54 protein-coding genes and 1 riboswitch (1 of these 55 running past the window's edge) are annotated in these 57,389 nt (G+C 59.1%); of the genes, 24 read left to right on the top strand and 30 right to left on the bottom strand.

The genetic code is table 11. The features are described 5' to 3' along the window. On the top strand, positions 1-777 hold the 3' portion of the coding sequence (gene alr / locus VFQ24_00270) for an alanine racemase (GenBank protein ID HET9176774.1). 444 nt of this gene lie to the left of the window's left edge; the window shows 777 of its 1,221 coding nt (coding positions 445-1,221); its start codon lies beyond the left edge, outside the window; its stop codon occupies positions 775-777. Here alr and VFQ24_00265 read toward each other — a convergent pair. The 12 genes from VFQ24_00265 to VFQ24_00210 all read right to left on the bottom strand — a co-directional run bounded on the left by VFQ24_00265 (position 774) and on the right by VFQ24_00210 (position 12,640). Further along, on the bottom strand, positions 774-1,928 hold the full coding sequence (locus VFQ24_00265; GenBank protein HET9176773.1) for a hypothetical protein: 1,155 nt from the start codon (positions 1,926-1,928) through the stop codon (positions 774-776). The genes alr and VFQ24_00265 overlap by 4 nt on opposite strands. Positions 1,929-2,086: 158 nt before the next feature. Then, positions 2,087-2,785 (bottom strand): HisA/HisF-related TIM barrel protein, encoded by a 699-nt coding sequence (locus VFQ24_00260; GenBank protein HET9176772.1) that lies wholly within the window; start codon positions 2,783-2,785, stop codon positions 2,087-2,089. Continuing rightward, positions 2,782-3,555: an imidazole glycerol phosphate synthase subunit HisF gene (gene hisF, locus VFQ24_00255; GenBank protein HET9176771.1), complete on the bottom strand. Its 774-nt coding sequence runs from the start codon at positions 3,553-3,555 to the stop codon at positions 2,782-2,784. Before hisF ends, VFQ24_00260 begins: the two co-directional genes overlap by 4 nt. A gap of 64 nt (positions 3,556-3,619) precedes the next feature. Next, positions 3,620-4,213 (bottom strand): imidazole glycerol phosphate synthase subunit HisH, encoded by a 594-nt coding sequence (hisH, locus tag VFQ24_00250; protein ID HET9176770.1) that lies wholly within the window; start codon positions 4,211-4,213, stop codon positions 3,620-3,622. Further along, positions 4,210-4,803, bottom strand: coding sequence for an imidazoleglycerol-phosphate dehydratase HisB (gene hisB, locus VFQ24_00245; protein HET9176769.1), 594 nt, complete (start codon positions 4,801-4,803; stop codon positions 4,210-4,212). The genes hisH and hisB overlap by 4 nt, the downstream gene beginning before the upstream one ends. Further along, positions 4,800-5,918 (bottom strand): histidinol-phosphate transaminase, encoded by a 1,119-nt coding sequence (gene hisC, locus VFQ24_00240; GenBank protein HET9176768.1) that lies wholly within the window; start codon positions 5,916-5,918, stop codon positions 4,800-4,802. Before hisC ends, hisB begins: the two co-directional genes overlap by 4 nt. After that, positions 5,893-7,188: a histidinol dehydrogenase gene (hisD, locus tag VFQ24_00235; GenBank protein HET9176767.1), complete on the bottom strand. Its 1,296-nt coding sequence runs from the start codon at positions 7,186-7,188 to the stop codon at positions 5,893-5,895. Before hisD ends, hisC begins: the two co-directional genes overlap by 26 nt. A gap of 61 nt (positions 7,189-7,249) precedes the next feature. Beyond that, positions 7,250-7,837, bottom strand: a complete 588-nt coding sequence (locus VFQ24_00230; GenBank protein HET9176766.1) for a TIGR00730 family Rossman fold protein — start codon at positions 7,835-7,837, stop codon at positions 7,250-7,252. Between the two features lie 42 nt (positions 7,838-7,879). Further along, on the bottom strand, positions 7,880-8,758 hold the full coding sequence (gene hisG, locus VFQ24_00225) for an ATP phosphoribosyltransferase (protein HET9176765.1): 879 nt from the start codon (positions 8,756-8,758) through the stop codon (positions 7,880-7,882). After that, positions 8,755-9,144, bottom strand: coding sequence for a phosphoribosyl-AMP cyclohydrolase (hisI, locus tag VFQ24_00220; GenBank protein ID HET9176764.1), 390 nt, complete (start codon positions 9,142-9,144; stop codon positions 8,755-8,757). Before hisI ends, hisG begins: the two co-directional genes overlap by 4 nt. A gap of 451 nt (positions 9,145-9,595) precedes the next feature. Beyond that, entirely contained in the window at positions 9,596-12,241 is a 2,646-nt protein-coding gene (locus tag VFQ24_00215) for an ABC transporter permease (GenBank protein ID HET9176763.1), read from the bottom strand. Between the two features lie 63 nt (positions 12,242-12,304). After that, positions 12,305-12,640, bottom strand: coding sequence for a PadR family transcriptional regulator (locus VFQ24_00210; protein ID HET9176762.1), 336 nt, complete (start codon positions 12,638-12,640; stop codon positions 12,305-12,307). A 361-nt stretch (positions 12,641-13,001) separates the two neighbouring features. On the opposite strand from VFQ24_00210, the gene VFQ24_00205 reads away from it, so the two are divergent. Continuing rightward, entirely contained in the window at positions 13,002-13,241 is a 240-nt protein-coding gene (locus VFQ24_00205) for a hypothetical protein (protein ID HET9176761.1), read from the top strand. 185 nt (positions 13,242-13,426) lie between these two features. On the opposite strand, the gene VFQ24_00200 is transcribed toward VFQ24_00205, so the two are convergent. The 4 genes from VFQ24_00200 to menC all read right to left on the bottom strand — a co-directional run bounded on the left by VFQ24_00200 (position 13,427) and on the right by menC (position 18,190). Beyond that, complete coding sequence (locus tag VFQ24_00200; GenBank protein HET9176760.1) at positions 13,427-14,671, bottom strand: MFS transporter; 1,245 nt, start codon at positions 14,669-14,671, stop codon at positions 13,427-13,429. A gap of 75 nt (positions 14,672-14,746) precedes the next feature. Beyond that, positions 14,747-16,108, bottom strand: coding sequence for a hypothetical protein (locus tag VFQ24_00195; protein HET9176759.1), 1,362 nt, complete (start codon positions 16,106-16,108; stop codon positions 14,747-14,749). Further along, entirely contained in the window at positions 16,062-17,069 is a 1,008-nt protein-coding gene (locus VFQ24_00190; protein HET9176758.1) for a dihydrodipicolinate synthase family protein, read from the bottom strand. The genes VFQ24_00195 and VFQ24_00190 overlap by 47 nt, the downstream gene beginning before the upstream one ends. Further along, positions 17,066-18,190: an o-succinylbenzoate synthase gene (gene menC, locus VFQ24_00185; protein HET9176757.1), complete on the bottom strand. Its 1,125-nt coding sequence runs from the start codon at positions 18,188-18,190 to the stop codon at positions 17,066-17,068. The genes VFQ24_00190 and menC overlap by 4 nt, the downstream gene beginning before the upstream one ends. Positions 18,191-18,384: 194 nt before the next feature. Here menC and VFQ24_00180 point away from each other — a divergent pair, with 194 nt between their 5' ends. From VFQ24_00180 to VFQ24_00115, 14 genes are all read left to right on the top strand, one after another. Next, positions 18,385-19,563: a Re/Si-specific NAD(P)(+) transhydrogenase subunit alpha gene (locus VFQ24_00180; GenBank protein HET9176756.1), complete on the top strand. Its 1,179-nt coding sequence runs from the start codon at positions 18,385-18,387 to the stop codon at positions 19,561-19,563. Positions 19,564-19,636: 73 nt separating this feature from the next. Continuing rightward, positions 19,637-19,933 (top strand): NAD(P) transhydrogenase subunit alpha, encoded by a 297-nt coding sequence (locus tag VFQ24_00175; GenBank protein HET9176755.1) that lies wholly within the window; start codon positions 19,637-19,639, stop codon positions 19,931-19,933. After that, the gene (locus VFQ24_00170; protein ID HET9176754.1) at positions 19,930-21,336 is read left to right on the top strand and encodes an NAD(P)(+) transhydrogenase (Re/Si-specific) subunit beta; all 1,407 of its coding nucleotides are present in this window, start codon (positions 19,930-19,932) and stop codon (positions 21,334-21,336) included. Before VFQ24_00175 ends, VFQ24_00170 begins: the two co-directional genes overlap by 4 nt. Positions 21,337-21,506: 170 nt before the next feature. Further along, complete coding sequence (locus tag VFQ24_00165; protein HET9176753.1) at positions 21,507-22,367, top strand: OmpA family protein; 861 nt, start codon at positions 21,507-21,509, stop codon at positions 22,365-22,367. Between the two features lie 327 nt (positions 22,368-22,694). Next, entirely contained in the window at positions 22,695-23,249 is a 555-nt protein-coding gene (locus VFQ24_00160) for an arginine decarboxylase, pyruvoyl-dependent (protein HET9176752.1), read from the top strand. A gap of 99 nt (positions 23,250-23,348) precedes the next feature. After that, positions 23,349-24,386, top strand: a complete 1,038-nt coding sequence (locus VFQ24_00155) for a deoxyhypusine synthase family protein (protein HET9176751.1) — start codon at positions 23,349-23,351, stop codon at positions 24,384-24,386. A 447-nt stretch (positions 24,387-24,833) separates the two neighbouring features. Next, entirely contained in the window at positions 24,834-25,349 is a 516-nt protein-coding gene (locus VFQ24_00150) for a tetratricopeptide repeat protein (GenBank protein ID HET9176750.1), read from the top strand. A gap of 59 nt (positions 25,350-25,408) precedes the next feature. Then, positions 25,409-26,428: a gluconeogenesis factor YvcK family protein gene (locus tag VFQ24_00145; GenBank protein ID HET9176749.1), complete on the top strand. Its 1,020-nt coding sequence runs from the start codon at positions 25,409-25,411 to the stop codon at positions 26,426-26,428. Positions 26,429-26,578: 150 nt separating this feature from the next. After that, the gene (gene gltB / locus VFQ24_00140; protein HET9176748.1) at positions 26,579-31,126 is read left to right on the top strand and encodes a glutamate synthase large subunit; all 4,548 of its coding nucleotides are present in this window, start codon (positions 26,579-26,581) and stop codon (positions 31,124-31,126) included. Positions 31,127-31,741: 615 nt separating this feature from the next. Next, positions 31,742-32,143, top strand: a complete 402-nt coding sequence (locus VFQ24_00135; GenBank protein ID HET9176747.1) for a BlaI/MecI/CopY family transcriptional regulator — start codon at positions 31,742-31,744, stop codon at positions 32,141-32,143. Beyond that, entirely contained in the window at positions 32,143-33,633 is a 1,491-nt protein-coding gene (locus tag VFQ24_00130; GenBank protein ID HET9176746.1) for a M56 family metallopeptidase, read from the top strand. Before VFQ24_00135 ends, VFQ24_00130 begins: the two co-directional genes overlap by 1 nt. A 218-nt stretch (positions 33,634-33,851) precedes the next feature. Beyond that, positions 33,852-34,715: a tetratricopeptide repeat protein gene (locus tag VFQ24_00125; protein ID HET9176745.1), complete on the top strand. Its 864-nt coding sequence runs from the start codon at positions 33,852-33,854 to the stop codon at positions 34,713-34,715. Positions 34,716-34,995: 280 nt separating this feature from the next. Continuing rightward, positions 34,996-35,637 carry a hypothetical protein gene (locus VFQ24_00120; GenBank protein HET9176744.1) on the top strand — a complete coding sequence of 214 codons (642 nt, stop codon included), beginning with the start codon at positions 34,996-34,998 and terminating at the stop codon, positions 35,635-35,637. Between the two features lie 118 nt (positions 35,638-35,755). Then, positions 35,756-36,055: a hypothetical protein gene (locus VFQ24_00115; protein HET9176743.1), complete on the top strand. Its 300-nt coding sequence runs from the start codon at positions 35,756-35,758 to the stop codon at positions 36,053-36,055. A 169-nt stretch (positions 36,056-36,224) separates the two neighbouring features. Here VFQ24_00115 and VFQ24_00110 read toward each other — a convergent pair whose 3' ends face one another. The 4 genes from VFQ24_00110 to VFQ24_00095 all read right to left on the bottom strand — a co-directional run bounded on the left by VFQ24_00110 (position 36,225) and on the right by VFQ24_00095 (position 39,479). Further along, on the bottom strand, positions 36,225-36,980 hold the full coding sequence (locus tag VFQ24_00110; protein HET9176742.1) for an alpha/beta fold hydrolase: 756 nt from the start codon (positions 36,978-36,980) through the stop codon (positions 36,225-36,227). 74 nt (positions 36,981-37,054) lie between these two features. Continuing rightward, positions 37,055-38,689 carry a carboxypeptidase-like regulatory domain-containing protein gene (locus VFQ24_00105; protein ID HET9176741.1) on the bottom strand — a complete coding sequence of 545 codons (1,635 nt, stop codon included), beginning with the start codon at positions 38,687-38,689 and terminating at the stop codon, positions 37,055-37,057. A gap of 223 nt (positions 38,690-38,912) precedes the next feature. Then, a complete protein-coding gene (locus VFQ24_00100; protein ID HET9176740.1) occupies positions 38,913-39,233 on the bottom strand; it encodes a peroxidase-related enzyme in 321 nt (106 codons plus the stop codon). Then, the gene (locus VFQ24_00095; GenBank protein HET9176739.1) at positions 39,234-39,479 is read right to left on the bottom strand and encodes a carboxymuconolactone decarboxylase family protein; all 246 of its coding nucleotides are present in this window, start codon (positions 39,477-39,479) and stop codon (positions 39,234-39,236) included. Positions 39,480-39,571: 92 nt separating this feature from the next. Here VFQ24_00095 and VFQ24_00090 point away from each other — a divergent pair, with 92 nt between their 5' ends. Continuing rightward, positions 39,572-40,813 (top strand): hypothetical protein, encoded by a 1,242-nt coding sequence (locus VFQ24_00090; protein HET9176738.1) that lies wholly within the window; start codon positions 39,572-39,574, stop codon positions 40,811-40,813. 140 nt (positions 40,814-40,953) lie between these two features. Beyond that, positions 40,954-41,862 (top strand): lipoyl synthase, encoded by a 909-nt coding sequence (gene lipA / locus VFQ24_00085; GenBank protein ID HET9176737.1) that lies wholly within the window; start codon positions 40,954-40,956, stop codon positions 41,860-41,862. A gap of 101 nt (positions 41,863-41,963) precedes the next feature. Here the strand turns inward: lipA and VFQ24_00080 are convergent, their stop codons facing one another. The 3 genes from VFQ24_00080 to VFQ24_00070 all read right to left on the bottom strand — a co-directional run bounded on the left by VFQ24_00080 (position 41,964) and on the right by VFQ24_00070 (position 44,336). Next, positions 41,964-42,938, bottom strand: coding sequence for a hypothetical protein (locus VFQ24_00080; protein ID HET9176736.1), 975 nt, complete (start codon positions 42,936-42,938; stop codon positions 41,964-41,966). Positions 42,939-43,027: 89 nt separating this feature from the next. Beyond that, entirely contained in the window at positions 43,028-43,360 is a 333-nt protein-coding gene (locus tag VFQ24_00075; GenBank protein HET9176735.1) for a Rieske 2Fe-2S domain-containing protein, read from the bottom strand. Between the two features lie 4 nt (positions 43,361-43,364). Next, positions 43,365-44,336, bottom strand: coding sequence for a hypothetical protein (locus tag VFQ24_00070; protein HET9176734.1), 972 nt, complete (start codon positions 44,334-44,336; stop codon positions 43,365-43,367). A 223-nt stretch (positions 44,337-44,559) separates the two neighbouring features. Between VFQ24_00070 and VFQ24_00065 the strand changes: the two genes are divergently transcribed. From VFQ24_00065 to VFQ24_00055, 3 genes are all read left to right on the top strand, one after another. Beyond that, positions 44,560-45,009, top strand: a complete 450-nt coding sequence (locus tag VFQ24_00065) for a GatB/YqeY domain-containing protein (protein HET9176733.1) — start codon at positions 44,560-44,562, stop codon at positions 45,007-45,009. A 61-nt stretch (positions 45,010-45,070) separates the two neighbouring features. Beyond that, positions 45,071-47,224 carry an oligopeptide transporter, OPT family gene (locus VFQ24_00060; GenBank protein HET9176732.1) on the top strand — a complete coding sequence of 718 codons (2,154 nt, stop codon included), beginning with the start codon at positions 45,071-45,073 and terminating at the stop codon, positions 47,222-47,224. Between the two features lie 72 nt (positions 47,225-47,296). Beyond that, positions 47,297-48,034: a rhomboid family intramembrane serine protease gene (locus tag VFQ24_00055; protein ID HET9176731.1), complete on the top strand. Its 738-nt coding sequence runs from the start codon at positions 47,297-47,299 to the stop codon at positions 48,032-48,034. A 17-nt stretch (positions 48,035-48,051) separates the two neighbouring features. Here VFQ24_00055 and VFQ24_00050 read toward each other — a convergent pair whose 3' ends face one another. Next, positions 48,052-48,249: a hypothetical protein gene (locus VFQ24_00050; GenBank protein ID HET9176730.1), complete on the bottom strand. Its 198-nt coding sequence runs from the start codon at positions 48,247-48,249 to the stop codon at positions 48,052-48,054. Between the two features lie 84 nt (positions 48,250-48,333). Then, a riboswitch (cobalamin riboswitch) is annotated at positions 48,334-48,534 on the top strand. Positions 48,535-48,687: 153 nt separating this feature from the next. Here VFQ24_00050 and VFQ24_00045 point away from each other — a divergent pair. Further along, positions 48,688-50,919: a TonB-dependent receptor plug domain-containing protein gene (locus VFQ24_00045; GenBank protein ID HET9176729.1), complete on the top strand. Its 2,232-nt coding sequence runs from the start codon at positions 48,688-48,690 to the stop codon at positions 50,917-50,919. 15 nt (positions 50,920-50,934) lie between these two features. Continuing rightward, positions 50,935-51,450: a DUF6580 family putative transport protein gene (locus VFQ24_00040; protein ID HET9176728.1), complete on the top strand. Its 516-nt coding sequence runs from the start codon at positions 50,935-50,937 to the stop codon at positions 51,448-51,450. Between the two features lie 48 nt (positions 51,451-51,498). Here the strand turns inward: VFQ24_00040 and VFQ24_00035 are convergent, their stop codons facing one another. The 6 genes from VFQ24_00035 to VFQ24_00010 all read right to left on the bottom strand — a co-directional run bounded on the left by VFQ24_00035 (position 51,499) and on the right by VFQ24_00010 (position 56,903). Further along, positions 51,499-52,419 (bottom strand): cobalamin-binding protein, encoded by a 921-nt coding sequence (locus VFQ24_00035; GenBank protein ID HET9176727.1) that lies wholly within the window; start codon positions 52,417-52,419, stop codon positions 51,499-51,501. Positions 52,420-52,500: 81 nt separating this feature from the next. Continuing rightward, positions 52,501-53,961: a pyruvate kinase gene (gene pyk / locus VFQ24_00030; GenBank protein ID HET9176726.1), complete on the bottom strand. Its 1,461-nt coding sequence runs from the start codon at positions 53,959-53,961 to the stop codon at positions 52,501-52,503. A gap of 239 nt (positions 53,962-54,200) precedes the next feature. After that, the gene (locus VFQ24_00025) at positions 54,201-54,677 is read right to left on the bottom strand and encodes a hypothetical protein (GenBank protein ID HET9176725.1); all 477 of its coding nucleotides are present in this window, start codon (positions 54,675-54,677) and stop codon (positions 54,201-54,203) included. A 12-nt stretch (positions 54,678-54,689) separates the two neighbouring features. Beyond that, the gene (locus VFQ24_00020; protein HET9176724.1) at positions 54,690-55,430 is read right to left on the bottom strand and encodes a hypothetical protein; all 741 of its coding nucleotides are present in this window, start codon (positions 55,428-55,430) and stop codon (positions 54,690-54,692) included. Between the two features lie 68 nt (positions 55,431-55,498). Next, the gene (locus tag VFQ24_00015; protein HET9176723.1) at positions 55,499-55,747 is read right to left on the bottom strand and encodes a hypothetical protein; all 249 of its coding nucleotides are present in this window, start codon (positions 55,745-55,747) and stop codon (positions 55,499-55,501) included. 502 nt (positions 55,748-56,249) lie between these two features. After that, entirely contained in the window at positions 56,250-56,903 is a 654-nt protein-coding gene (locus VFQ24_00010) for a gluconate 2-dehydrogenase subunit 3 family protein (protein HET9176722.1), read from the bottom strand. Positions 56,904-57,191: 288 nt separating this feature from the next. Between VFQ24_00010 and VFQ24_00005 the strand changes: the two genes are divergently transcribed. After that, the coding region (locus VFQ24_00005) for an FAD-binding protein (protein HET9176721.1) at positions 57,192-57,389 on the top strand (198 nt) is incomplete at its 3' end.

Raw genomic sequence — 57,389 nt, 5'->3', positions numbered from 1 at the left:
CCCATCGAGTTCCACCTGAAAGTCGATACGGGAATGGGCCGCCTGGGAGTGCCTCCCGACCGCCTGACGGCTTTTGTGGAGCATTACCGCGAGCTTCCCGGCCTTGAGATGAAAGGCCTGTTTACGCACCTCGCTTCCGCCGAAGATCTGGTGGCGTCGCAGACGGAAGACCAGGCTGCGCGATTCGAAAAAGCGCTGCGCCAGGTGCGCGAGCTGGGCGTCAATCCTGAATGGTTGCACGTGGCTAACAGCGCGGCCCTGGTGGCGGGTTGGCGCTTTACGGAAAACCTGGTGCGGGTTGGCGCGCTGCTCTACGGCTATTGCCTGCCTCTCATGCTGCCGCCCGGCATGCAGGAACCGCAAGCGCCGCAGGTTGAACCGATCCTCACGTTAAAGTCGCGCGTCGTTTATCTGAAAGACGTCCCCAGCGGTACGCCGCTCGGTTATGGGGCGGCGTTTCACACTCGTCGCCGCTCGCGCATCGCCACGGTGCCTGTGGGCTATGCCGACGGGTTGACGCGCGCGCTATCTAATCGTGGACGGGCCATCGTGCGCGGCCGCGTCGCACGCATCGTGGGTAACATCAGCATGGACCTTACGCTGTTGGACGTCACCGACGTTCCGGGCGTGGACATCGGGGATGAGATTATCCTGCTTGGCCAGTCGGACCACTGCTCGATTACGGCGCTTGAAATCGCCGATCTGGTGGGCACGGTCCCCTACGAGATTCTCTGTTCGATTGGCAGGCGCGTCCCGCGCATCTATCTGGATTCTTAGCGTCGGCCTTGTTCGGGTTGCTTGATCGGCCTTCCTGGGTTTGCGTTCTCCCGGTCGCCGTTTCGATACCACTTCCCGACCACGTCCATTGCTGGCTTGCCCCAGGGCGTGAGGGATGCATCGGCCGGGCCGCCAAATCCGTTCGTCCCGACCTTCCACCAGTACATGCCTTCGAACCACGGCTTGTTGTAGAAGGCCTGGAAAATGGCGCGGTAGCAGCGGGCCTGGAGTTGAAGGTCAGCTTCACCGGATTTACCATCGGTCCAGGGGCGGCGATTTGCGCCGGGCGCGCTGGGAAATCCGACTTCGGTGAAGATGACGGGTTTATTGAACCGCTTCTCGACGGCTTCAACCCTTTCGAGCAGCACGCCGGTGGAAAGGTCATTGGGCAGAGCGTAATACTCCTGCAGCCCGATGTAGTCGAGCGCGTCCCAGAACTTGAGGCCCTCAAACTCCTCGCCGAAATTGGCGGCATAGGTCACCGGGCCGGGATAAATCCTCCGCACGTTCGCGATCAGCCTGCGCCACTCCGCCTCGTACGGTGACATGCGGACGAACTCGCCGCCCACGCAGAACAGGTCCGCGTGGATATCCGCCGCAACTTTTGCGTAGCGCTCGATGAACCGGCCGTAACTGTCGAACCACTTTTCCCGGTCAGCCTGGGAAGCAAAGTCGATGTCTCCGCCAAAGTGCCCGCCGCGGATCCAGATGCCGGGCTTGAGCATCACTTTCATTCCGATGGCATGGGCCAGGCGAGAAAGTTCGCTGAGACCTTCGTCGCTTTCCCAACTGTGCTGCCCGAAGCCGCGCACTTCCGGCGAACCGAGCTGCATGCCGCCGTAAGGAACCAGCGCCACGGCGTCCACACCGTCCGCGTGCAGCGTGCGGAGCATGTTTCGCGCGCCCTGGCTGGCATAAGGATTTGGAAATTCCGCGGAAAGGCTGACGCCTTTTTGGAAAAAGACTTTGGCGTACGGAGCGTCGACCGGAATTGGCGGGAGCGTTGACACCTCCGCCTGATCGGCCTGCTTCCGGTGCCGCTCCAAGGCACGGTCAACCCTTGGGCCGCCCCAGGTGATGCTGATGACCAACAGCAGGACGGCAAGGTCCGAGATCAGTGTCCGCACGCTCGTCAGCCTCGGATCAGCCATAGAGATCATTGGAGCCCGCAAACTTGCCAGAGCCGCCGCAATGGCCCAGCGCATAGCACCTCAAATGCGTCATCTGGATTTGGGCCGCCCTGGTAAAGGGTGGTTCGACGCCTTATCAGAAACGATTCTCATTCTAAACCGCGGCCCCGAACAGGCCGCTAGCTTTTCCCGCGCGTGGCGAACAATTCGGGGAAAGTCTGGCGATAGATCGACATTCCCAGCGCCGCGTTCATGCCCATCGCTTCAAGCGCCTGAATCTCGTCGTCAGTTGTGATGCCGCCCGCCGCCGTGATGGGCAGGCTGGTGGCGGCGCGCAGTCCACGGAAATATTCGAGATCGGTGCCCTGCAGCTTGCCTTCCGCATCGATGTAGGTACACAGAAACTCCGAGCAGTAAGGCTCGAGTTGCGGAAGGACGTCGGCGGGTGCCATCGGCAGCGTCTCCTTCCAGCCGTGAATGGCCACCCGGTTGCCCAAACAATCGACACCGATCATCAGCTTCTCGCGCGGGACGCGGCCGGAAAGCCCGCGAAGGAAATCCGGGTTGATGCCATTCGATGTGAACGCCGAACTGCCCACGATGATTTTGTACGCGCCGTCCTGCTCAACCTGCAGCGCACGCTCCAGGCTGCGGATTCCGCCGCCCACGCGGCAGGGTTTGCGGCGGCACAACTCGCGGACAATGTCGGCCTGCGCGTCGCGGCCCATAGCGCCGTCGAGATCAATCACCTGAATCTGCGGATACTCTTTGAACTTTTCCAGCACCGCAAAAGGGTCAGGCAGCTCAAGTGCTTTGCGTTTGCCCTGAACAAGCTGGACCACCTTGCGGTCCATCAAATCGATGCACGGAATAATCACAGGCGGACTGACACTCCTTCGGATCGAAGATATTCTTTGAGGCTGCGGATGGTGTGCGTGCCGAAATGGAAAATCGAAGCAGCCAGGGCTGCGTCCGCCGCTCCTGCGAGGAAAACGTCGACGAAATGCTCAAGATTTCCAGCGCCGCCCGAAGCGATCACGGGAATGGGCACGGCGCGGGCAATCGCGGCGGTCAGCTCACAATCGAATCCAGCCCGCGTGCCGTCGGCGTCCATCGAAGTCAGCAGGATTTCCCCCGCTCCCAACTGGTCCATGCGGCGCGCCCACTCGAGCGCGTCAATGCCCGTGTCTTTCGTGCCTCCGTAGGTCACCACGTTCCAGTGCGTGGCTTCCTTATCGCAACGGGGTTGCCGTCGCGCATCGATGGCGACGACAATCGCCTGCCGCCCGAACTGCGCTGCGAGTTGCCGCACGATTTCAGGGTTTTCAACGGCGGCTGTATTGATGGCTACTTTGTCGGCGCCCACCGAAAGCAGCCGGCGCGCATCTTCGAGGGTTCGGACGCCGCCGCCCACGGTGAGCGGAATGAAGAGCCTCCGCGCCACGCGGTTAACGGTGTCCATCAGGGTGGCGCGGCCTTCGCGCGACGCCGAGATGTCGAGCATCACCAGTTCATCGGCGCCCTCGGCGTTATACATCGCGGCGAGTTCGCCGGGGTCGCCGGCATCGCGCAGATTGACGAACTGGACTCCCTTGACAACCCGGCCGTCTTTGCAATCGAGGCACGGAATAATGCGCTTGGCAAACATGGAGTTCTTGCAATCCGAGAGACGAATGGGGTAACTCGAGGCAGGCCGCCCGTTCCTCTCAACGTCACGATTTCAGAAAATTCTCCAGTATCTTCAATCCCACATCGCCCGATTTTTCGGGATGGAACTGCACGGCATAGGCGGGGCCCACTCGGACCGCGGCCGCAAAGTCCTGGCCGTATTCCGTGACCGCCGTCGTCTCCGCCGTGACAGGCCCATAATACGAATGGCAGAAGTAAGCGAAGCTGCCACCGGGAACGCCTTTGAAAAGTCCGTCGGCGTGGCGAATCTCCAACTGGCTCCAGCCGAGGTGTGGGACCTTGAAGACTCCCTCAAACCTTTTTACGCGGCCTGGCAGCAACCCAAAACCTGGGCGGTCCGGAGCTTCTTCGCTCGATTCATAAAGCGCCTGGAGTCCCAGACAGATTCCGAGGAAGGGCTTCCCACTCGCAATCTGCTCCCGCAGCGGAGCGATCATCTTCTTCGATTCCAGGGCGTCCATCATAGCGCCGAAATGTCCCTGGCCGGGAAGAATGAGCCGGTCGGCGGACTGCAACCGTCCCACGTCCTCAACGGCTTCCGCCGGGAAACCGAGATATTGGACAGCCCGCAGCACGGAGCCGACGTTGCCTGCGCCGTAGTTGATCACGCCGATCATAGGAGCCCCTTGGTTGATGGAAGCTGGTCTTTCAGCCGGGCGTCGCGCGAGCACGCGTAGCGCAAGGCCCGCGCCAGCGCCTTGAACAGCGCTTCAATGCCGTGGTGGCTTGAACGGCCGTAAAAAATCTTGAGATGCACGTTGGCCCTGGCGCTCGTCGCAAAACCCTGGAAAAAATCCTCCAGTAGTTCGGACTGTAGATCGCCCACCAGGCGCGCGCGGATCGGCGCATTCAGCACCAGGTAAGGCCGGCCGCTCAGGTCAACCGAAGCGAGCGCCAGCGTCTCATCCATGGGCATCACAAAGTAGCCGGCGCGATTGATTCCTTTTTTAGCGCCCAGCGCCTTGAGCAGCGCCTCGCCTAATGCGATTCCTACATCTTCAACCGTGTGATGCTGGTCAACGTCAAGGTCCCCACGCGCTTTGAGCTCCAGATCAAAACCGCCGTGGCGCGCAAAAAGCTCCAGCATATGGTCGAGAAACCGGATGCCGGTGGAAACCGAGTAGCGCCCGCGGCCGTCCAGATCGAGCCGGATGCGGATGTCGGTTTCCGTAGTCTTGCGGTGGAGGGTGGCCGCGCGGGGCTTCATGAAGACCGCCTTTGTGAAGACTTACGCCGGGTCCCCGCTCCGTGGTCCATCTGCGGTTCCATCATCGAGCGAAACTCCGCAAGCCCCTGTATCAGCCGCCGCGTCTGTTCGGTTGAGCCGACGGTGAATCGCAGGTAGCCTTGCAGGCGCGGGTCATAGCTCCAGTCACGGATCAGGATGTCCCGGTCGCGCAGCTTGAGCGCGATTTCCGAAGCCTTTGCGCCCACGCGCGCCAGCACGAAATTGGAAAAGCTTGGCACATAAGGAATGCCAATCTTGTCGAGAAACCTGCAGAGCTGGCCGCGATTGTTACACACCTCCCGGGCATAGCGGGCCACGAATTTGTCGTGCTTGATGGCTTCCAGCGCGCAAGCCAGTGCCAGTGAATTCACCGCAAACGGGTTCTGCGCGCGCCGCATGGGTTCAGCGATTTCAGCATTGGTCAGGATGCAACCCAGGCGCAGCGCGGCCAGGCCAAAGGCCTTTGAAAACGTTCGTGTCACCACCAGATTGGGATATTTTCTGATCCAGAAAAGGACCGTCTGTCCGGAAAAATCGACGTAAGCTTCGTCCACCAAAACCAGCACGTCGGGAGCTTCCCGCAGAATCGCGCGCAGGTCGCGCTGTGAAACCACGGTACCGGTCGGATTGTTGGGATTGGCGATGGCCATCCAGCGCGTGCGCTTATTGACGGCAGCGAGCAGCATGCGCGCCGTAAGGCGGAATTGTTCGTCATACCGGACGCGCGTGGTGCGTCCCCCGGCGACCGTGTGGAAGAACTCATAGACGGGGAACGTTGGCGCAGGAACAATCAATTCATCGCCCGGGCCCACGAAAGTGTCGCAGACCATCTTGATGGCATCGTCGGTGCCGTTGGCCAGCAGCAGTTCATCCGCGGCGACGCCAAAATAGCCCGCAAGCGTTTCGCGCGCCGCTTCGTATTCCGGGTAGCGCGAGAGCCAGTCGCCGTTCAGCTTGCTGCGCAGCGCCCGGATCACCTGCGGCGCGCAGCCCACGGTATTTTCATTGAAATCCAGCCGGAGCTTTCCGCCGCGCCCCTCGCGTGGAGGGCGGTAAGCCTTCAGGCGCTCAACGGCCCTTCGGGGTCGAAGCATGGACCTTGAACCTCGTTTCGATGGAATACGCGTGCGCTTTCAAGCCCTCGGTGCGGGCCAGAGTGGTGATGGTTTTCCGAATGCGCCCGAGACCCTGCGGAGTGAGTTCCTGCACGGAAATGGTCTTGACGAAATCGGCGGCGCTCAACCCACCGCGCAGCCGCGCCGCACCGGCGGTGGGCAGAATGTGATTGGTGCCGGAAGCGTAATCGCCTGCCGCAACGGGGCTGGTTTCGCCGAGAAAGATCGATCCTGCCGAGCGCACACGATCGAGCATCCGCCTCGCGCCATCAAGCAAAGTGAGGTGCTCGGGAGCAAAGTCGTTTACGAGATCAATGGCTTCTTCCAGATTCTTCGTCACCACCACGGCCCCGTGCCCGCTCAGCGCTCTTGCGGCAACATCGGTTTCGGTGACCAAAACCTCATGCAGGATTCTTTCCGCCGCGCCCTGAACTTCGAGCGCCAGCCTGCGAGATGGCGTCAGGAAAATGGCCACGGCGTCGGGATCGTGCTCCGCCTGCGCCACCAGATCAGAAGCAATCCATTCGGCGTTGCCCTCGGACGCAACCACCATCAGTTCCGAAGGCCCGGCGATAAAATCGATTCCGCAATCACCGGACACCAGCTTTTTGGCAGCGGCGACGAAGCGGTTGCCGGGCCCCACGATTTTGTCCGCGCGCGGAACGCTCTCCGTGCCGTAGGCGAACGCGCCGATGGCCTGCGCCCCGCCCAGCCGGAAAATCTTCTCGATCCCAAGAATGTCGGCGGCGACCAGCACGGCGGGCGCCGGGCGCGGAGAAGTGACGAAGATTTCCTCGACGCCAGCAACCTGCGCTGGAATCACACTCATCAGCACGGTGGAGGGCAGCGGGAAACGGCCGCCGGGCACGTAACACGCCACGCGGTCAAGCGGCCTGACCATCTGCCTGATTTTTATGCCCGGTCCGTTGCTGATCTGCCAGGCACGCGGCAACTGCTCACGCGCCGATTTGCGAATGTTGCGCGCAGAAGACTGGACAACTTCCACGAAACCTTCGGGAACCTGGCGATAGGCTTTGTCGATCTCGCGCCGCTTGACCGTGAACCCTTCCCTGGCGAGGTCAATGTTGTCGAGTTGCAGAGTCCACCGTTTGAGCGCGCGATCGCCCTCGCGCCGAACGTCGTTCAGAATGCGCCGGGCGGCGGCCTCAGCCTTTTTGATCTGAGCCTCTCCGGAGCGGAGAATTCGCTTGACGTTCTCGGTGTCGCTGCTGCGGAAGATTGGAATCATCACGATGTCTCAGTTGCGGCGGTCCGCCAGTCAACGGCCGCGTTCGTGTCGAATGTTCAATTCACCTCAACGTCGCAAAGCTCCGGCAGTCCTCGCTCCAGGGCTCGGCGGCGGAAATGGCCTGCGGGACTTCTTCCGGTTCACCCACAACGCTCCACATGCGGGCGTGCCGGGAATCCATGAAGCGCTCTCCGATGCACTGCTCGAGCAGGCGGATGAGCGGCTGGTAGAATGACTGCGTATTCAGGATAACGATGGCCCCCAGGTAAAGGCCCAGCCGCTTCCAGGTGATTGCCTCCATCAGTTCTTCCAGCGTGCCGCATCCGCCGGGAAGTGCGATCGCCGCGTCTACGCCATCAATCATCCGCTTCTTGCGCTCGTGCATTCCGTTCACCACGATGGTTTCAGAAAGCTGCGGGTTCGCCCATTCGAGCTCCACCATGAATTCCGGAATCACGCCCACCAGGCGGCCGCCTTCGGCCATCACGCCGTCGGCCAGGCTCTTCATCGAGCCCGCAGCCCCGCCGCCATAAACCACCGTAAAATTGTTCCGCGCCAGCACGCGGCCCAGCCGCTCCGCAGCTTTCAGGTAGGCGGCATCGCATTGGCAGCTCGACCCGCAATAAACGCACACTCTCCGGTTTCCCATATGGCATCTCTCTTGTCCTGCCATCCCGGCCGGACGTGCAATCTAAAGGACGATCTTGTTCAACGGATATTCCACAATGCCCTGCGCGTTCGCGGCCTTGAGCCGTGGAATGATTTCCCGCGCCGTCTTTTCTTCAATCACGGTATTGACCGCCACCCAATCCGAATCACTGAGGTCTGAGATGGTGGGCCGCTTCAGCGCCGGCAGCACATCGAGCACGGCCTTCAGGTCTGCGCGCTTCACGTTCAGCATCAGGCCCACCTTGCCGGCCGCGTCGATGGCCCCCTTCAGCAGCATCACCAGGGTCTCAATTTTCTGCCGCTTCCAGGCGTCGTTCCAGGCGGCCTTGTTGACGATGAATTTGGTGTTCGATTCGAGCACAGTCTCGACAATGCGCAGGCCGTTGGCGCGCAGTGATGAGCCGGTCTCCGTGACCTCAACGATGGCGTCGGCAAGGACCGGGGGCTTCACTTCCGTGGCTCCCCAGGAAAATTCCACTTTGGCGTTGACACCGTTTTTCGTCAGGTAACGACGGGTCACATTCACCAGTTCGGTGGCCACGATTTTCCCTTCCAGGTCCCTGACGCCTTGGATCTCTGACTTCTCCGGCACCGCCAGCACCCATCGAACTTTACCAAAAGTGTTTTTGGCGTAAATCAGGTCAGCAACTTCCACCACGCCGTTGCCGGCTTCATTATTCTCCAGAATCCAGTCCCGGCCCGTCATGCCGGCGTCGAGCACGCCGTCTTCCACGTAGCGGGCCATCTCCTGGGCGCGGATCAGCATGCACTCCATTTCGCCGTCATCAATCACGGGAAAATAGGACCGCGAGTTGCAGGTGATCTCATAACCAGCGCGACGAAACAGTTGCAGGGAGGCTTCCTGAAGGCTGCCCTTGGGGATTCCCAGTTTCAAACTCATGCTTTCGTCTCCTGTTGCGAACTGCGGTAGACCTCGTTGGGATTGAATTCCTGCCGGGCGATGACTTCTTCGCCCTGGGGCGTCACCTTGCGGAAGAAACACGACCGATAACCCATGTGGCAGCAGCCGGGCCCCGCAAGCTCCGCGCGCACTAGCAGCGCGTCCTGGTCGCAATCCACGCGAACTTCGCGGACCTTCAGCTTGTGGCCGGAGGTTTCACCCTTGGTCCAGAGCTTCTGCCGGCTGCGGCTGTAGAAGGTGACGAACCCGGTATTCAATGTCGTCTGGTAAGCCTGGCTGTTCATATAGCCCAGCATCAGCACGTCGCCGGTCTTCCAGTCTTGGACGATGGCTGGGATAAGATTGTCCTGGAATTTCAAGTCCATGGTCTTGATGCTCCATTGCCCAAAAATAAAAAAACCCGCTAACTCTAATCGTCAGCGGGTCCTAACTTAATTCCGATCCTGGTTCCCGATTAGGCCAGCACCCACTGACACCACACCTTGTGGTTCGTATGGTGATGGTGATGTGCCGGCGCGTACCGCATAGAGAACTTACATTAATCTACGCCACATGTTTTGTCAACAGGCGTGTCGGCATGGCGGCGGAACACACGCCGCAGTTCGAAAAGCGGATTCTTCGGCCAGAAAGCGGCCTCAGAATGACGGCCCCCAAACGCCCCTGGCTGTCCCTGTTGCCGACTGCCCGATCATGATCGTGCAAATGGCGCAATCATCATCGTGATTCTGGCGGATGAGATTGTGCTGTGGCAGCCGGCAATCGGAACTCTGCAATTCCTCCTTACTCGTCACTAACCACTGACCACTAACCACTGCCTTATTCGTGTCTCAAGGCCACCATCGGGTCCACCTTCGTCGCGCGGCGCGCGGGGATGTAAGTCGCAAGCAATGAGACAGTCCCCACGAGGAAGGGCACGATGATCAAGACAAGCGGTCCATGGTCCGCGAAACCGTTAAACATTCCGGCAAAAAGGCGCGGCAGCGGAAGCGTGAGAACGATGCCGATGGCACATCCAATCCCGGTGAGCAGGTTGCCTTGCCGCAGGACGAGGCCGAGCACCTGTTTTTTCTGGGCGCCCAGCGCCATGCGAATTCCTATCTCACGGGTGCGCTGATTTACTGAGTAAGCAACCACACCGTAGATTCCTACAGCGGCAAGAACGAGCGCGAGACCGGCGAAGATTGCCATCAGGGCGACCATCATCTTGTCGCCGCCCATATTATCGGCCGCGAGGTCTTGCATGGTTTGAATTCTTCCCACTGGCTGGCCTTTATCCACCGACCACACCGCGCGGCGCAGCATGGGCGCAAGCGCCGAAGGCGCAAGGCGCGACCGGACGACAAGGGCCATGGTTGCTTGTGCCATCTGGAGATAGGACTCGTAGATCTGTGGGCGAGGGGTCAGCTGGCCGATATAGTCATTCACGTTTCCAACGATACCCACAATCTCGGCCTTTTTGTTCTGGCCTCGATCCACTTCAAATTGCCGGCCGATCGCATCGCTCTTGGGGAAAAAACGCCGCGCAAATTCCTGATTAACAACCGCTACGACAGGCGCGCGCGTGTCGTCAGAATCCGAAAATTCGCGTCCCTTTATTAAAGGAATTTGCATCGTGCGGAAATACCCCGGCCCCACCACGAAATAGTCCGCCGAAGGCCTTTTCGTTTCCGGCACAGGCGGTTCGCCCTGGATGCTGAAGGGCGTACTGGAGTTACAACCGGTCGGAACGCACGTGTCGGCGCCGGCCGATTCGACTCCGGCAATGCCCCGCACTTTTCCGGTAACTTGCTGGAAGAGGGCGATTTGCGCGGCGGGCTTTTGGTATGGCTTGCCTTTCAGGTCAATTTGCGCAACCACGACGTGGTTTGGGTTAAACCCGTTTGGCTCAGTGAACTCGCGGATGACTTCACGGATGACGATGCCCGCGCCGGCCAGCAAAACAAGAGCAAGCGCAATTTCACAAGTCACCAGCGCGCTGCGCAAGCGGCTGCAAGGAAATCCGCTGGAGCCCGTCCGGCCGGTCTCGCCCAGCGCATCGCCGGGGTTCGCCTTCGACGCGCGTAGGGCGGGCACAAGACCAAAGACGAAGGCCGCCAGCAAGGAAACCATCAAGGTGAAGAGTAGCGTCGCCGGGTCCATGCGGAAGCCGGCGGCCTGCTGCCTGCCATAGTCGTTGAAATTGAAACCGGCGCGGAGCAAATCGATTCCCCAGACAGACATCAGCAACCCGGCCGCTCCGCCCAGCGCGCTGATAAGAAGGCTCTCAACGAGCATCTGCCGAAGCAGGCGGACGCGGCTTGCCCCGACCGCAGCCCTGACGGCCAATTCGTGTGCGCGGCCGGCGCCTCGCGCCAGCAGCAATCCCGCGATGTTGGCGCAGGCAATCAGCAACACCAGGCCCACCACGGTCATTAACAACATCAAGCCATTGGTCACGTATGCGGACCGGATCTCGTACTCCTGGAGAGTCTGGACGGTAATACCCCAGCCTTTGTCCGCCTTTGGATAGGCTTGCGCGAGCCGGCTGGCGATTGAACCCATTTCCGCCTGCGCCTGTTTTGTTGTCACGCCGGGCTTGAGCCGGCCGAAAACGAGGCCGACATATCGGTTGTCGCGCGACGATGGGGCCAGGTCTTTCGGCTCAAACGCCAGCGGGGTCCATAGCCGCGGAAACGCGAGCCACGAAAACGAAGACGCCACCGGCGGCATGACGCCAACGACCGTGTAAGGCTCGCCGTTGATCTCGAGATTCTTTCCAATCACATTCGGGTCCGAGTTGAAGCGCTCGCGCCAAAGGGGGTTGCTCAGAATAACCACACGATCGTTTCCGGCCGTCGCTTCGCCCGGCAGGAATGCGCGCCCGAGAGTTGGCAGAACCCCGAGGATTTTGAAGTATCCCGGCGTGACGCGGTCGCCGGCCACTGATTCCGGCTCTCCATCGCCCGTCAGCGTAAACGAGGCGCCGGCATCGGCGGCCACGGCTTCAAAAACATTGTTCTGCTCGCGCCAGGACTCGAAATCGAGCGGGGAAACGGGCTCCAGGTCACATCCTTTGATCAGGTTCTTCGAGGAGACCGCACACAAACGATCCGGCTCTTTGACCGGGGGCTTTCGCAGCAGGATTGCGCTGACGGCGCTGAATATTGTGGTGTTCGTGCCGATGCCGAGAGCAAGCGTCAGAACGGCAACGGTTGTGAAGCCCGGATTGCGGCGAAGCTGGCGCAGGCCGTAGCGCAGGTCCTGGATGACTGTTTCAATGATGTGCGAACCGCCGACGTCGCGGCATTCTTCTTTCACGTGCTCCAGTCCTCCGAACTCGATCCGTGCCTGGCGCCACGCTTCTTTCGCAGTCATGCCTCCGGCCACGAGGTCGGCAATTCTCTGCTCAAGGTGGAATCGCAGCTCGGCATCGAGACGTTTTTCGGTAAACTCTCTTCGGAAAAACCGTTCGTACCAGCGCATGAATCAGCCCTCAGCCACAGTAGCGACGAGTTTACGTCGCCATGTGGCGGCGTAAGGCCGCCTCTACTCCGCTGTCCTGAGAATCAACGCGACCGCATCGATCATCTGCTCCCAACCCCTGACCTCGGCCGCCAGCTGTTTCCGACCCTTGGGAGTGAGCGCGTAAAACTTCGCCTCACGGCCTGTCTCTGTGGCCTTCCACTGCGCGCGCAGCCAGCCGCGGTCCTCCAGCCGGTGGAGCGCGGGATAGAGCGAGCCTTGTTGGAGTTGGAAGAAGTCGCGGGAGATCTGCTGGATGCGCTGAGCAATGGCGTAGCCGTGGATCGGGCCCAGCGCCACAACCTTCAGGACCAGCATGTCCAGCGTTCCCTTGAGAAGTTCAGCTTTTTCTTCGGCCATAAATAACACCTAGAATATCTACATATACTGCCGGGGCGCTCGAATGTCAAGCGGCTTTTAGTCCATTTCTGGTTTTCGTGAAGCATGAGCCTGGAGTTCAAAAGCGGATCCTCGGCCGGAAACCGGCCCTAGGATGACGGCTCGTTAAGCGCGTTGGCCTGCTGTATTTTGTCGGGCCTGAAGATCCCGACCCTCTCATCTCACTCAGCCAAGGCGTTAGCTCTTTCCTCAGGAGGTCGGAGCTTCAGCCACTGCAGCAATAGCCGCACCAGCGGAATTTGCTTGACAAACACTGGCCTAGCATGGTAGCCTCATCTCAATGCCTGCAAGCATCGAGTTTTCCGGGACTAAAAGAGACAAAATGGGACAAAAAAACACGTTTTTTGCAAAACAAACCGGAGAGGTTGTTGAAAACAAAGAGAAATGGCCAAAAAGCAAACCGGAACAAACCGGAAAACAAAGCGGAGAAGTTGTTGAAAACACGTGGCTGTGGAAAAAACGAACCGGAACGAACCGGAAAACTAAGCTACCGATCTTATTGAAATCATTAGAAACCCTAAAAATCAACCCTAAAACGAACCGGAGCCTTCCCGAGGGCTAGGACATTAGTGGACAGAGCGCCTTCCATGAACCAATCCGCAAGAACCGGCCAGTCTTAAGTCCCGTACCCAAAACAAGCACCTCGGAAGAGTTGGAGGTAGATTTGCCTTCCTGCGGCCAGGTGGCGAGGCCCCGTACCAGGTGGTACGTGACGAGATAAACTCGCCGCTACGACAAAATTCGAGGCTATGCCGAGGCGGCGCTGACGGACTTGCTGGTTCGTTGTTCGCGGTTGACGTTGATGGAATAGATCAGAAATGCGCCCACCACGCCGCCGATGGTTACGGCCGCCCAGGCGATGTTGTAGCTGTGCGTGGCGTCGAAAATCAGTCCTGCCGTCCATGGCCCGATCCACTGTCCCAGCGAATTGGCCATGATGATGACGGCCAGCAGTTTGCCGAGCGTGGCGAGGCCAAAGCACTCTGCCGTGACCAGTGGAATCAGCATGTAGTCGGCGCCCATGGCGAAGCCAAAGATGATGGCAAACGACCACGCGGCGATGGGATAGCGGGCAACGAACAGCAGCGGAATTGCCAGCGCCAGCACCAGGTAGAAGGTGGCCATCACGTTCTTCTTCTGGAAGCGGTCGGCCAGATAACCGACAATCACGCGCCCGGCGAGGCCGGCAAACAGCAGGCCGCTCGAAATCACAGAAGCCTGGCCGAGGGTATATTTCTGGTCGTGCAAAAAGAGCACAAACTGCTGGATGACGGTGCCAATGGCCCCGATCACCAGCGTGCTGCCGAGAAGGATCAGCCAGAAGTTGGCCGAGCGCGCTACGCGGCGAAGGTCAAACACCACCGCGGGCGCGGAGGGTTGGGCCGCAGCGACTTCCGCGCCGTCTGGAGCGAGTCCCATATCTTCCGGAGCGGAGCGCGTGACCCACTGCGCGACGGGAAGAAGCACAACCAGGATGAGAAGCCCCACCGCTTCAAAGGCGCGCCGCCAGCCGTAATGCGAAATGAGGAAATGGACGAGGATGGGCGATACCGCGCCGCCGACTCCCAGGCCCAGGTAGGCATAGCCCATTGCGCGCCCGCGCGCCGCGCGAAACCAGCGGGCGATGAGCACCTGATTGGGGATGGGCCCGGTGAGGATGTAGCCAAAAACCTCGGCGATGGAAAGCAGGTAATACTGCCACAGGTGCGTCATCCATCCCATCAGTATGAGCGGACCGCCCACAAATATCAGACCGAAGCGAATGATGGCGCGCGCGCCGCGGCGGTCGATCAACGAACCGAGGTAGCCCACAAACGGAGCAACGATCAGGAACCCGATCAAAATGCCCAACGTCACCTGGCTGCGCGAGAATCCGAGGTTTCTCACCAGTTCCGGATAGAAGACGGGCATGCCGTAAAATACGATCCCGACCCCAAAAAAGAGGTTCAGGAACGCCGCGGCAACAACCCACCAGCCATAAAAGATGCGCATGAGGTTTCCCTTCTTTTTCTCAAAGCAGCTCGCGCAAAGGCGGCAAGGTGCAAAGAGACGCGGCAGAGCGGCGTGCTACCGGCTATCGCAAGCAAATTGTGCTTCGACGTCGGGCCAGTGATCGCGGCACCACTCTGCCATTTCAAGAACGCGCATGCCGCTCTTCCATCCAAACGCGGCGTGAAGGTGCAGCAGCCAGGCAATCAGGCCCTCCTCGGGATGAAAGAGCAGCAGGTGGAGCGCCTTTTCCGCCTTGCCTCCCGAGTTCATTGCGTATTCGCTGTCCGGCAACTGGAAGATTGTGTGCATCTGGAAAGTGGAGCAGCCGCGAAGGAGATACTCAGCGGCGATGCGGCCGGAGTGGATGTCACCGGTGGCGCTGACGGGGAGGAATTCGCGTTTTGCGTGCGAGGCGAACCGCGCGGCCAGGAATTTTTCCAGCACGCTCAAATTGCGGTCGCTCAGGTCCGGACCGCCGTAGGCGACGCCCACCTTGTCCAGGTATGGTCTGTTCGGATCGAAAAGCCGATTGGCATAGATCAGAAACTCCGGCTGGCTTTCGCCCGAAGCCACGTGAACGGCATTGAGCATGCGGAGCTGAAAATCATCTTCAAACAGCGCGTTGAACATCTTGAGGCCGACGCGAACCTTTCCGGGTTCGACCGCGTGGATCAGCGCCGGCGCCTTCGCCAGCCACTCCAGAATTTTGGCCTGCTGCGCCGCGCGCCCCGAGCCCGCAAGCGTGGGGCTGAAATCTTTTTCGAGCGGCAGGGCCAGAGCCGGCCAGTGTTTCTTCCAGGGTCCCAGCAGGAGCCTGGTGGTGAAAACGTACTCATCCTCTTTCCAGAAGTCTTCCTCGGGTGTTGGCAGATGATACTTGACCGAAGGGACGATCAGCATCCCGGGGCCGGCGCCGATGGCAAGCGCCTGGTCGAAAAAGTCGCGGTAGGCCTCCAGCGTGTTGTACCAGCCGCGGCCTTTCCAGGTGACGGTCCAGCCTTCTTCTCCGCCGCGCCCGCGGATTCGCTCGACGGTCATGCGCGTTTCCGGGATGGCCCACTCCCACATGCTCTGCTCGCCCTGGCTGTCCTGCGCGATGACGGTCTTGAGGATGACAAAGCCGAGGCCTGCGACTGCATCCTTTTCCACCTGATGCGCGGCCAGCGAGAGCTGACCCGACGCCTTGCCGAAAGGGTTCTTGACAGGCAGGCCGCCGTATTCGCTCTGAAGGTCGATGCCGTATGTTGAAAGAACGCGAGGTTCGAGCGGCCGCGGAAGGCCGTGGCGGAAATCGTCAAAATCCTTTTGAAGCTGAGCGGAATCCTGCTGGCTTAGCTTTGGCTTGCCGCGAAGCCGGACTCGAGGCGGGCAATAGTCCTCCATGAACAATTCAATCCTTTTCGCCTTTTGGACCGTCCAATTCGCCGATGTTCGCAAGCGATTCTCCGATTTTCGCGAACTCGCTTTCCGGCAGCTCGGGCCCCCACGGATCATAAGTGGACTCGCGCCCGATGACGCCCAGATGCGCCAGCGTCCAGAGCATCCTGCGGATGTAGCCTTCCATCGGCGGAATAAACAGCACCTGGGACAGGCGGTCAACGGCCCCTGAAAGGTCCAGGAATTCTACGGAATGGCCGCTGAAGTAGGCATCCATCATGTTGTATTGAAGCTCGGTGCAGGCCGCTCCCATGCCGATCAGGGCCGCCTGCGCGCCAGCCATCAGGCTGTAACCGAGAAAGCGGTCCTCGCCGGTGATCAGGAGTTTTTCCGGGAACTCTTCGCCGATCAGGTTTGCCACATTCTGGTAGGTCATCACGCTGTCGAGCGTGGCAAGCTTGATGCCCATAACTTCGGGCAAGGCAAAGAGCCGGCGAAGAAGCCCTGGAGAATATGAAATTCCACCGGCGGCCTCGTAGAGGTAAAAGAGAATAATGGGCTCGTGGAGTGAAGCAAGCTGTTGGTGATAATCGAGCACCCGTTTTTCAAGTTCGCCTTCTTCCGCAATTTTTCGAAGCGGCGAAGGAGCATAAACCAGCAACGCATTCGCGCCGTGCCGGAGAGCGTCATCGGCCATTTCGAGCGCCGAATCGGCATAAGCCGAAAACGACGTGGCGGCCTGGTGGGAGCCTCCGACGCCGGCAATAATCAGCTTGTCGGCGCCGATTCCCTCTGCCCAGGCCTGCAAAACCTGGAGACGCTGGTCGCGGCTGAGGTGCAGACCGCGCCCCGTGTGCGCCCACAACGCAACGCCCGCAATGGGCTGCAGGCGCATGTAGGCGATGTACTTCTCCTGCGCAGCGGCATCGACCTGTCCGTCGGAAGTCATCGGCACAGGAACCGCAGGAACCAGGCCGTGCCAGAGGCGACGGCCGCATTCGTCAACCGTGAGCGGTTTCATGCCCGGAACTCCTCAAACCGAATTCGGTATCTCTCGACTTTTTTCAGGTCGATTTTATAGCCCATGCCCGGGCCCTCGGGCAGATGGATGAAGCCCTCACCGGAGATCTCAATGGGAGGCCCAATGATATCATCCTTGAACCAGCGAGCAGAAGCTTCAACATCCGTGGGGAAAGCAAAATTGCCGAGCGTCGCGAGATGCAACGCCTGCGCGGAAGCCACGCCGAGTTCAGGCATGGTCCCCATCCAGCAGGGAATACCTGCCGTCCGCGCGGCGTCGTGGGCCTGCTTGGCGGGCGCGAGTCCTCCCATGCGCTGCACCTTGATGTTAATAATTTTTGCGCTCCCCAGCCGGATGGCCGTGGCGATGGATTCCAGGTCTTCGGCGGATTCGTCGATGCAGATGGGAGTTTTCAGGCGGCGTTGGAGCTCAGCATGTTCGTCGAGCGCCTTGCGGGCAAGCGGCTGTTCAAACATCATCAGGCCGTACTTGTCGAGTTGTTCAAAAATCGCCGCATCTTCCAGCCGGTATGCGGCGTTGGCGTCAACCATCAACGGGATGTCTCCAAACCGGCTGCGCACAGCCCGCACGAGTTCCACGTCATGGCCCGGCATGATCTTGATCTTGATGCGGCGATATCCCTGTTGGAGGAAAGTGCCCACGCGGTCGAGCAGCTCATCGATGGACGGCATCAAGCCGATGGCAGCGCCGGAGGCGAGCGGCCGCCTGCTTCCGCAGAGCATTTCATACAGCGGCACGGAGACGAGGTTGGCCCAGAAATCCCAGACCGCTCCTTCAACTCCGGCCTTGGCAAACGGCTCGCCGGGGAATTGCGAGAGCCACTCGAAGCACCGGCCGGCCTCGGGAATGGGCCGTTCTAGTAATCCCGGGGCAACTTTGCTGCGAAGGAAATCCCAGGTCGTCCCGGGCGTTTCGGAGGAATAAAATGAGCCGCCCATGGGCGAGGCTTCTCCCCAGCCAGCGGCGCCGTTTTCGCCCTGCAATTCCACCAGGACAGCGTCTTTGACGGAGACTTCGCCATTCGATATTTTGAAAGGTTCGTGCAGTGCGACCTGCACCCAGTGCAGACGAATTGCTGAAAGATAGATGGCTTTCGACATAGGGGCCTGATCCAGAAAAATCTATTCTGGCCGGTGCAGGTAAGTCAATAAATTAATGTCAGGACCGCAATCCGCACGAGAGGGCCTGTTTCAACGGCAACACCGAATGTGCTACAACATATTTTGGTCGCCGCCGTTTTGTGGTGAAATAGTGGGCTCTGTTGGCCGGGAAAGGGAAAAGGAGAGGAGTTGTCATGATCATCGGTGTTCCCACGGAGAGTTTTCCAGGAGAGAGGCGTGTGGGCATGGTGCCCTCCGCTGTCCCTTCACTGGCGAAAGCAGGATTCGAAGTTGTTATTGAAGCCGGAGCGGGCGTCAGCGCGGGATACCTGGACGCGGACTATGCCGACAAGGGGGCCAGGGTCCTGGGCAGTCGCGCGGAGATCTTCAAGACAGCCGACATCGTCGTGCAGGTCCTCTGCTATGGTTCGAATGACAGGACGGGAAAAGACGACGTTGCGCTCTATCGCGAGGGCCAGTTTCTTGTGGGCTTCCTGCGCCCGCTGGGAGCGGTGGAGACCCTGCAGGACATCGCCGCCAAGGGGGTATCGTCGTTCAGTATCGAATTGATGCCCAGGATCACCCGGGCGCAGAGCATGGACGCGCTTTCATCGATGTCGACCGTCTGCGGCTACAAGGCGGTACTGCTTGCCGCGGATACGCTGCCGCGGCTTTGCCCCATGCTGACCACCGCCGCAGGCACCATCACCCCAGCCCGCGTTTTCATCGTTGGAGCGGGGGTGGCCGGGCTTCAGGCCATTGCCACCTCGCGCCGATTGGGGGCCGTCGCCTCGGCGTATGACGTGCGTCCGGCCGTCAAGGAGCAGGTGCAGAGTCTCGGCGGCCGTTTTGTTGAGCTGCCAATCGAGGCCAAAGACGCCCAGGACGCCCGTGGATATGCCACGGCTCAGGATGAAAGCTTTTATCAACGCCAGCGGGAACTGCTGGGGCGGGTAGTGGCGGAAAGCGACGTGGTGATCACCACGGCCGTCATCCCCGGCAAGAAGCCGCCGGTCCTGGTGACGGAGGAGATGGTGAAAGGCATGGCGCCAGGTTCGGTGATCGTGGACCTTGCTGCGGAGCGTGGCGGGAACTGTGAATTGACGGAAGCCAGCAAGGTTGTGGTGAAGCACAATGTCAGCATCGTAGGCACCATCAACCTGGCCAGCACGGTCCCTTATCACGCCAGCCAGATGTACGCGCGGAACATCAGCACGTATCTGCGCCATGTGTTCAAGGATGGGAAACCGGAAATCGATCTGGGAGACGAGATTACCCGCGAAACGTTGATTACGCGGGGCGGAGAAATCGTACATGGCCGCGTGCGGGAATTTTTCTCATTGCCTGCCCGGAGTGCGCGGCAGAATGCTTAATTGGGGTTGTGTGCTGGCTGCTCAAAGCAGTTCCCGCAGTCCGCATTGCGAAATTTAGTTAAAGGAGGGTACGGTGCCAGAAGGTTTTATCTCAAACTTGTATGTTTTTGTGTTGGCAGCTTTCCTCGGGTTTGAAGTTATCCGCCGGGTTTCACCACTGCTGCACACGCCGCTGATGGCTCTGACCAACGCCCTGGACGCCATCGTGGTGGTTGCCGCCATCATCATCGCGGGGCGCGAAGGCTCGACGCTTTCCCTGGTCCTCGGGGCCATCGCCGTTGCTGCCGCCTTCAGCAACATGATCGGCGGTTTTCTGATTACGGACCGCATGCTGCGGATGTTCAAACTGAGCGGACGTAAGAGACAATGAACACATCCCTATTGCACCTGACCACCGTTCAGTACCTTACCGATTTCGCCTACATCATCGCCATTGCCTTTTTCATCCTGTCGCTGAAATGGCTGAGCTCACCCTCGACTGCGCGCCACGGGGTCCTGATCGGCGAGATCGGCGCGGCGATCGCCGTGGTTACCACCTTTTTCAACCCCGATCTCGTTCGGTTCAAGTGGATCCTGATCGCGTTGCTGATTGGCGTGATTATCGGCATTCCCCTCGGCATGGTCCACATGACGGCCGTTCCCCAGCGGACGGCCATGAGCCACGCCTTCGGCGCTCTGGCCGCGGCCCTGATCGGGATTGCCGAGTATTACATGCGCATCCCCCACGTCAACAAGTTCGAGATGACGGAAATCTCGCTGGAAGTGATCATCGGCTGCCTCAGCTTTACGGGCAGCCTGATCGCGGCCGGCAAGCTGCAGGAATGGCTCCCGCAGCGTCCTATTGTTTACAAGGGCCAGAATTATGTGAGCTTCACGGTGCTGACCGCCGCCGTCGCGTCGGCTTTGATTCTCATCATCAACCCCGTGGCGCCCTTCCTTTTCCCGGCCATGGTGATCATCTCGCTGCTGTTCGGCGTGATGCTGGTGACGCCCATCGGCGGCGCTGATATGCCGACGGTGATTGCGCTTTTGAACTCCTACGTCGGCCTCACCGCAGCCCTGCTCGGGTTCGTGCTTAATTCGAAGGTGCTGGTGGTTGCCGGTGCTCTGGATGGTTCTTCCGGCTTCATCCTGGCCGTCATCATGTGCAAGGCCATGAACCGCTCGTTTACTAATGTTCTGTTCGGGGCCTTCGGCCAGCTCCAGGTTTCTGCCAAGGGCGAGGAAGAAGAAAAGGTTGTCCACAGCGCCTCGCCAGAAGAAGCTGCCGCGATCATCGGCGCCGCAAACACGGTGCTGGTCGTACCCGGCTACGGCATGGCGGTGGCCCAGGCCCAACACAAGGTCCGAGAAATGTTCGATGTGCTCACCAAAAAGGGCATTGACGTGAAATTTGGCATCCACCCGGTTGCCGGGCGCATGCCGGGCCACATGAACGTCCTCCTTGCTGAAGCCGACGTTCCTTATGACAAACTGGTCGAAATGGACGATGCCAACAGCGAAATGCCCCAGACGGACGTGGCATTGATTATCGGCGCTAATGACGTCACCAATCCGGCCGCAAAAACCGACCAGGGCAGCCCCATCTACGGCATGCCTATCATCGAAGTGAACAACGCGCGGACGGTGATGGTGATCAAACGGAGCCTGAGTCCCGGCTTCGCGGGTATCGATAACCCGCTGTTTTACATGGACAAGACCCTGATGCTTTTTGGGGACGCGAAGTCTTTTGTGAGTGGGATCGTCAAAGAGCTGGCTGGGGGCGGCGATTAACACACAAAGCGTACACGCCGTCGTCCGCGACAACTGGATGAACAGTCTTGCCATGGACTGCCGTGACTTTTCTAAGTGCTGCACCACAATCGGCTTACCAACCTGTTTGCATTTTGATTTTGTGTTGAAAGCTAGATCGAGAAGGCAAGCCTGCGATACAATAATGCACAATGAAGTACCTCCGGAACCAGCCCGTACCGGAAGGCCGCCGGGAACACGATCGGGGATCCGCGAAGTCGGGATTCATGTGGTTCGCGGGACTCGTGCTTGTCGCGCTCGCGGTGCTTTTTTACGTCGTGCTGGCGCGGCTGGACCGTGTCGACCGGGAAGTCCGCCACCTCAACACCCAGACTGACCAGACGAGCATGAAGGCGGATGCCGCTGCGGCGAATGCGGCCGCCGCTCTCGATCGGGCTTCCACTGCCGAACAGAGCGCCCAGCAGGCCGCCCACCAGCGCGACCAGGCGGAGCAGCAGAAGTCTCAGGCCCAGCAGCAGGCGCAGCAGGCCGAACAGCAGGCGCAGGCGGCGCAGCAGCAGGCCACGCAGGCTGAGGCCAAGGCGGAGGACTACCGGAAGCAGCGAGAAGCTGAACTCGACCGCTTGCAGCAGAGCCTGGGCCAGATTGCCTCGACGCGCCGGACGGCGATGGGCCTGGTGATGACCCTGGGAAGCAAGTCCATCCGTTTTGCCTTTGACAAATCGAGTTTGCGGCCCGAAGACAGGGAGGTGCTGAGCCGCATCGCAGGCATCCTTTCAACGCTGAAGGGATACCAGATCTCCGTTTACGGTTACACGGACGACATCGGCACCAAAGATTACAACCAGAAGCTTTCGGAACGGCGGGCACAATCCGTTTATGGCTATCTCGTGCAGAACGGCCTGGATCCCACCATCATGTCGACCAAAGGCTTTGGGGAAGCCGATCCACTGGTGGCCGGGGATTCCGAGCAGGCTCGAGCGACAAACCGCCGGGTCGAGATCGGCATTGTCGATTCCACCATCAAACCCCTTTCGTCTCTGAACCAGTAATCCAGCGAGACAGCCCGACCTATCAGGCAGAAGCCCCGTCCATAAATGCGCCAGCCGTGCAAGATTCTGGCCGGCACCCAGGTCGTGACTGTTCGACTTACGGCGCGCTGTCTCACCCGTTCTTCGGTCAGACGACGCGGCAAAGGCCTCCGCCTTACAAAGGAACCAAGCTGAGCCACCCCCGGCGTCCAGAAATCCGTTGACACTTTTCTCAGCTTTTTGCTACGTTCAAAAGCTTGCAACTGACGGAATTGGAGAGGAAGCTTCCCGACCGCAGCAAGCGTGCCATAAAGGGCCACTGAAGGGGCGAGAAGCTGGTGAACCAGGATGTTTGTGCCGCAGAGAATGTTTCTGACCAAAGGGGTTGGGAAGCACCGGGAAAAGCTGACGAGTTTTGAGCTGGCGCTTCGATCGGCTGGAATCGCAGCCTGCAATCTGGTCCGGGTTTCCAGCATCTTTCCACCCCGCTGCAAGATGGTTCCGCGTGCTGAGGGCATCAAGGAATTGCAGCCCGGCCAGGTTACGTTCGTCGTGATCAGTGAAAATTCCACACGCGAGCCTCACCGTTTGATTGCTGCATCCATCGGAGTTGCGATGCCTGCCGACCGCAACACCTACGGCTACCTTTCCGAGCACCACTCCTTTGGCCAGACCGAACAGGTGGCCGGAGAATACGCCGAAGAGCTGGCCGCCGAGATGCTGGCCACAACCCTGGGCGTGGAGTTCGATCCGGACCAAAGCTGGGACGAAAAGAAGGAAATCTACCGCATCTCGAACAAGATTGTCCGAACCTCGGAGATCACCCAATCGGCGATCGGCGACAAGCGGGGCCTTTGGACGACAGTTTTGTCTGCGGCCGTTCTGCTGGGTATTGAAGGTTGACGCCTGCGGGTGCGCCCAGGAGGACCGTTCAGGGGAATCCGTCACAGCCATCGCATTTTCCCTCCGAGCCCCGCGATAAAAATAAACAGGAGCCATATCATGCGCAAACATGAGATCTTGACTGTCCCAACTCGCCCGCTGGAAATCGACCGGAAGAAGAACGCTGCGTCGCTGCTGGAGAAGATGCAAGGCATCTCCTTCCAGGGGCGAAACCTCGGCATTGCATTCCAGATCTGGAAACGCATGCTGGATGACCGGGTCATCATCATGATGGGGCTGTCCGGAGCCATGATCCCGGGCGGCATGCGGCGCCTGGTGGCTTACATGATCAAGCATCGGCTGGTGGACTGCGTGGTGTCAACCGGGGCCAATTTTTTCCATGACATCCATGAAACGCTGGGGCGGCTGCACTATCAGTGTTCTCCCAGCATGAATGACGTTCACCTGCAGAAAAACCTGATCGACCGCATGTATGACACCCTGGTGGACGAGGAGGAGTTCCGGGAAGAGGATGAATTCATCGGGCGGTTCGCCGCAACACTTGACCAGTCGCGACCTTACACCACGCGCGAGTTTCTGTATCTGCTGGGCAAGGAAGTCTCGAAGCGCGCCAAAGAGGACGGCATTGTTACTTCAGCCTATAAGGCGCGGGTCCCGCTCTATTGCCCTGCCATCGGCGATTCGTCGATCGGCATCGGCATCGCCGAAAATCGGCACCTCGGCAAAAACCGCTTCACCTTTGATGTGATTGGCGATGTGCTTGAAACGGCACACCTGGCAGGCGAATCACCCGCCACCGGCGTCATCTACTTTGGCGGGGGCACGCCCAAGAATTTTGTGCAGCAGAGCGAGGTGACGGCAACCTTCATGCGGAACGCCGCAAACGGCCACAAGTATGCCGTTCAGGTTGTTACCGACATGCCTCAATGGGGCGGCCTTTCGGGCTGCACGTTCGAAGAAGCCCAGAGTTGGGGGAAGATCGCTCATGACGCCAGCATGGTCACATGCAACTGCGATTCGACCATCGCCATGCCCATCCTGGTCACGGCACTGTCTGAAGAACGGGAACTGATCAGCAAACGGAAGAAGCCGATCTTCGAAATGGGCCCTGAGCTTAAGTTCTCCTTCCCGAAATGAGTAAATCCGAAGCGTCGTGGGGAACCTCACCAGACTTCTTCATTGTTTACAGACGGATGAGAAGCGATGGCGGCCGGGTGGAACCCGCGATGATCGGGTGTACACCGCCGAACCTCGGGGTAAACCTGGCCTCCCAAGGCCCGCAAGCCTAGGAATTCAAAGATGATACTGCCCATCGTCCTGCCGCGCCGGGGCCGCCCCGCACTCGTAAACGGCAGGAAATGGGCGGTTTGACTGGCCGCCGGAAAGCTGCTAACATACAAGCATCGCAGGCAATCAGCAGAGTAGTATCTGGTTGGAGGGTTAATGATCAGAGGAACCCGACACAAGCAGACCAGGCTCTCCCCACGGCGGAGGAAGACTTCTTCAGGCCCCAGGAATGCAGCCTCAAGAAGCGCCTCACGGGACCACGTTGCGCAGCCAGTGAGGACTCGGAAAACGTCTCCCGTGGTAGTTCAAAATCCCCACGACGTTGAGCGCGAAGCAGCGCTGAAGGATTTTGGAATCGCAATCCGGTATTTTCAAAAAAGAGATTATCAAAGAGCATCTGAGCTGTTTGAGAAGGTTGCGAGGGCACCGGTCCGTGAGATAGCTGACAGAGCAAGGGTCCATCTAAGCTTTTGCGAACGCCAGTGGTACCAGGAAAGACATCCCAAAACGGCGGAGGGATGCTACGCCCGCGGAGTTGCGGCACTCAACAGCCGTGACCTCGATCAGGCCCGTGAGTATCTCAAAAAGTCGGATAAACTGGTCCCTGGTCAGGAATACGTTCATTACGCTCTGGCTGCTGTTTATGGACTCCAGGGCGATCCGGACAATGCCTTCAGCCACCTTGAGGAAGCGATCAGACTCCGTCCGCAGAACCAGGTCCAGGCACGCCACGATGAAGATTTCCAGACGCTATCAGCCGACCCGCGCTTCACTCGACTTCTGGGTGCTGATGCGCGCCAGCCGCTGAGATAAGGCGCCTGAATTTTTCCGCGATCATCGCTTTCACCAACTCATCGACACAGGTGCAATAGATGAGGGTTGTCGCTATCGGGGGCGGTACTGGCTTGGCCGTTCTGCTGCGCGGTTTGAAGCAGTTGGTCATCCCCGAAAGCTCCCAGGGACAGCGGTCAATAACCCGGTTGACGGCTGTCGTCACAGTGACGGACGAGGGCGGGAGTTCAGGACGCCTGCGGCGCGACTTCGGCATGCTGCCGCCGGGCGACATTCGCAACTGCCTGGTAGCGCTTGCTGAGGACGAAAAGGTCCTGACCAGGTTGTTCAATTATCGTTTCTCGGCGGGGAAAGGCCTTCGCGGACACAGCCTCGGCAATCTATTTCTCACGGCTCTAACCAAGCTGACAGGTGATTTTTCGCTGGCGGTCAGGCTGGCGAGCGAAGTGCTGGCGGTGAGAGGAGAGATATTCCCCGCAACTCTGGCGGATGTCCGCCTCACTGCCCAGCTTGCTGACGGCCGGCGCGCGGAGGGAGAAACTCAGATTCACAACACCCGTGTGCCCATCCGCAAGCTGTCGATGGCGCCGGCGCGGTGCCGTCCCATGCCGGAGACCCTCGACGCTGTAGCCGAAGCCGATCTCATCACGGTGGGGCCGGGATCGCTGTACACCTCGCTCCTTCCCAACCTGCTGGTTTCACGTATTGCGGAGCAGATCGCGCGTTCGAAGGCTACCAGGGTCTTTATTGGCAACCTCATGACACAGCCCGGCGAGACGCGAGGTTACACCGCTGCTGAACACCTTGAGCCGATCATCCAGCATGTCGGGAGCAACCTCTTTGACTTCGCTGTCCTGAACAACCGCCCGTTTCCAATTTCGATGCGTAGGCGGTACGCCGCTGGGCAGGCTGAGCCCGTCACTAATGACCTGGTGGAGATCCGGTCCCTCGGGGTCTCTCCTATCTGTGCTCCACTGCTTCAGACGGAGAATGGAGTTGCGCGCCACGACGCAAACCGGCTCGCCCGTTTGCTGCTGGATCTTGCCAGATCGAGGAGCCGGGGCTCGAAAGCCACCTCTGGCCGCCATGGGGAAGCATAAAGGCGCCAGCCTATCCGCTAATCAGCTTGATTTTAATTGGTTTACGTTTGAAGATGGAACCCATGCAGCCGTTTATGCGAACTATAAAAACTATTCATTTCTCAGATCCTGCCAGGAAGAAAGAAAATAGGTCTTCTGGTCGGAGGAGTAGTGTCTAAACACGATTCAATGGATGAAAAAACGAGAGGCGAACGTTCTCGCGGCCTTAATCAGCACGATGAGCACGACGCCTGCGGAGTGGGATTTGTCGCTGATCTCAATGCTCCCGCGTCGCACCGTGTTGTTACTCAGGCGCTCGAATGTCTGGGGTGTCTGACGCACCGTGGTGGTGTGGATGCTGACGGGGCCAGTGGTGACGGCGCGGGTATTACGGTACAGCTTCCTTCGGATTTCTTTGCCCGGGAAGCGCGCCGCCTTAATTCTGGATTTCAACCGCACTGGCGCACCGCTGTCGGCGTATTTTTCTTCCCGTCCGACGGAGTAGCACGCGCGCAGGCCATGTTTGCCGCCGAAGAAGCGGTCCGCAATCGGGGGCTTTATGTGGCGGGTTGGCGCCAGGTTCCTGTGAATCCGGACGCGCTTGGTCCCCAGGCTCGCGAGAGCCAGCCGGCCATCTGGCACCTGCTGGTGGCGCAGCCGGCCGACCAGGAACGCGAATTTGAACAGATTCTTTACCTAACTCGCAAGGAAATCGAGCGGCGGATTGCCGAAGCAAAGCTTGCAGACTGTTACATCCCTTCATTCTCCTCGCGCAATATTGTCTACAAAGGTTTGATGGCGCCCTCGCAGCTTGGGATTTTCTACAAAGATCTTGGGGACCCGGAATTCAAGACTTCCGCTGCTCTTTACCATCAGCGTTACAGCACCAACACTTCGCCCACGTGGTTTCTGGCGCAGCCCTTCCGGCTGGTCGCGCACAACGGCGAGATCAACACTCTGCTGGGAAACCGCAACTGGATGCGGGCCCGTGAAGCCGTGCTGGATCACCCCATCTGGGGTAGCGAATCCGAGTGGCTGAAGCCGGTGATACAGCCCGGAGGGAGCGATTCCGCAAGCTTCGATAATGTCCTCGAATTGCTCACCCGTTCGGGCCGCGCGGTGCATCACGCGCTGTTGATGATGATCCCGGAGGCCTGGGAGGGTTCAGTTGAAATCCCCGCGGACGTTCAGGCTTTCTATCATTACCACTCCTGCCTGATGGAGCCGTGGGACGGGCCTGCCGCCATGGCATTTCTGGACGGCCCGCTGGTGGGGGCGGCGCTCGATCGCAACGGATTGCGCCCCGCCCGTTACACCATCACGCGGGACGGCTTGGTGGTCCTGGGGTCCGAGGTTGGCTTGCTGCCCATCGAGCCCGAACGAGTGCAGGAGAAGGGAAGGCTCGGCCCCGGCCAGATTCTTCTGGTGGACCTGGAACATAAAAAGGTTTTCAAGAACGAGCAGCTCAAAAAGCAGGTTTCGCACGCCCGGAAATACCGGAAATGGATTCGGAACCAGATGCTGTTCCTACCGCGGTTCAGGGCAGAGCAAAGCGGGCTGGCGGAAGCTGCCGCGGACCGGCTTTCGTCCACTGACCGCGCAAGCTTCATCGCCTTGCAGCGCGCAGCCGGATATACCGAGGAAGATCTGGAGTTGCTGATCAAACCCCTGGCCGGCATGAAGAAAGAGGCGACCGGTTCCATGGGCGACGACACACCGCTTGCCGCCCTCTCCACGCGCCCGCGCCCTGTCTACCATTATTTCCGGCAGATGTTTGCCCAGGTTACCAATCCGCCGATCGATCCGCTGCGCGAGTCGCTGGTGATGTCTCTGAATCTTTATCTGGGCGCCCGCCACTCGGTGCTCATTGAATCACCCGAGCACGCCCGCATGATACGGCTGGAATCGCCATTACTTTTTGATGCAGAACTCACCGAACTGAAGCAGCTTGGGGAAGAGAAGTTCAAGCCTGTGACGGTCTCAGTCCTATTCCCCGCCAGCCAGGGGCCGGAAGGCATGTCGGCAGCCATCGACCGAATCAGACAGGAATGCCTGGCTGCCGTGAAGCAGGGCAGTTCCATCCTGATTCTGAGCGATCGCGGATTGGACGCCGGCCATGCCGCGGTTCCGATGCTGCTGGTTGTTGGGGCCGTGGTTGAGCACTTGATCGCCGAGGGCGTTGGCAATAAGGCCGACCTGGTGCTCGAAACCGCTGAAGCCTGGGAATCCCATCAGTTTGCTTGCCTGGTGGCCTATGGCGCAGCCGGCATCAATCCTTATCTGGTCCTCGAAGCTGTGGCCGACCTTGCGGGCCGGGGCGAGTTGGGGCAGATTTCCATGGCTCAGGCGCTGGAAAATTTCCGGAGCGGCATCGAGACAGGCATCAAGAAGATCATGTCAAAAATGGGCATCTCGACGCTGGCAAGCTATCAGGGCGGCAAATTTTTTGAGATCATCGGCCTTGACCAGGACGTGGTGAAGGAGTTCTTCCCAGACACTCGTTCTCTGATCGGCGGCCGCAAGTTGGTGGATCTGGCACACGACGTTATTGCGCGTCACCGTGAAGCTTTTCCGGCCGTGGCCGATAAACCGGAGTTCGCAGGCTACTATCGGTTCCGAAAAGGGTTTGAACGCCACGCCTTCAGCCCGCAGGTGATTCGCAACCTGCAGAAGGCCGCCAAGGAAGGCGATGAGGAGAGTTATAGGGCTTTCGCGCGAGAGGTGGACGAGCGAGAGCCCATCACCCTGCGCGACTTGCTAAAGTTTGTCCCTGCCAAGCCTATTCCCATTGAGGAAGTGGAGCCCGTCGAGAGCATCTGGAAGCGCTTCACGTCGCAGGCGATGTCCCTCGGCGCCCTGAGCCCTGAGACCCAGCACACGCTGGCAGTGGCCATGAACCGGATCGGCGCGCGCTCAAACACTGGCGAGGGCGGGGAAGATCCGAACGTTTACTTCATCGAACTTGAGAGCGGCGACTCCGCCGAAAACAAGATCAAGCAGGTGGCTTCAGCGCGATTCGGCGTGACGCCCGAATACCTGGTTCGGGCCGAGCAACTGGAAATCAAAATGGCCCAGGGCTCGAAGCCCGGCGAAGGCGGCCAGTTGCCCTCCCACAAAGTCACGCCCATGATCGCCCGCGTACGCCGCGCCGTGGAAGGCATTTCGCTGATCTCGCCGCCTCCTCATCACGACATTTATTCCATCGAGGACCTGGCTCAGTTGATCTACGACCTCCGAGAAATCAACCCGAGCGCCACCATTGCCGTCAAACTGGTGTCGCAGGCCGGTGTGGGTACCGTGGCTTCCGGTGTCGCGAAGGCGAATGCGGATGTGGTGCTCATCAGCGGTCACGACGGCGGCACGGGGGCATCGCCGCTGATCTCGGTCAAGAACACGGGCTCTCCATGGGAAATGGGGCTTGCCGAAGCCCATCAGTGTCTGGTTGAAAGTGGCTTGCGGAGCCGGGTACGGCTGCGGGCCGATGGCGGATTGAAAACCGGGAGAGATGTTGTGGTGGCGGCAATGCTGGGCGCGGACGAATTTGGGTTCGGCACCTCAGCCCTGGTGGCGCTGGCTTGCGTGATGGCGAGGCAGTGCCACCTGAACACCTGTCCCGTGGGCGTGGCGACCCAGCGCGAAGACCTGCGGAAGAAATTCCCGAATGAGCCGGAGCGGCTGGTGAATTACATGCGGCACGTCGCCCAAAACATTCGCGAACTACTTGCCCAACTCGGGTTCCGTTCTCTCGAAGAGATTGTGGGCCGCACGGACCTGCTGGTTCCAACCGGCCATAGGGTCGAAGGCCGCCGCGGACAGTTCGATCTTCGTCCTCTGCTTCACCGGCCCGATCCTGAAATCCGCTCCAGCGTTCGGGCCCGGACTCCCGCGCGGAACCTTGATCCGCTGGCGCTGCGCATGGCGGAGGATGTGAAGCAGGCCCTTGACCAGGGCACGTCGATTGTTCGCGAATACGAGATCAGCAACATCAATCGGACCATCGGCGCCCGCGCCGCGAATGCCATCGCCCTCCGCTACGGCAACCGCGGAATGATAGACCAGACGGCGGAATTCCGTTTCCGCGGCAGCGCCGGGCAGAGCTTTGGAGCTTTCCTCACTGAAGGCCTGCGGTTGGTGCTGGACGGCGAAGCCAACGATTACGTGGGCAAAGGATTGGGTGGAGGAGAAGTCATCATCCGGCCGCCGAAGGAATCTGCTTTCGCATCAAATGAGAACGTCATCATGGGCAACGCCGTGCTCTATGGCGCTACGGCTGGCAAACTGTTTGCCGCCGGGCGCGCCGGAGAACGTTTTGCCGTGCGCAACAGCGGAGCAACGGCCGTCGTCGAAGGCGCCGGCGATCATGCCTGCGAGTACATGACCGGAGGCGTCGTCGTCATTCTGGGCGAGACCGGAAGAAATTTCGGCGCCGGCATGACCAATGGAATCGCTTTCGTCCTTGATTCCGCCGGCCGTTTTGAACAGCGTTACAATCCTGAGCTGGTCGGGATCGAGCGCGTGATTGAGCCGGGAGATTCTCATCTGCTTCGGCAGCTGGTGATGGCACATGCCGAAAAAACCGGCAGCCAAGCGGCATGGGACATCCTCGAGAACTGGTCTTCGAGCCTGCTGTCATTCTGGAAAGTACACCCACGATCAAAACCGGCAGACGCTCCTGCTGAGGCGGTTCCCCGATCTTCAAACCAGCCTGCCCAGGTGTAGCGGGCACCTTCCCGCAGAATCGTCAGAACCACGTCACCAACATGGCGGAACCGCGGCCATGTTCAAATAGAACCAGGCGATCAGTAAATTTTACCCGCTGTGCCAAAAATAAGCACAAATCGCGGAAGCATTCAATTCAGTGAGAGTTGAGCTGTTTATTTTCAGCAACTTACAAAATTGTTAATCTTCCAAGTGAAAATCCCATGCGTCCCATTGGGGAGCTCCAGAGCCGATACATAGCCTATGTATGAAGGCTATGCATAAAGCATTTCCCTCGCCGCCCCCGCCAACCGGCGCGACCGCGCGGGCGAGCCGAGGAAGAATTGGACGATCCCCTCAGGCGAGCCGACGGTAAGACGACTTTGTTCTGCAATCTGAAATCTTTGTTAAATTCCCCGTGGTTTGCGTGCCGCCATCCTGACAGAGATCATGCCCTCGGCGCCAGGATAGCGGGGCAGGCGCCGCGCCGCTGACGGGCCGTGTGCGGTCTTCGTTGGGGACACATCTGCGCACTCGCAAGCCCTGCGATCGGCGCCCTTGGCCCGCCCGTTTTGCCGCCATCTCAAATAATGCTTGACAGCCCATTCCCTATATGTTACATATTGTAGCGCTACAATGAATAACAATACTTCAAAGATGCAGAAACCGCTCAGCAAGCTCGAACACTTGGTCATGGATTTGGTCTGGTCCAAGGGCCCTTGCAGCGCCGAGTCTGTTCGTGAGGCCCTCCGGCCCGAGTGGCCGATGAAAGAGTCGACCGCGCGCACGATTCTTCGCCGCCTCGAACAGAAGGGCTATCTCGTGCATGAGGTCGACGGGCGCACTTATCTCTACCGCAGCACTCAGGCGCGCCAGAGTGTGGCCGTACGCGCCGTTCAACAGATCATCGACCGGTTCTGCGGCGGTTCGGCGGAACAGCTCCTCGCGGGCATGGTTGACAACAAAATCGTCGATGGCAAGGAACTTGAGCGTCTGGCGCGGCGGGTTGCGCAGTCCCGGAAGCAGCGGAAGTCCTGATGACCCATTGGAACGACAGTTCGGCGGCGCGCGTGCTGGTCCTGCTGTTTGACAGCAGCATCCGATCGCTCGTTTTGGCCGGCGCCTGCTGGCTCATTATTCGGCTTTTCCGGGTGCGCAGCGCCTGCGTCCGCCACGCAACCTGGACGGCTGTGCTTTTGAGCATGATGGCGATGCCCTTGCTTCGGATCGCCCTGCCTTCCATCCCGATCAAGGTCTTGCCGGCAACCGGTGCGAGCTTCCTCAGTAAAACTCTGGCTTCTGCTGCTGGGTCAGAAAAGCCACCCGATTCCATCCAGGTTGATCGCACGGATTTCAGCCTCACTCAGAATTCTCCCGTGACTCCTCGTCCACTCTGGGCTCTGCTGACCCTGATCGTTTACGCGGAGGTCGTTGCTGTCCTTTTCGTGCGACAGGGCCTGGGGCGCTACCTCGCCTGGCGATTGGTTCGTTGCTCCCGGCAAATCGGGTCCGACGATCTGCTCGTATTGGCGCAGGAACTCTTTTCGCAGCGTGGAATCTCGCCGCATATTTTTGAGTCGGACCTGGTCCAGGCGCCGGTGACCGTGGGGCTCGTCAGGTCAACGATCATCCTGCCGCCGGACTGGCCAACCTGGGAGCGCGAAAAGCTTCGGGCCGTCATAGCTCACGAGGTCTCGCATGTGCGGCGGCGGGACTTTGTCACTCAAAATCTTTCGGCGCTCAACAAATGTCTCTTCTGGTTTCACCCGCTTGCCTGGTGGCTTGATCGCCATTTGAAGGACCTTGCCGAGGAAGCGAGCGATGATTGCGCTCTGAATATCACGGCCGACCGTCATGACTATGCGGACGTGCTGTTGTCTTTTGCTGCACGCGCGAAAAATGCCGGCGGCCGGGTTCGCTGGCAGGGCCTTGCCATGGCGAGTCGCGGCCCGACCAGCAAGCGAATTGAGAGAATTCTTCAGGCACAGGGCGGGTTTTCAGCGAGGTTGTCCCGGCCAGCGCTGGCTTCGATTCTGATACTTGCTCCGATCTTCACAGGTTCATTGGCCGCTCTACACGCCCGCAGCAAAAGGATTGGGCACGGTTCGAGCACCCAGGCGCCGCTGGCCCTGCCGGAGAAAATCGCGATGCATTCTTTCGAGGGTAGATGGCAGGGCGAACAAGACCCTGTCCTTATCACTCTCGCATTTAAACAGCGCGGCAGAAAGCTGCTGGGCATTGCTATAAATCGGTTTGCCCAGAGCCATCCGTCCGGGGGAGACCAGCCGGGTCTCGGTCGAGTTCCGCTGCGTCCCGCTGCGCCTCCGCCACCTCCTCCGCCGAGTGGAAGGGTTTTGCGCGCCACTCTTCAAGGCGACACGCTCTCCTTCGCGGTGGCGCCCGACCGTGGCGGCGTGCAAGCGGATTACCGGCTGCGGATGGTTGGCCACGGTCAGGCGAGGCTAACGATCATTTTCCCGGGCGGCCTTGAGTTTTACTCAGGCCTTGAGATGACAAAAAGCAATTAGGTTTGGGGTTGGGGCGCGGCTGTCTCGGCGCGTTCGCGGAGTAGTGTCGGCATGTGTGGTGACGGCAAAAGAATGCCGGGCTGAAGCCCGGCGCTACAACCAGACCTTCAGCCGGCATGGCAGCGCAGGAAATATGTCTTTGTAGCGCCGACCCCGCCGGGGCGGGGTCGGCACGGGTGGTAAGGGCAAAAGAATGCTTATCTGAAAGGAGATTCACGATGCACATTGTAAAATCGTTTCTGGCGATCACTTTATTTCTGACCCTGGCTGCGGCGACGGCCTTCGCACAACGTTCGGCGAGCGAGGAACTCCGCCTCGGCGCCGAAGCTGCCAACACTGGCAATTTTTCGCAAGCAGCCGGGCATTTTCAGAGTGCCGCCCGGCTCCAGCCGAATTCGCTTCTCGCCCGTCTTCACCTGGCGAGCGCCTATGCGCGCGAGTATATGGCAGGGCCGCCAGCCTCCCGGTCTGAAGCATTGGCTGAACAGGCAATCAAGGCATACGACTCGGCGCTCAGGCTTGATCCCTCCAACAAACTTGCTCTGTGGGACCTTGCCGTCTTCTCGCTTGCCGCCGGTCACCCGCAGGCCAGCAAGCAAAGTTGTGAAAAACTAATTCAAGTCGATGGCACGAACGCCAATGCCTGGTATCTCCTGGGCATGCTGGACTGGGAACTCAGCTTCAAGCCATACCTCGAAACTCTTAGGGAGGCCGGATTGAAGCCGGGGCAACCGGGATTCATCAGGAATACCAGCCTGCGTGAAAAGTACCGAGCAGCTCAGTCCCCGCTGATCACGGCGGGACTGCAGGCCGCTCGAAAAGCCCGTCAGCTTGACCCGAACCTCAGTGCAGCGATGATATTCGAGAATATGTTGCTTCGAGAGAGTGCTGCCTTCGCAGAAAATGAGGAAAGTTATCGCAGGACGATTGCCGAGGCCGACATGCTGGCCGCCAAGGCAGGAACTACGCGGCAACCGCTCGCCGGCGCTTCGACGCAGCCAGAGCTTCAGCCGAATGCGCCGCCGCCCCCGCTGGCTGCTCCACCACCGCCGCCACCTCCTCCGCGTCCGACATCAGGCTGAGGAGTTGTTAATGTTTGTAGCGCCGACCCCGCCGGGGTGGGGTCGGCACATGTGGTAAAACTAAAGGCATGATATCGCCTTAAGCACATTCTCCCTGAGGTTTTTGACAAACGTGCGGTGGAAAAGAATCAGGTGGTTTCCACGATGTCGCCGCCATCGAGGCAAGGCCGCACGTTGTAGGGGCGGGGCTTGCCCCGCCCCAGGGAACGGTAGGGGTAGGGCTTGCCCTACCCAGGGCACGGCAAGCCGTGCCCCTACAGCCGGACGTGAGGTGACAACAATGGCGTTCGATCCGCGAATACATCATCGACGGTCCATTCGCCTGCGCGGATACGATTACGCGGGAGGCGGCGCGTATTTTGTCACCATATGCACCCAGGCCAGGAAATGCCTGTTCGGTGAAATCGTCGAGGGCAGCATGATCTTGAATGAGGTCGGGAGGTTTGTGCAGCGAGTCTGGCATGGATTGCCGCAGCGGTTCGGGTCAGTGGTTCTGGATGCGTTTCAGATGATGCCGAACCATTTGCACGCGATTTTTGTTTTGCCGGGACTTGGATTGGAACCCGCCATAGCCGTGGCGACGGGCGCCCCCGTGATTCAACCATCCGGCGTAGGGGCGGGGCTTGACCCGCCCACGAGAACCGTAGGGGTAGGGCTTGCCCTACCCAGGGCACGGCAAGCCGTGCCCCTACAACACACGACGCCCCGCCGCACCAGCATGGGTGACGTGGTGGGAGCGTTTAAATCGATCAGCACCATCGCCCTGAACCAATTGGGGTCGCGCCCGGGAGCGCGCCCTTTGCAAAAGAATTTTTACGAGCACATCATACGCGACGTCGGCGAGCTGGAGATGATTCGGGATTATATCGCTCACAATCCTCAGCATTGGTTGGAAGATCCCGAAAACCCGAATATGCCGTAGGGGTAGGGCTTGCCCTACCCAGGGCACGGCAAGCCGTGCCCCTACAGGCGCGAGCTGGTTTATAATTTCAAGCGGCGAAACCCCCAAAGTTTAATTTACCTTCGGAGAGGAGATTTACATGATCGTTATCCGCAACGTGTTCCGGTTGAAATTTGGAAAGACCAAAGAGGCCGTCGCCCTGATGAAGGAAGGCATCGCGATCCAGAAGCGCGCCGGCGTGGACATGAACCAGCGCATCCTGACCGACATGGTCGGACCGTTTTACACCCTGGTCCTCGAGTTGACAAGCCCCAGCCTGGGCGCCCAGGAAGGCATCATGTCGAAAATAATGGGCGACAAGGACTGGCAGGCCAATTATCAGAAGTTCGCTGCGCTGGTGGAATCCGGCTACCGCGAGATTTTCACACTCGTCGAATAGATCTGCCGGAACCGAACTGCACGTCGCACACCGGAATGAAGAGAATGTGTTGCAGGGTTTCTGCCGGGGCGTCGCGACATTCTCCATGCGCGACCCGCCCACGAGAACGGTAGGGGTAGGGCTTGCCCTACCCAGGGTACGGCAAGCCAGGGTACGGCAAGCCGTACCCCTACGATGGGAGGAACCGTTTGATGCGGGGCCAGTATTGCTGCACGGTTCTGCTGGTGCTGAGGTGGCCGCCGCGCGCGCGCAGGTTCAGTCTGATTCCCGCCTGCCGGGCAAAGGCGTCCACCTGCTTCCAGGGGATGTAAGGATCATCCTTGGCGTGGAACAGCATCATCTTTGAAGCAGTGAGTTCGCCGACGTGGCGCGCAGGATTGAAAAAATCGCCGCGCCGAAGCTTGTTCCAGTTTCTGTCCGTGAGCCGGTAGCCGTTGCCGAAGGCTTCACGGATGTAAGCCGGATAGCTTTTGCTGGAGGTCTCTTTTTCCTGCTCTTCTCCGAGAAGGCTCCAGTCAACCACCGGGCAGATGGCGATCACCTTCTTCACGCGATCGTCGAGCGAAGCAAGAATCGCCGCCGCGCCGCCGAAGCTTCCGCCGATCACAGAAATCGAATCCGGCATCACGCGGAATTCCTGCCCGAAGGCGCTCTCTCTGATGTGGCCCCTGGTGATTCCGCTGATGACGTCGGCGATGTCTTCCACCGGAGATTTTTCCAGAAACTTCCCGCCGCTTTCCCACGCTCCGCGATATCGCGGATGGAAAACCCAGTAACCCCGGCGGGCCAGGAATTCCGCGAGCGGCTGCTTCGAGGGAACCGAGGGCATGCCGTCACAAAGGATAATCACCTTGTGCTTTTTGCCCTGCCGGACGGGAGGCAGAAATTCGGCAACGATTTCCTTTCTGAACCTGGTGCGAAACATGCAGCCAGTGTAGCAGGCGCCTGCGGTTTTCCCAAAGCTGTGGCACAGCCACTCCTGGCTGTGCGGGCTTGCCGCTACTGCCCTTCTGCGGCGTGAATTTCGCTGGCGGGGAGGGCCTTGAGCTGGAAGTTGAGCGCGGCCCCCGGGCCCATATGGACTTGCTGGCCCTGATCTTTGAACTGGCTGATGAAGTCCGGGTCGCGCTCTCTGCCGCTTTCGATTTTTTCCCACCCAAAGAGGAGATAGTCTCCCGGCCGGATGCCGGTAAGGGAATAATTGCCGTACTGGTCCGTGGTGGCTGTTTTGAACCAGAGATCGTCTGAAAGCTTGGAGAAGTCGGCGGGGAGCAGCGTCACCAGGGCATCGTTGAAGGGCTTGCCGTCCAGCATGACCGTTCCGCCGATTTGCGCGCCATTCGCGCTCACAACGATCTTGAGCGATGTGCCGGGCGCCTGGCCGTTCGCGATGTCGAACCCCGAGTCGAGCACGTCCTCGTCACCTAGGGTCACGGATTTGACGTAAGCGTTCTGCGAAAGGCCATCCACTTCGGCAAGGTAATGCCCATCCGGCATGGCATCAAACTCGACCGTCCCGTCGGGGGCGACCGGGGACATGTTGGAGGTGCCGAAAAACATTCCGCTGGGCGGGCGCAACTCAACGCGTGCCTTGGAGAGATCCACGCTGCCCTCGGTTTGAATATCGCCCTTGAGCGTAGCCCCCGGCGTGAGAACCAAACGAATCCCGTTCACATCCGAATCGGTAAGCGTCACCTTCTGCCGCGCCTGGTACTCGGTGCCCTTATAAGAAAACTGGGCGATCAGGTCGTAAGTTCCGGGGCGAACGCCCTCAACATCGAAGTCGCCGCTCGCATCACGAATGGTGCCTGCCGCGCCGAATTCTTCCCAAGGCTCGAGAGTAGTATCGAGAAATACTCTGGCGCTTGTCAGTGAAGCGTTGGCGATTCCGTTCGTCACCCGGCCTCTAACGTGGAAGACACCAACTCGATGCAAGGTGACATCTACGTCCGGAAACTCATCTCCGGCCCGGATGCCGAGAGGCGAGGACTGAGTGGGATCTGCTACGCCGGGATAATACGTCCGTTCGTAGCTGGCAGATCCCCCATAACTCATCGGCTCCGCAGAAGCACTGATGTAATAGTCGCCCGGAGCAAGATCAAAGATCCGATACTTGCCGCGATCGTCCGTCTGCCCATAGCCGGTCGGCATAAGGCGGCGCTTCCCCTTATAGTAACGGTAACGTTCGGCACGGACCTGCATGTTTTCGATGGGTTCGCCATCTTCGTTATACACGTAGCCGGTGATGACGGCTCCGCGGATAAGCTGGAAGGAGATGTCGCGGATCGACTGGCCGGGCGCGAGCGCCAGCAGCCTGAGGGGATCGTCGGGTGACTTCTGGCCGTATTCCAGGGAAACATAGCCGGCTTTGCTGACGAACAGGTAATAACGTGCGGGGTCAACGTTGTTGATCTCAAACCGGCCGTCGGCGCCTGTCATGGTTTCGAGTGGCGTGCTGCTTACACCCGCCTTACGCAAGCTGACGGAAGCATCGCGCAGCGGCTGGCCTGTGGCCGCTGAAAGCACGCTGCCGGAAACGGTGCATTTTTGCTGCGGCGGGACAGGGATTTGCGGGTTCGCGGGATTGGCTTGCGGCGCGAGCAGAAGAGCCATGCTGAGCAGGAGCGCGAACATGGCGGACCCTCGACTGTGTGCGCATTATAACACAAAGGCCCATGTAACACGGGCTACGCCCGCACCGCAGTACAGCGACAGAGGGGGCGAAAGAGATTGCATAATAGAGCGACGGATTTCCGTAGCGCCGGTCCCGCCAAGCGGTGCCGGCCGCGAAAAATGCCGCCGGGACGGCGGCGCTACAAACAGATACGCTCCGGTGACAGCCCTATATGCCAACAGCCTACTCCAGCCTGTACTCGTAGGCCGCGCGCATTTCGGGTTCGGGATCGATGCCCAGCGCGTCGGCTACGCGGTTGATGTAATTGAAATAGGCGATAATTTCAACGGCGTCGAGGATGTCGCGGTCGCCAAGGCCGTGTTTGCGAAGCATGTCAACATGCTTCTTGCGAACGGTAGCCGGAGCGCGCGTGACGAGTTCGGCGAATTTTGCCAGGGCTTTGCTGCGGGCCGGAAGCCTGGCGCGCATATAATTGTGCTTGGCGTGTTCGGCCAGCTTTGCGTCGCCGCTTTCTCGACGGAGATCCTCCCCGTGAGCTTCGATTCAATAAAAGCAATTGTTGGCCCGGGAGACCACGACGGCCAGCAACTCGCGTTCGGCGCGGGAAAGCCCGGACGGAGCGTGCATGGTTGCCAGGTAGAGGCGCATCGAAGCGCGAAGGGTTTTCGGGTTCAGGCTCTGGATCTGCAGAATGTTGAAAACTTTTCCGGCGCGCTTGACAGCCGCTGAGTATTCTTTCTTCAACTCGCCGGTTGCGTCTTTGGGTTCGATAATTTTGATCCATGCCATGATGGCCTCCCGTCCGACGCTACAGACCCGATCATCCGCGTAGGTATAATACAAACTTTGATTTCTTATGTCTTGTTGCAATGGAGGCGTTGATGAAGGCCCTTCTAAACGCTGCTTTGAGCCTGCTGCTGGCGGGTTCGCTATTTCCGGCAAGCGCACAGACTTTCGCCGAGCCGCCCGAAATCTCTCCGCGGGATTTTGCTCTGATGGCATGGGACCAGTCTCCGGCCGATCCGCACCAGCTCGATTTAATGCGCCAGGCGGGGCTGAACATTTCGGGGTTCTGCACGCCGGGCGAGCTTGAGCAGGTGCAGGCTGCAAAGATGGCCTGCTTTGTGACTGACGAACGCGCGAATGGCTACGAGTGGACCGGGATGCCGAACAGAAAGGAGTTGCAGAACAAGATCGAAGCCCTCGTGGCCGAGGTGCGGAACCGGCCGGCGGCTTTGGGATTTTTCCTCTACGATGAGCCGCAGGCCCAGATGATGCCGGGTCTGGGCGAAGTGGCGGAGATGTTGCGGAAGGCCATGCCCGGCGCGTGGTCATACGTTAACCTTCTGCCGAATTACGGGTCGGCCGAGCGCATGGGAGCGCCAGCCTATGACGCCTACGTGCAAAAGTATATGGAAGAGGTTCGCCCGCCGCTGCTGAGTTATGACAACTATTCGCTGTTCAACGGCGAGATGCTGGGCCGCTTCTTCACCAATCTGGCAACCGTCCGGAGCGCGGCGCAGAAAGCCGGCATTCCCTTCTGGAACGTAATCCTCGCCAATAGCTGCTTCAGCTACATGGAGCCGAGCGACGCCACCCTTAGCCTGCAGGCTTACAGCACCATCGCTTACGGCGGACGCGGAATCGAGTACTTCACTTACTTTTCGCCGAAGGTCGGAAATTTCAGGCTGGCGCCGGTGGACCAGTTCGGGCACCGTACGGCCACCTGGTACATGCTGCGGCGGCTGAACAGTCAGATTCGCGAACTGGCTCCCTGGCTGATCAAACTGCGCAGCACGGGCGTTTACCATTCGGCGCCGCTGCCGGAGGGGGCTGAGCCCGTTGCGCAAAGCCCGCTGATCAGGCAGGTGCGGGCGACAACTTTTCAAAGCCCTCCGGTCGCGCCGGAGTATTTGATCGGCGAGTTTCGCGATAACGAAGGCCATCCGTTCCTGATGGTGGTGAACAAGTCGTTGAAGTATTCCATGCGCTACGCGATTGACCTGAAGGACAATGGCCAGCACCTGGTTCTGGTTTCTCCTTACACCGGCCAGCTTGTTTCCTTCGCTGGAGAAATGAACTGGCTTGCGCCTGGCCAGGGCGCTCTGCTGGAAATCAAGTAGCGGGCAGCGGACACCGGCCCGTAGCGGCAATCCCGCCGAGGCGGGATCGCCAGATGGCGGCGTAAAGCCGCCTCTACGCCGAGCGGGAAGTTCGGCCGGTTGTTCGCACTCTGCGTTCAGGCTAGAATTAGAGTTTGGCAATGGCGGAACTGATACAGATCGGCACTGATTCGCGTCCGGCGCGGCGGCCGGAGTGGCTGAAGGTGCGCATTCCTTCCGGCGACAATTATTTTGAGCTGAAGGACCTGATGCGGGGGCTCCAGCTCCACACCGTCTGCGAGAGCGCCCGCTGTCCCAATATTGCGGAGTGCTGGCAGCACCGCACGGCCACCTTTATGATTCTCGGAGAGCTTTGCACGCGCCGTTGTGGCTTTTGCGCGGTGCCGAAGGGACGCCCCGCTGGCCAGGTGGATTGGTCGGAGCCGGATCGCGTGGCCGAGGCCGCCGAGAGCATGGGGTTGAAGTACATCGTGGTGACTTCAGTGGACCGCGACGACCTGAAGGACGGCGGTTCAACCATCTTCGCGCAAACGATTGAAGCCCTGCGGCGACGGCTTGAAGGTTGTAAGGTTGAGGTCCTGATCCCTGATTTCCGCGGCTCGGACGAAGCGCTTGAAACCGTGCTCAACGCTCGGCCCGATGTTCTGAACCACAACATTGAGACCGTCCCGCGGATGTATCCCGTGGCGCGGCGCGGTTCACGCTATGACCGGTCGCTGCGCCTGCTGCGGCATTCGCGCGAAGTCGATCCCGCAATCCCCACAAAATCCGGCCTGATGGCGGGCCTGGGCGAAACCATGGAAGAGCTTTTCGGTGTGCTGGGCGATCTGGCCGGCGTCGGCGTCGATATCGTCACCGTCGGGCAGTACCTGCGGCCCTCGGGCGAGCAGTTGCCAGTGGCGCGCTTCTATACGCCGGAAGAGTTTGCAATCCTGAAGCAGGAAGGCCTGCGCCGCGGCATACGGCACGTCGAGTCCGGGCCGCTCGTCCGCAGCTCCTACCATGCCCATGAACAATCTTCTTCTCTCGATTCACAGTTGACGCAATAGACGGGTGAATTCTCTGCTTTCAATGCCTCAACACAGAGATCGCAGAGCGTCCGCATTCTCAGCGTTGAGCTTTTCCAGACAGAGGACACGGAGGAAAGCAATCATTGAATCTGCTCGCCTGGATGCCGCAGATCGAGGGCCTTTTGAGCGGCTTTGTAGAGGGCTTTGCCGCTGACGGTTTGTTTGCCGCGTTCCTGCCCCAGAACCTCGCGGTAAAGGGCCTCGCCTTCGTCGGCGTGGCCCGTGCGGATTTTGAGGCTTCCCACCATCAGTGCCCAAAGGCCGTTGCCGGGGTAATGGGCGCGTAACTGCTGGAAGAGTTCAAGCGACTTGGCGTACTGCTTTTCACTGGCCCGGGAATAGTCCTTGGCCAGGTAGTAGAGGGCTTCCCCGCGTGTCAATTCACCGTATTTTGCCGCGTACTCAATCTCCTGAAGTCCGCGCTCGCGGCTTCCGCCCGGAAGGCCGACCATCCACCGCAGGAGCTTGACAATGGTCGGCAGGGTATCCACGAAATAGTCATAGAGTCCCAACCCCGCGTATGCGTCGCGCAGGTTACGGTCCTGATGCAGGGCGCTGATCAGGAGCGAGCGCATCTGTCTGGCGGCACGCGCGGCGGCAAGGTTGCTTTGCCGCATGGAAGCCAGCCGGCCGCGAAGCCCGTAGGCCATTCCTTCGTAGAGATAATTTCTCGCCACATCGCGTTTTGCGCTTCTATTCGCGCGCGCCTTGGCCATGGCCGAATCGACGAGCTTATTGAAATGCGCGTCGTAACGTGTGGTGGAACCAGAAGAAACGATGAAAACATCGGGATCGATGAGGTTGCCCGTGGTGAAATAGATTTCCCACCACACGGCGTTTGCTTCCATCAGATAGCCCAGCGCAGAACTCGGGTCGTCCGTTTCGATTTTCTGGAAGACTTTGATGGCGGGTTCGGCGTCGCCGTTCATCAGCAGATCGAGCCCTTGCTGCGCTACCTTGATCTGCTCAGCCTCGGTGGTTTGAGGATGGGCGGCGGCGCGAGCGGCGGTGGCGGTCATCAGCAACGAAACGAGCGCGATCAGCAGAGATTTCATGTCGATAGCATGTTTAAAGGAAAGCAGATTCCTCTCCCGCAAGGCGGGATCGGAATGACATTCGACGACCTTCGCCGTGGGCCGAAAATCTATTGGCCAGGGAGCTTGAGCCAGCCGACCAGAACGTCCTGGCCCTCGATGCGGACTTCATAGGCGGAAATGGAATGACCGCCTGGGTGGTCGGGAAGGCCCGTCCGGACGTCATAGGTCCATCCATGCCATGGGCATGTGATCACGCATCCATCGAGGCGGCCGCTGGCCAGTGGTCCGCCCATGTGAGGACAGACGGCATTCACCGCGAAGAATTGTCCCTCCACGTTGCACAGCGCCATGGGCTTGTCGTGAACCACAATGTGCCTGACAGCACCCGCTGGCATATCGGCGACGCTCGCGACTTTGATAAAAGGCGGTCGTTTGCTCAAAACGCTACTCTCCCTTCGCAGCGTGGGAAAAAGATCGCATGGGCTGCTCACCCCGGCGCACGCCGAAGAGTCCCTTGCCAAGAACCTTGAGCGATTCAAACATGACGAAGCATTCCACGGCAAAAGCGGGAAATCCCAAAAAGCCGGGCAGCGGCATTTCAAAAATCTTCCATCCTTGAAGAATGGGGAAGATGTAGAGCCACCGGGCGGCGGCCCAGTAGTTCCAGAATTCCCAGAAAACTCCGCAAACGAGGCCCGCGACCATCAGATTCCAGAAGAGCGACGAATCGCCCCTTTCCCAATCGCGCAGAAGCGAGCGGCCTCCCCAGGCGTAGTTGAGGGGATCGAGCAGGAGAACGAATCCCGCCCAGACCGGCGCAAAGAGATACTGCCCGATGCCCACCGGGAGCAGCACCGGTGCAGTGAGGAACAGGAGGCCTGTCAGGCAAAGAGTGGTTCGCCAGGTGCGGCTGAAGGGGGGGTGAGGACGTATCGGCCGGCTGAAAAGGCCCATCGCCTGGAGGAGGTCCGCAGTCTCAAAGATCGCCGGCCAGATCGTGGCGAATGACCACGCGTATCCGAAAGTGCGGAGTATGGAATTGGAGGGCAAGCCTACGTAGGTCCAGTTCTGCATTCGCAGGTTGTAGGCTTCAAAGATCAACCACAGTGGAATGGATGCCAGGGCCAGCAGAAAAAGATCGCGCGGCGAACCGGATAGCCGGGATGAGCCTTTCAGACTGTAGACGGCGGCATCAGCCAGCAGCAGGTATGCCGTCCAGCACAGAGGAGTGAAATAGAGAGAGGCCCATCCCACGCGGAGAAAGAGCAAGACCTCAAAGAGGGCGAGCATCGCCAGTCCCACCCAGCCCCACAGGCGGAACTCGCCCGTCTTTGTTCTGCTGATATACCTTACACTCAGAAACCCGACGGTGACGCCAACCAGGGCCATTCCCACAGGCAGATGCGCGCTGTTCATAGCACCTCAAATCGATAATGCTCGCATACAAGCAGAATATCGGCAGGGAACCCATGAATGCAAACAGGAGGAATCGAGATGAATTGCGGCTTCGTGGTGTGACGACGCGAATGGATGTTTGCGTGATCCCTCGGGAGAAGTATATCTTGGAGATTGCCGAACGGGCGCGAAAGGGCGCGTTTATGATATATTCGCCGGGAGTTCGTCAGAAGGATTACTGCCGATGACGATTTCGGAACGGGTGGAAAAAGACCTCGTAGCCGCCATGAAAGCGCGGGAAGAACTCCGGCTCTCCGTGCTGCGCATGGCCAAAACCGCTCTCAAGCACAAACAGGTTGAACTCGGCAAGGCACTCAGTGATGATGAGGCCATTGCCGTGCTGCGGACACTGGTGAAGCAACGGCGGGATTCGGTGGAGCAGTTCCGCAAGGGCGGGCGCGAAGACCTGGCCGCCAAAGAGGAAGCGGAAACAGAAATCCTCCAGACTTACTTGCCCGCCGAAGCGAGCGATGAAGAAATCGGCTCCGCAGTGGCTGCCGCCATCGCAGAAACCGGCGCCGGCGGGCCGCAGGACCTGGGCAAAGTGATGAAAGTCGCCATGCAGAAACTGGCGGGCAAAAATGCTGACGGCAAACGGGTGAGCCAGACGGTCCGCACCCGGCTTGGCGGATAGCATGACCACCGCTGCCTTCAGCCGGAGGCGCATACTTCAAGCACCGTAGTGACCTTGACGCATGGCACCTGAACCGATCATCCAGAGTGAGGCAGACGCCGCAGCCTCCTACAAACCTTTCGTACCAGCGGATGTCGTTCTCCCGGAGTTTACTCCGCGCGCCATTCTGCTGGGGGCCTTCCTGGGAATCATCTTCGGCGCAGTCTCCGTCTATCTGGCCCTGCGCGCGGGCCTGACGGTCAGCGCCTCCATTCCCGTCGCGGTGATTTCCATCACGATCTTCAAATGGCTGGGCAAATCGACCATTCTTGAAAACAATATCGTGCAGACTGTGGGCTCGGCGGGCGAATCGATTGCCGCCGGCACGGTCTTTACGCTGCCCGCGCTGATTTTCCTCGGCTACACGCTCGATTACTGGCGGATTTTCCCGCTGGCGCTGGGCGGCGGCCTGCTGGGCGTGCTGTTTGTTGTTCCGCTTCGCAACGCGCTGGTGGTGAAGGAACATGGGAACCTCACGTTCCCTGAGGGCAAGGCCTGTGCCGACGTGCTGATCACCGGCGAAAGGGGCGGCATCCAGGCTGGCAAAGTTTTCGGCGGAGCGGCAATCGGGATCGTCTACAAATTCCTGATGGGCGAGCAGGGCGGCCTGTCCTTCTGGAAGGCCACGCCGGAGTGGCACCCGGCCTGGTATCCCGGCTCGACGTTTGCAGGTGAAATCACGCCAGAGTACCTGGGCGTAGGTTATATCATCGGGACGCGCGTGGCCGGAATTATGGTTGCGGGCGGCGTCCTCTCTTGGCTGGTGCTGATTCCCGTCATCAAGTTTTTTGGGGCGCACGTTCCGGGCGCGATGTACCCGGGCACCTTTCCCATCGGGCAGATGACCGAGACTCAAATCTGGAGCAGCTACATCCGGTATATCGGCGCCGGCGCGGTGACGGCGGCGGGGATCATCATGCTGGTGAGGGCGATGCCGACCATCATCGGCTCATTTAAATCCACGTTCGGCCAGCTCAAAAGCAGCAAGGTGGTGAGCGCCCTGCAGGTGAAACGCACGGCCCGCGACCTTCCCCTGCCGATCATTGCCGGAGGCGCTGTGCTGGTGGTGGGCTTTCTGTGGGCGCTGCTGGCATTCCACATCAATCCCCACGCCAGCGGCAACCTGGTGTCGGCGCTGCTGATGGTCTTGTTCGGGTTCTTCTTTGCCACGGTGTCGGCGCGAATTGTGGGCCTGATCGGGAGTTCCTCGAACCCGGTTTCAGGAATGACCATTGCCACGCTGATGGGCACCTGCCTGATCTTCGTAGTGGTGGGCTGGACGGGCGGTATGTATTCCGCTATCGCCCTGAGCATCGGCGCAGTGGTCGCCATCGGCGGCGCGAGCGCAGGCGCGACCACCCAGGACCTGAAGACAGGATTCCTGGTGGGAGGAACACCCAGCAAACAGGAACTTGGGTACGCTATCGGCGTGATGACCTCGGTTTTTGTGGTCGGACTCACCATGCAACTGCTGAACAGCAGCGCGACAAAAGTGAAGCCCCTGCACATTTCCGGCGTCTCGATCACCTCCGCGATGAAGTCGCAGGGACCCACCACCTACCAGGGGCGCAAGTATGAAGTGATCAGCGTGATCGGGTCGGCCGAAATTCCCGACGGCCGTTACTTCTACGATCCCGCCAGCAAGCAAATTGAGTGGCAGCAGGTGGAGGGCATCGGTTCGACCGATTATCCAGCCCCGCAGGCGACCCTTATGAGCGTGGTGATCAACGGCATCCTGACCCGCAAGCTGCCATGGACGCTGGTGCTGTTCGGCGCTTTCACCGTGATTGTCCTTGAATTGTGTGGCATCCATTCGCTGGCCTTCGCGGTGGGACTCTACCTGCCGATTTCGACTACGGCGCCGATCTTTGCGGGCGGCGTTGTCAAATGGCTTGTGGACCGGGGCGGGCGCACGGAAGACGAGGCAACGGTTTCCGAAACCGGAAGCGGGGCCCTGTTCAGTTCGGGATTGATTGCGGGCGGATCGCTCGGTGGCCTGGCCCTGGCCACTGTGGTCGGCTTTAAGAAGGAAGAGTTGGTTGCCCTCGGCGCGCGCTGGTTCCCGCGTTTTGCGCAGAGCGATTTTGCCGCGCTGGTGATCTTTATCGGCCTCGCTGCGCTGCTCTACTTCGTGGCAAAATCCAAAGGTCGCCCAGTCAGGGTCCCGGAAACGTGATGTGCGGCGCCTCAGTCTTCGATTGGCCGCTGGCTTTCCCCCTCACCCCCTTAATATGGTAGGCTTCAATTAATGCCTCGATACACCCAATCGTACATGTCGTTTTTTCCGCCCTTCACGCGAATGGTGAAGGCCCTGATTATTGTCACGACCGCCGTTTTTGTTTTGACTTACTTGCCGTATCGGCTGTTTGGCTGGCAGGCGCCGTTTGTCTATCTGGGTTTGCAGCCCTACCTGGTGGTCCATCGCCTTTACCTTTGGCAGCTTGCCACATATCTTTTCCTGCACGGAGGATTTTTCCACATCCTGTTCAACATGTTTGCCCTGTGGATGTTCGGGCCGGACCTCGAACAGTTGTGGGGAGGGTCGGAATTCCTCAAGTTTTACTTCGTGACGGGAATCGGCGCCGGCGTACTCGACGTGGCTCTGACCACCCTCTTCGGGTCACCTTTATCGCTCACAATCGGGGCGTCGGGGGCCATTTATGGGCTGCTGCTAGCCTTCGGCGTCATCTTCCCCAACCGGCCGATTTTTCTCTGGTTTGTCATTCCCATCAAGGCAAAATGGTTTGTGCTGATTATCGGCGGGATCGAATTTCTGAGCGAGATTGGCGGCCCCGGGTCCAACGTTGCTCATCTGGCGCATCTGGGCGGAATGCTGGTGGCCTACCTTTATCTGCGGGGAAGCGGGCTTTCCGGGCGCATGCAAGGGCAGTACGATGAATGGCGGCGGGCCCGGCTGCGGCGAAAGTTTGATGTCTACATGCGAGACCGCGAAAAAAAGGACGACCCTGACCGCTGGCTCAATTAAGAGGGATTTGCAGAGCGTTATTCGCTCTGCCTCAGGATAGGGCGGGCAGCGGTGGAAACAAATGGATTCTTCGTTTCCTCCACCTCAACCGAGGCCCGGTTCATTGCTTCGGTAATCTCGTGGGGGGCGTGACGCGCCAGATACCCGTTAAGCGTATCGCTGAACAACTGGCTGCGCGATTTCCCGGTGCGGCGGGCCACAGGCGTTCTGCACATTCAAATACCTCATTGGGAATGGATACAATCCGGTTGACGCATGGCCCTGCCTGGTGCTAGATTCAATTTCGTTAGTTGTTCTTTGAAAATTTGAGTTCCTGTGGTGCCCCGCGAGTGCGGGGATAAAAGGGAAGGCCGTGTAAATCGGCCGCGGTCCCGCCACTGTAATCGGCGAGTTGGACCTTCGATTCAAAAAGCCACTGTCCCTTAAGTCCGGGACGGGAAGGCAGAAGGTCCCGCGATGACCCGAAAGCCAGGAAGCCTGCCCAGGAACGGAAACTCAGACTGACTCTTCGACGGAAAGAGGACTGAGGGAGAGCTGCCGAAGCCTTCCGGTTCCGTATGAGGAATTGGAAGGTTTTTGTTTTTGAGGCTGTTTCTTCGTGCGTCCTTCCGTCCGGGAAGCCCGCCAGATGTGCGGGCAGAAGGGATGGAACTATGAGGGCAAGCCGTTACAAGTGGGGGTTGTTTCTTTTCTTGCTAGTTTTCCTGACGAGCGCTATCGCTGGAAGCGCTGCAACGCTTCAGGGGACGATTCTGGACCCGGAAGGCGCTGATGTTCCCGGAGCGACGGTGCTACTGGTTGGCTCGCAAGGCACGGAAATCGCGCACACGACGACCGGCGAACGGGGGCAATTTCGTTTTCAGGATATTACCCCCGGCGCCTATACCGTGAAGATTTCTCTGGCGGGTTTTGGCGCGACGACGGCGACGGCCAGGGCCGGGGAAAACATTCGTATTGTTTTGCCATTGGCTCCAGTGCATGAACGGGTGGTGGTGACCGCCACGCGCACGGCTGCGGCCACCAGCCAGCTTGGCGCGAGCACCAGCGTGATTACGCGCCAACAGATCGTGGACCGGGGCACGCCGCTGGTGAGCGACCTGCTCCAGTCCCTGCCGGGCGTCACAGTAGCGCGCAACGGCGCGCCGGGCGGCGTCACCAGCGTATTTGCCCGCGGCGGCGAAAGCGATTACAACAAGGTGCTGCTGGACGGCGCCCCGCTCAATCTGGCCGGCGGCGCACTTGACTTCAATACACTGACCAGCGGAAACCTGGAAAAGATTGAAGTGGTCCGCAGCGCGGAGTCTGCTTTGTTCGGCTCAGACGCCATGACCAGCGTCATCCAACTGTTTACGCGGCAGGGCAAGGCAGAAACCAGGCGCCCGCACTTCTCCTTTAGCGGAGAAGGCGGCAAAAATTCCACCTGGGCCGGAGATGGATCTGTCTCAGGTGGCTATGGGCCATTCGATTACATGCTGGAGGGAGGAAAGTTCAGCACCGATAACCAGGTGCCGAACGATTTTTTCCACGTCAGCACGCTATCGGCAAATTTTGGCCTGAGGCTGGGAAAAGCCACCACACTGCGCGCCATCATGATGGGCGGTTTTGGCCTGGCGGGAACCCCGGGGCAGACGGCTTTTGGGCCTCCCATCACTGACGCATCGTACAGGCATCGGACAGGATACGGCGTTTTTTCTCTCCACAATCAGACCACCTCATCCTGGGAACAGCAACTGACTTATACCTTCTCCAAGTCCCGCCAGGTGTCCGTTGACCTGGGCCAGAACCCCCCGTTTACGCCCTCTTTTGACGGCCGCACGGCTGCATTTCAGTACTTCGATTTCGCCAGCAACTATCTTGATGACGAGTGGCGCGACCACGTAAGTTACCAGACCAACTGGGAAGCATCACCGTTCGGCGGCCGGTTCGGGCAGCATGTCGATACCTTTGCGTTTGATTGGGACGGCGAGCACGGCTTCCTGGTTGACCGGTTCGCCCAGGCCCCTGCAACCCGTGCGCGGCGGAATAACTTCGGATATACTTTTCAGGATCAGACCCTGTGGGGACGGCTTTCGCTGGCCAACGGCGTCCGCATCGACGACAATGGAAGCTTCGGCACCGTGCTTGTCCCGCGGAGTTCGCTGGCGTATCTGGTGAGTAATGGCCGAGGCTTCTTCGGAGCTACCACGCTGAAGTTTAACTTCGGTTTGGGCGTGAAAGAACCCAGCTTTCAGGAATCATACGCCAACACGCCCTACTTTGTGGGCAATCCGAACCTGGCCCCTGAACGAACGCGGACTCTCGATTATGGCGTGGAGCAACGGTTCTGGAACGGGCGAGGCCGGCTGGAGCTCGACGGATTTGACAACCTTTTCCGCGATCAGATCGCGTTTGAGGTCACTGACTTCCAGACCTTCAGCGGCACGTATTTTAACATCGGCCGCGCCAGCGCGAAAGGCGGGGAAGTTTCGCTGGAGCTTGCTCCTGTGAAAGGCTTGCGAGCCATCGGGAGCTACACTTATCTTGATTCAGAAGTCATCGAAAGCGGCAACCCCTTCACGCCCGCGCTGGAGGCCGGGCGATGGCTCTTGAGACGGCCGCGGCATTCCGGTTCCATCCAGATCCTGTGGAACTGGCGGCGGATGAATCTGACTTCAACCACGGTGATCGTGGGGCGGCGGCAGGACAGTGATTTTGTCGGGCTGGAGCCCCCGCTGATCTGGAATAGTGGTTACACGGACTCGAGTTTGTCCTGGAGCTACAGGGCTTTCGGGCATATGACATACTTTGGGACGGTGGAAAATTTGTTCAATCGGGAATATATGCAAATCCTGGGCTACCCGGCGCTGAAGCTGAGCGGCCGCGCCGGCATACGCCTGGAATTTTGAGCGAAGGAGACGAGGATGACTTATCTCATCATTGCACTGGCGATTGCTGCACGTTTTATCCCCGGCGCAGCGAACTTCAGCCCTGTTTACGCGGGACTCTTGTTCAGTGGGGCCTATCTCAAAAGGCGAGACTCCATCTGGTTTCCGCTTTCGCTTCTGGCCGGGAGCGACCTGCTCGTGAATTCACTTCTGTACCACACATCGTTTGAGTGGATGCAGACCCTCAACTGGGTGGCTTTTGCCGCTATCGTGCTGGTGGGCTGGTGGCTGCGGAAGCGCGTTTCGGTGCGCAATGTCGTGGCGGCCTCGGTGGCCGGCTCGAGCATCTTTTTCCTGATCAGCAACTTCGCCGTCTGGATCGGCGGAGGACTGTACCCGCCCACCTTCGGTGGCCTTGCAGCCTGCTTCGCGGCCGCGATTCCGTTCTATGGAAATTCGCTGATCAGCGCCATTCTCTTCAGCGGCATTCTGTTTGGCGCTTATGAGTACTACCTTCGCAGGGCCCGCAGCCACGAGATGGCCGCGCGCTAAACGTCGGAGCGTCTGACTGGCAGCGAGACTGAAGCTGTTTGTTGCTGGCTACCGTGTGATCCGCGCCACCGTCGAGGCGCCTGCTTCGCGTGGCGCGGACAGCAACCCGGGGTGCAGGATGCTTGCCAGAATTTCGACGCCGCCGGCAAGGCGGGGGCCGGGACGGGAAAAATAACCGGACGCGTCAACTCCGTAAACCCGTCCGTCCCTCACTGCCTGTATCGATTCCCATCCTTCCGGCGGTGTCATGATGTTGAAATCCTTGACTGCCTGTTGAAGTCCGTAACCGCAGGGCATAATGACAATTACTTCCGGATTTGCCTTCAGGACGGCCTCCCAGGTTTGACGGAAGCTCGGTTCCGCGGCTTTGCCGAAAACATCCACTCCCCCGGCGCACGCTACCATTTCAGGCACCCAATGTCCGGCTACATAGACCGGATCTAACCACTCAAGACAGGCAACACGGGGCCGGGTTGAGGACCCGGAAACAGCCTGCACGACGGCCAAAACCCGCCCTTCCAGCTCATCGACAAGCTCGCGGGCCTGGCCGGTGCGACCAATGGCACTACCGACGGCCAGGATGTCTTTCCACACATCTCCAAGGGACTGGGGATTTAAAGACAGGACCTCCGGCTTCCGTCGAAGGTCTGACAAGACGGAAGCCAGGTCGCCCGGAGAAGCTGCGCAGACGTGGCACAAATCCTGAGTGATGATCAGGTCCGGCTCAATGGCTTGGACCGCTGCACGGTCAATCTCATAGAGGCTCTCTCCCCGCGCGACGAAGTCTTGTACCTGGCGATCAATCTCGACCGGGTCTTCGGAATGCTCCAGGCGAGTGCGAACCACAACGCGTTTGTTCCTCGCCTCCGGAGGGAAGTCGCATTCAAACGTGACTCCAGCCACCGAGTCGCCGGCGCCAAGCTCAAAAAGTATTTCGGTGGCGGATGGTAGAAGTGAGCAGATGCGCATGCCAGACAGTCTATCAATACTGAGGTCGGCTGCAAAATCTGAACCGTGGCCGGGCGCTTCAAACCCGACCACTCCTGTGGTTCATTCCTTAACGCAGTGCACTTTCAGGATATTGGTGCTCCCCTGTTTGGCGACGGGCTTTCCAGCAATCACCGCAATAAAGTCGCCCCGGCGAACCACCCCCATGTCCCGCAGACTCCGGGCGGCTGCCTCCACCATCTTGTCGGTGGATTGCAGCCTCCCCATGTGAACGGGTCTCACACCCCAATAGAGTGCAGTCCTGCGCAAAACGTTATCAAAAGGGGAAAAGGCAAAGACGGGGACCCTGGGACGGTATTTTGAAATGAGCCGGGCACTTGAACCTGATTGCGTAAACACCGCGACCGCTTTCAGGTCCAGTTCAGCGGCAAGGTGCGCAGCGATCTCGCAGATGGCCTCCGGAACGTCCAGTGCCTCCGCACGATCCCAGACGTCATGGATTCCCGCTTCACGCTGCGTCCCTTCTGTTACCGCGATGATTCGCGCCATCATCTCGACGGCCTTCACGGGGTAGTGGCCAGTGGCGGTTTCACCCGAGAGCATCAGGGCGTCGGTCCCGTCAATAACTGCATTAGCCACATCGGAAGTCTCCGCGCGAGTGGGTCGTGGGTGCACTGTCATGGATTCCAGCATTTGCGTAGCGGTAATAACGGGCACGCGCATGGCAGAGGCCCGATTGATGATCCGCTTCTGGAGGGCGGGCACCGTCTCCGGCGGCAATTCAACTCCCAGGTCGCCCCGTGCTACCATCACAGCGTCCGCTGCCCGCAAAATCTCATCTAGCTGGCCGATGGCCTCGGGCTTTTCGAGCTTGGCCACCACGGGAATGGCGCGGTCCGCCCGTGCGAGGATGCGCTTAAGTGCAAGAATATCTTCAGCCCTTCGGACGAAAGAAAGGGCAATGTAATCCACCCGGTTTTGAATACCGAACTTGAGATCTTCGCGGTCTTTTTTCGTAAGAGCAGAGATCTGCAACGCCAGCCCCGGGAGGTTGATCCCCTGGTGCTCTCCCAGTTCGCCCCCATTCACTACGCGGCACTGGACCTCGGTTCCTTTTACAGTTTCTACCCGGAGTTCGATGAGACCGTCCGACAGCAGAATGCTGCTGCCGGCATGCACCTCGTGGGGAAGGCGCGTGAACGTGGTTGATATGCAGCGGGCATTACCTGGAACAGGCCTGGTGGTGATGGTGACGGGGTCCCCATCCCGAAGCTCGACGCGGATGCCCCCTTCCAGTGTGCCAGTACGAATCTTCGGTCCTTGCAGGTCCTGCATGACAGCCACAACCCGACCACAGGCGGACGACACCTTTCGAAGCTTTCGGAGCCGCCGGGCATGTTCCGAGTGCGATCCATGGGAGAAATTAAGGCGCGCGATGTCCATCCCGGCATTCAGGAGCGCGGCAAGCACTTCAGTGTTGTCGGTTGCTGGCCCGAGCGTGCAGACGATCCTGGCTCGGCGGGATTCAGCGGTGGTGATTGAAAGCTTCGAAAGTGAGTTCATCCATTCAGTATATTGGCTGCCGCAATTGCAGGAAAGGAAACTGGCATAAGGCCGTATTTTGACTGTCTGAAAGTGTGTGATCTCTGGAGCCTTGCGGCATCGGACACCGCCGATTCGCACAAGAGCTGCATCAGCCCAAATTGAGATCGCCAGCCGAATTGAGCGACACTTCAGATTCGGGACGTAGAATTCACACGTCTCCGCGCGGCCCGTCGATACCGTGTTTGGAGCAGATCAGTCTACAGGGTGAGAAGATAATCGGACGCGCTGATGTCCCTGAAGCTCGAGGAATTTACTCTCAGGCCGACAACGTTGCCGAAAAACTGAAGGATTGAAGTGAGCCGAAGAAGCGGCGCCTTCTCATCAATCTTCAGGAAATGCCGGAGCCGCAGAATGAAATAGGTCAAATGAAAGTAGAGGATCAAAAGCCGGTCTTGCGTCGAGTAGCGGTGACTATCGTTGGCGGCGTTCCTCAGCAGATAGCTCAATGCCAGAAAGTCGCACTTTAACATCATACAAAACCGGGCGTAATCGACCGGAGCATCAAATTCCTCAACAGCCCTGCGGACAGACGGGAATTCCAGGCGGTTCGCATTGACGATCGGGAGAAAGTAGTCCCGGTCAAACTCTTGCCGCAGGATCTTCAGACAAATTGTCTGGAGATAAAAGAAGAGCATCGCGATCGACAATGTCAATATCAAGACAGGAAGAAACATGGAACGCCTCAATCAAAAGTGAGAAATGTTGCCTCGCGCAAACGCAGGGGCTGTCTCGATCCTTGGCCGGGCGGGTATTGCCGCACCCGGTACCCTCGAAATGGCGTAAAACCACGTCAGAATCATCCCGATATCGCAAAGCGGGAAAAAGTAAACGCCGATGACACGGGAAATTTCAGCTCCACCTGACAAATAGATTAATGCCAGACCGGCGGCCGGTCCCGCAAATTCAATTCCAAGGCCGCAAACCAGCATTCCTAATCGCTCATCGGCAATATCCATCCGAAGAGTCATGAGGTACAAGAGGGTAGTCAGCACGAGGCTGGCAAAGTACAGGTTTTGGGAGAACTCAACGATGAAAAAGGAGAACAGCTTGCCCTGGTGGCTGGAGAGCGAGAAATAAGACACTGCCGCGATGGCGAGCAGGACTGCTCCAAGCAGCAGCCTTACGAATTGCCACATTTCCTGGTTGTGGGAACAGGCACGCCTGAAAAAGGACGCTACCAAAACATACGCTGCAAGTACGAGCAGCAGGTCCGTCGTCCAGTAGCAGTTGCCATATTGAGGTGAGGCCAGGCCGTACCGCGCCAGAGTAAAAGAGCGAGATCCCGCCACACCCAGCGACATTGCGAGATAAAGAACCAGTTCCCAGAGAGGCTTCGCATGGCCACGGACCAACAGATACACCAACAGGCCCGCCTCGAGTATGTACCCGGCGTAGCTAAGAACATCGCTGGTTAAAGTACCGCTCATAAGCAGCCTGCTAGATCACCTGGCCTGTGGTGGCCTCGCAAGGCTGCTTATATCAAGCCAGCCTTGCGTTACTTGCGTGGCGGAATCGGTGCAGGTGAAGGACCGATTGCCATTGCCTCGCGCGGCGGAATCGGCGCCGGTGACGGTCCGATGGCAAACATACCACGCGGCGGAATCGGTGCAGGTGACGGGCCAATGGCTACGAGCGTTGCAGCGCTGTTAACATCAACACTGTTAGCTGTTAGCATTCTCCGCAATGATACGCTTGCCAGAACAACCAACACGGCCAACACTAAGGTCAGGATGTAGTTTCTCATCAGACTCTCCTCCAGGTGAATTTTTGGGTTCGAAAAATTCCCGCTTCGGAAGAGAGCCTACGCTAGAATACCTCCTGAGTCAATAGGTAACTTCTAAACCACCGTTATCAATTGTGCCACAATACTGCGGCAAGTCAAGCAAAAACGGCAACCTCGCAATCATACCGGGTTAATAGAAAAGTTGCAAACGCTCCTGAAATGGGCCCTTTGCGCACTCCATCGGCTCCTGCGGCAGACCGTCTGAACATGCTTTGTATCACCTTGAGTTAACGACGCTAAACCCATTAAATTCTGCAGCATGAGAGATCCATCGAGGGGGTATTCCAGCATGCCTCACCACATTATTGCGTTGGAATATGGTCAAAGTCCTGTCATCTCAGTGTAGTACGGGGGCGCTGGTCATTCTAAGAATGTCCTAATGTTTAGCCGGTTCCTCTCTCCATTCCTGACAGCGTGGCAACTAACAACATAATTTACTGCTTGAGATAGGATTAAGGAGTTATCACGGGCGATGACCGCTGGAATCAGGGCATCCCGGAAAGCTTGTGAAGAAGACATTGCCCGTCCAGCCAAGTTCCTTCATGCCGATCTCGGATGAGAAATATGCTTCGGCAACCCAGCGCTTGATGTTCTCAAAGTGGTCGCCAATACTCACCCGCTGCGACTGGCCCTCTGCAGTTTCCCCGGGCTTCGCAGCGGAAGCGAAGGCGAGGATTTCGTTTTGCTGGGTCTCGGTGCTGTCTTTGTAGGGACGAGAAAAGCGCTTGAGGGATTCGGCTTCAAAGGCGGAGAGGGACGCGAGGAATTTTGTTTGCGCGTCCTGAGTGTCTACTGAAAGCAGAAGGTCAATGAAGCGATTCGCCTGGGCCTCAGATGAACCTGGAATAATGCGCTCGCCCAGCACTTCCAGAGTCTCGCTCTGATGACGGTCAAGAAATACCGGAGACCAAACGGCTTTTGCAGTCTGGGCGCCGGCCTCGGCAACTGCGCTGTGGTTTGCGAGATGCCCGGCTATGCGACGAGCTTCGGCTATGGCCGGGAGGGAACATCCGGCGCCTCCGGCAATCATCAGTCGGCGCACCAGCTCGCGCCGGCTGATTCCGCTTTCTGAGCGTGAGTGTTTGCCGACAATTGCCGGATCCTGGTTCTTGTTCATGTTTTCCTGCCCTGAGTTTGATTCAAACTCTCCGCGTTGGGGCCTTTCCCTGAGCCCTTGAGTGCCTCATGCTACCACTGAAGCGCAGTACAGCACAACACATCATCATGAGTCTTTGTTCTTGCTCAGGTTGACGTTTGTACACCTGATTGTTACGATCAGTCGTCTCGTAGTGTGAATTGCGTCTGGGCATTCCGGTGGGCGCCGCAAGTGAGGGAGAATTGGTTGCCAGGAAGGTCTTTGGCCGCCTGATCTGGTCTTCAGATCGAAGCGGCATGGGAGAGGTCAATGAACCAGAGCGGAAAGCAGATTTATGATGTGCTGGTGGTGGGGTCGGGAGCATCCGGCGGGTGGGCGTGCAAGCGGCTGGCAGAGGCGGGACTGAAGGTTGCGCTGGTTGATGCCGGGCGCCAGCAGTCGGACAAGAATTTCACCGAGCACGAGCCGCCATTCAAGTTGAAATACCGCGACATGGCTCCTGAGGTG

The sequence above is a fragment of the Terriglobia bacterium genome (genome assembly GCA_035712365.1).
Lineage (GTDB): Bacteria > Acidobacteriota > Terriglobia > UBA7540 > UBA7540 > SCRD01.
This window is presented reverse-complemented; position numbering and strand designations above follow the sequence as displayed.

Bases quoted from the DNA above. Each gene is read 5' to 3' on its own strand.
- VFQ24_00265 (HET9176773.1), bottom strand. From the start codon at position 1,928: ATGGCTGATCCGAGGCTGACGAGCGTGCGGACACTGATCTCGGACCTT.
- hisF (HET9176771.1), bottom strand. From the start codon at position 3,555: ATGTTTGCCAAGCGCATTATTCCGTGCCTCGATTGCAAAGACGGCCGG.
- hisH (HET9176770.1), bottom strand. From the start codon at position 4,213: ATGATCGGCGTGATCAACTACGGCGCAGGCAACGTCGGCTCCGTGCTG.
- hisB (HET9176769.1), bottom strand. From the start codon at position 4,803: ATGAAGCCCCGCGCGGCCACCCTCCACCGCAAGACTACGGAAACCGAC.
- hisC (HET9176768.1), bottom strand. From the start codon at position 5,918: ATGCTTCGACCCCGAAGGGCCGTTGAGCGCCTGAAGGCTTACCGCCCT.
- hisD (HET9176767.1), bottom strand. From the start codon at position 7,188: ATGATTCCAATCTTCCGCAGCAGCGACACCGAGAACGTCAAGCGAATT.
- VFQ24_00230 (HET9176766.1), bottom strand. From the start codon at position 7,837: ATGGGAAACCGGAGAGTGTGCGTTTATTGCGGGTCGAGCTGCCAATGC.
- hisG (HET9176765.1), bottom strand. From the start codon at position 8,758: ATGAGTTTGAAACTGGGAATCCCCAAGGGCAGCCTTCAGGAAGCCTCC.
- hisI (HET9176764.1), bottom strand. From the start codon at position 9,144: ATGGACTTGAAATTCCAGGACAATCTTATCCCAGCCATCGTCCAAGAC.
- VFQ24_00215 (HET9176763.1), bottom strand. From the start codon at position 12,241: ATGCGCTGGTACGAACGGTTTTTCCGAAGAGAGTTTACCGAAAAACGT.
- VFQ24_00210 (HET9176762.1), bottom strand. From the start codon at position 12,640: ATGGCCGAAGAAAAAGCTGAACTTCTCAAGGGAACGCTGGACATGCTG.
- VFQ24_00205 (HET9176761.1), top strand. From the start codon at position 13,002: ATGGGACAAAAAAACACGTTTTTTGCAAAACAAACCGGAGAGGTTGTT.
- VFQ24_00200 (HET9176760.1), bottom strand. From the start codon at position 14,671: ATGCGCATCTTTTATGGCTGGTGGGTTGTTGCCGCGGCGTTCCTGAAC.
- VFQ24_00190 (HET9176758.1), bottom strand. From the start codon at position 17,069: ATGAAACCGCTCACGGTTGACGAATGCGGCCGTCGCCTCTGGCACGGC.
- menC (HET9176757.1), bottom strand. From the start codon at position 18,190: ATGTCGAAAGCCATCTATCTTTCAGCAATTCGTCTGCACTGGGTGCAG.
- VFQ24_00180 (HET9176756.1), top strand. From the start codon at position 18,385: ATGATCATCGGTGTTCCCACGGAGAGTTTTCCAGGAGAGAGGCGTGTG.
- VFQ24_00170 (HET9176754.1), top strand. From the start codon at position 19,930: ATGAACACATCCCTATTGCACCTGACCACCGTTCAGTACCTTACCGAT.
- VFQ24_00165 (HET9176753.1), top strand. From the start codon at position 21,507: ATGAAGTACCTCCGGAACCAGCCCGTACCGGAAGGCCGCCGGGAACAC.
- VFQ24_00160 (HET9176752.1), top strand. From the start codon at position 22,695: ATGTTTGTGCCGCAGAGAATGTTTCTGACCAAAGGGGTTGGGAAGCAC.
- VFQ24_00155 (HET9176751.1), top strand. From the start codon at position 23,349: ATGCGCAAACATGAGATCTTGACTGTCCCAACTCGCCCGCTGGAAATC.
- VFQ24_00145 (HET9176749.1), top strand. From the start codon at position 25,409: ATGAGGGTTGTCGCTATCGGGGGCGGTACTGGCTTGGCCGTTCTGCTG.
- VFQ24_00135 (HET9176747.1), top strand. From the start codon at position 31,742: ATGAATAACAATACTTCAAAGATGCAGAAACCGCTCAGCAAGCTCGAA.
- VFQ24_00130 (HET9176746.1), top strand. From the start codon at position 32,143: ATGACCCATTGGAACGACAGTTCGGCGGCGCGCGTGCTGGTCCTGCTG.
- VFQ24_00125 (HET9176745.1), top strand. From the start codon at position 33,852: ATGCACATTGTAAAATCGTTTCTGGCGATCACTTTATTTCTGACCCTG.
- VFQ24_00120 (HET9176744.1), top strand. From the start codon at position 34,996: ATGGCGTTCGATCCGCGAATACATCATCGACGGTCCATTCGCCTGCGC.
- VFQ24_00115 (HET9176743.1), top strand. From the start codon at position 35,756: ATGATCGTTATCCGCAACGTGTTCCGGTTGAAATTTGGAAAGACCAAA.
- VFQ24_00110 (HET9176742.1), bottom strand. From the start codon at position 36,980: ATGTTTCGCACCAGGTTCAGAAAGGAAATCGTTGCCGAATTTCTGCCT.
- VFQ24_00105 (HET9176741.1), bottom strand. From the start codon at position 38,689: ATGTTCGCGCTCCTGCTCAGCATGGCTCTTCTGCTCGCGCCGCAAGCC.
- VFQ24_00095 (HET9176739.1), bottom strand. From the start codon at position 39,479: ATGGCATGGATCAAAATTATCGAACCCAAAGACGCAACCGGCGAGTTG.
- VFQ24_00090 (HET9176738.1), top strand. From the start codon at position 39,572: ATGAAGGCCCTTCTAAACGCTGCTTTGAGCCTGCTGCTGGCGGGTTCG.
- lipA (HET9176737.1), top strand. From the start codon at position 40,954: ATGGCGGAACTGATACAGATCGGCACTGATTCGCGTCCGGCGCGGCGG.
- VFQ24_00080 (HET9176736.1), bottom strand. From the start codon at position 42,938: ATGAAATCTCTGCTGATCGCGCTCGTTTCGTTGCTGATGACCGCCACC.
- VFQ24_00070 (HET9176734.1), bottom strand. From the start codon at position 44,336: ATGAACAGCGCGCATCTGCCTGTGGGAATGGCCCTGGTTGGCGTCACC.
- VFQ24_00065 (HET9176733.1), top strand. From the start codon at position 44,560: ATGACGATTTCGGAACGGGTGGAAAAAGACCTCGTAGCCGCCATGAAA.
- VFQ24_00060 (HET9176732.1), top strand. From the start codon at position 45,071: ATGGCACCTGAACCGATCATCCAGAGTGAGGCAGACGCCGCAGCCTCC.
- VFQ24_00055 (HET9176731.1), top strand. From the start codon at position 47,297: ATGCCTCGATACACCCAATCGTACATGTCGTTTTTTCCGCCCTTCACG.
- VFQ24_00050 (HET9176730.1), bottom strand. From the start codon at position 48,249: ATGTGCAGAACGCCTGTGGCCCGCCGCACCGGGAAATCGCGCAGCCAG.
- VFQ24_00045 (HET9176729.1), top strand. From the start codon at position 48,688: ATGAGGGCAAGCCGTTACAAGTGGGGGTTGTTTCTTTTCTTGCTAGTT.
- VFQ24_00040 (HET9176728.1), top strand. From the start codon at position 50,935: ATGACTTATCTCATCATTGCACTGGCGATTGCTGCACGTTTTATCCCC.
- VFQ24_00035 (HET9176727.1), bottom strand. From the start codon at position 52,419: ATGCGCATCTGCTCACTTCTACCATCCGCCACCGAAATACTTTTTGAG.
- pyk (HET9176726.1), bottom strand. From the start codon at position 53,961: ATGAACTCACTTTCGAAGCTTTCAATCACCACCGCTGAATCCCGCCGA.
- VFQ24_00025 (HET9176725.1), bottom strand. From the start codon at position 54,677: ATGTTTCTTCCTGTCTTGATATTGACATTGTCGATCGCGATGCTCTTC.
- VFQ24_00020 (HET9176724.1), bottom strand. From the start codon at position 55,430: ATGAGCGGTACTTTAACCAGCGATGTTCTTAGCTACGCCGGGTACATA.
- VFQ24_00015 (HET9176723.1), bottom strand. From the start codon at position 55,747: ATGAGAAACTACATCCTGACCTTAGTGTTGGCCGTGTTGGTTGTTCTG.
- VFQ24_00010 (HET9176722.1), bottom strand. From the start codon at position 56,903: ATGAACAAGAACCAGGATCCGGCAATTGTCGGCAAACACTCACGCTCA.